Below are 57,671 nucleotides of genomic sequence, written 5' to 3'. Positions count from 1 at the left end.
TTCGACACCTGATTTTAAAACCACTAAACCAATTGGTAATTGGCCTTTTAATTTGTCTGCAATTCCAAGAACAGCACATTCAGCAACTGATTGATGTTCAGATAAAACTTCTTCAATTGCTCCAGTTGATAATCTGTGACCAGCAACATTAATAATGTCATCTGTCCTAGACATGATCCAAATGTAACCATCATCATCAATGTGACCTGCATCATAGGTTTGATAATAGCCTTCATAATTAGTCATATAGTTTTCTTTGTATCTTTGATCTGCATTCCAAAGAGTTGGGAATGTACCAGGAGGCAAAGGTAGTTTTACAACAATGTCTCCCATTTCATTAGGATTAGCTAAAGATTGGTCTGGTTTAATGATTTTCACATTATATCCAGGAACTGCTTTACAAGCTGAGCCATATTTGGTCTCCATCATTTCAATTCCAGTACAATTTGAGCTGATTGCCCAGCTAGTCTCGGTTTGCCACCAGTGATCAATCACAGGAACCTTTAATAAATTTTCAGCCCACTTGATAGTGTCTGGATCTGCTCTTTCCCCAGCAAGAAACAAGCTTTCAAAACTAGATAAATCATATTTTGAGAAAAATTTACCTTCAGGATCCTCCTTCTTTATAGCTCTAAATGCAGTTGGTGCAGTGAATAATGATTTTACTTTATAATCTGAAATAATTTTCCAGAAAGCACCAGCATCAGGAGTTCCAACTGGTTTTCCTTCAAATAAAACTGTAGTACATCCTTTGAACAAAGGAGCATAAACTATGTATGAGTGCCCAACAATCCAACCAATATCACTTGCGGACCACCATATATCGTCAGTATCAATATTGTAGATATTCTTCATAGTCCATTTAAGAGCAACGATATGGCCACCAGTATCTCTTACAATTCCTTTTGGTGTTCCAGTTGTTCCAGATGTATAGAGGATGTAAGCAAACTCATTTGAATTCATTTCAACACAATCAGCATCTTTTGCATTAGAGATTGCTTCTTCCCAACTTATCTCTGTTGGAGCATTTAATTTGACCTCGTTACCTGGTCTTTGAAACAAAATCATCTTTTCAATTTTATGATTTGCAATTTTTAAGGCTTCATCTACTAAAGGTTTGTACTCAACTGTCCTTCCTGGCTCAAAACCACATGAAGCAGTGACCAATAGTTTTGCTTTACTGTCATCTATTCTGCTTGCAAGTTCATTCGATGCAAATCCTCCAAAGACAACTGAGTGTATAGCTCCAATTCTTGCGCACGCAAGCATAGCAATTACCGCCTCAGGGATCATAGGCATGTAAATGATTACTCTGTCTCCTTTATTTACATCTTGTTGTTTTAAAGCACCTGCAAATTTTGATACTTTTGCTCTTAGTTCCTCATAAGTGAACTTAGCTTTATTACCTGTAATAGGACTGTCATAGATTAAAGCAGTTTTTTGCCCTCTTCTTTGATCGATATGAATGTCTAGAGCGTTATAACAAGTGTTAGTAACACCATCCTCGAACCATTTATAGAAAGGAGGATTAGATTTATTTAAAATTTTTGTTGGTTTTTTAAACCAAAAGATATTTTCACTTGCTTCTTGCCAAAATTTTTCAGGATTATTTATAGAATTTTCATAAATACTTTGAAATTTTTCTGACATTCTAATTTGATTCGATTTTTGTAATTTTTTTGGTTTTTAACTTATAAATTGTATTTAATTTTAAAAATTAAGTAAAATCAATGCAAATTAATAACAATTAAGTCTTCATAAAACTAATTTTATTTGCTATTTAACCCCAACTTTGGCTTAGGGTTACTTAAGTCTAGTTTATATAAACTAATAAATAAAAACTAACGAAGAGGGAGTTTTTTATGAAAAAACTTAAATTGTTTGCTCTTACAGTTGTTGCTCTTATGGGTGTGACTGGTGTTGCAAACGCTGAAACAGCTATGCTGGCTCAAGACGATTTCGTAGGTATTTCGTTTTGGTTAGTATCTATGGCTTGTTTAGCTGCTACTGTATTCTTTTTCTTAGAAAGAAGTTCAGTTCCAGCTGGATGGAGAGTTTCAATGACAGTTGCTGGTCTAGTAACTGGTATTGCATTCGTACACTACATGTACATGAGAGATGTATGGATCGCTACTGGTGACTCACCAACTGTATACAGATACATTGACTGGTTAATTACAGTGCCATTATTGATGTTAGAATTCTATTTTGTTCTATCAGCAGTAAACAAATCAGACTCTGGAATTTTCTGGAGACTAATGATTGGTACATTAGTAATGCTAGTAGGTGGATACTTAGGAGAAGCTGGATACATCAACGCTACACTTGGTTTCATAATCGGTATGGCTGGTTGGGTATACATCTTATATGAAGTATTCTCTGGTGAAGCAGGTAAGAGAGCAGCGAAAAGTGGTAACAAATCACTTGTAACTGCTTTTGGTGCAATGAGAATGATCGTTACTGTAGGTTGGGCGATCTACCCATTAGGTTACATTTTCGGTTACCTAACAGGTGGTGTAGATGCTAACTCACTTAACGTGATTTACAACGCAGCTGACTTCTTGAACAAGATCGCTTTCGGTCTGATCATTTGGGCAGCAGCTATGCAACAACCTGGTAGAGCTAAGTAGTAGTTTTACTTAAAATTTAAAAAAGGGCAGGTACAATTTTGTACTTGCCCTTTTTTTTTCGCTTATGTAAAATTATGTATAGTTATTATACATATTTTTAATTATGGATGTAAAATTAGAAAAATGGCACCGATGCCACGTTGATATAGAGGTTCTTAAAGAACTTTCAAAAAAATCTGATATTAAAGGACTTCATCATGTTTCAGTTTTTTTTGGATTGTTATTAATAACAGGAACCTTGGCATATATAACTTGGGGCACATGGTGGTCTGCCTTTTGGTTTTTGGTTTATGGAAACATTTATGGCTTTTCAAATCCATTGTGGCATGAGACAGGTCACAAAACTGCGTTTAAAACAAAATCTTTAAATGAATTTTTTTACTATATCTCTTCATATCTTTCTAATTTTGAACCACTAAGATGGAGATACACACACTTTGTTCATCATGGAAATACATATTCAACAGAAAATCCGTTTGATCATGAAATTGAATATGGAAATAATTTAAAAGATACTCCAAAAAATTTATTAATGAATTTAATTCCTTTTATGGAACTTATATATTTTAAAAAAAGTATAGCTTATGAGATTATTCAACATGCATTTGGTGTAAAAACAAAAGTAATGCAAGACTGCATTCCTGAAAACGCTCAATCAAAAGTTATTTTTAATTCTAGAGTTTTTGTTGGAATTTGGATTGCAATTATATTGTGGTCTTTAATTGTATCATCTTGGTTACCAGTATTGTTTTTTTTATTACCAAAATTTTATGGAAGAACTTTACACAAACTAGTTTCTTTTACTCAACACGCAGGTTTAGCAAGAAATATTAAAGATCATAGATACACAACAAGAGAAATGTATTTAAATCCTATTTTAAGCTTTTTATATTGGAAAATGGAATATCATGTAACTCATCACATGTTTCCAACAGTTCCATCTTATAACTTAGATAAACTTCATCATCACATTAAAGATCAATTACCAAGAACAAATGATGGTTTAATTGATGCCTACAAAGAAATTTTACCAGCTATAATGAAACAAACAGAAGACACTAGCTACTTTTTTAAAAAGGAAGTACCAGAACCTCAGAACGCATAAATATTGCCAAGTATGTTTTTACTTACTTGCTCATTTTAGATAAAAACATATATATAACGCATGGCAAAAATTACTTACCACACACACGATAGTAAAACTCACACCATTGATGTTCAAAATGGATTAACAGTGATGGAAGGTGCGGTTCAAAATGATATTCCAGGAATTGATGCAGATTGTGGAGGTGGAATGGCGTGTGCAACTTGCCATGTTTATGTTAAAGAAGACTGGTTAGATAAACTTCCAACTAAAGAAGACGGTGAGGAAGATATGTTGGATATGGCATATGAACCAAAACAAAATAGTAGATTAAGTTGCCAATTAATAGTTTCAGATGAATTAGATGGATTAGAAGTTACTATTCCAGAAAAGCAAGCTTAGATGAATAAAACAGATGTGTTAATTATTGGAGCAGGACCAACAGGCTTGTTCTGTGCTCATCAACTTGGAATTATAGGACTTCAATGTGAAATCGTAGATAATTTAGATAAGGCAGGTGGGCAGTGTATCGAACTTTATCCTGATAAACCTATTTATGATATTCCGGCTGTCCCAGAATGTACGGGAGAAGAGTTAACAAATAATCTTTTACAACAGATAAAACCCTTTAACATTAAATTTCATTTAAACGAAAGAGTTGAAGAACTAAAAAAAGTTGAAAATCGTTGGCATGTTAAAACAAGTGGAAACCAAGAATTTGATGTAGCTGCAATAATTATTGCTGGAGGAGTTGGGTCTTTTGAGCCTAGAAAATTTCCAGTTAAAGAATGTGAAAAATTTGAAGGATCCTCTTTATTTTATTCAATTAAAGATAAAACAATTTTTAAAGACAAAACCATCTCAATTTTTGGTGGGGGAGACTCAGCTCTAGATTGGGCAATTGAATTATCGAATACATCTAAAGTAAATTTAATTCATAGACGTGATGGATTTAGTGGAGCTGAATCTAGTGTTCAAAAAGTAAAAGAATTAAATGATCAGGGAAAATTAAATTTGTACACTAAATATCAAATGGACTCTGTTAGTGGAGATAATCAAATTAGTACTGTGAAAATAAAACATGATGAAGGAGAAATTATAGAATTACAATCTGATTATGTTCTTGGTTTTTTTGGATTAATTATGCAACTTGGTCCTATTTTAAATTGGGGATTAAACATTAATAAAAAAACAGTTGAAGTAAATACAGAAAACTTTGAAACAAATGTTGATGGTATATTTGCAATCGGTGATATTTGTTCTTATCCAGGTAAATTAAAATTAATACTTTCAGGTTTTCACGAGGGAGCTCTTGCTGCAAGAGGTTGTTTTAAATACGCAAGACCAGATGAAAAATTAAGATTTGAATTCACTACTACATCAAAAGCTGCTCAAGAGAGGCTTGGTGTAAAAAAATGATAGAATTATTTTCTGCTAATACTCCAAATGGCTGGAAGATAGGTATTATACTGGAAGAAATTGGCTATGAATACAAAGTAACTAAGATTGATATAGGAAACGACGAACAATTTAATCCAGATTTTTTAAAGATTAGTCCATTTGGTAAAATTCCTGTAATTACTGATCATGAAAATAATAAAAGTATTTTCGAGTCTGGTGCAATATTGATGTACTTAGGTGAAAAAAGTGGAAAGTTTTATAACGAAAAAGATCGATTAGTGATTAATCAATGGTTGATGGCTCAAATGGGAACCATTGGACCTATGATTGGTCAGCATCACCAGTTTCATCATTATAATCCTGGAAAAAGTGAATTTGGTGAACAAAGGTATTTTAAAATTGCCAAAAGAATTTATGGGGAATTAGATGCTAGATTAAAAGTTTCTAAATTTTTAGCTGGAGATAATTACACTATAGCTGATATTGCAACTTGGCCCTGGTTGGCAAGGCACGAGTGGCATGATATTGGATTAAAAAATTATCAAAACTTATCCAGATGGTACCAAGAAATTTCTGAACGTGAGGCTGTTGTAAAAGGATATGCTTTTATGGATAAAGAGGCAAAAATACCAAGACCTTAATTAATCATCCACATGGACTTTTTCTTCTTTTTCATGCTTTTCTTGTGCAGCAATTGTGTATTTAGCAACAGGTCTTGCCATTAATCTTTTTAAACCAATTGGTTCAGCTGTATCTAAACAATACCCATAAGTATCATCCATAATTCTTCTTAAAGCTTTGTCGATTTCAGAAATTAATTTTATTTGTCTGTTAATTGCTTTCATCTCTACATTTTTATCAATATATGAACTTGCCTGATCTACTAGATCTGCTGAAATATTATTGTCATCCATACTTCCATTGTATAGGGCTTCATTGTTTGATTTGATTAATTCTTTCTTCCATTCATTTAATCTCATTCTAAAAAATACTTTATGTTTTTCGCACATATATTTTTCAGTTTCTTTTGGAACGTAAGTTTTTGAAATTTTTATAGGAACTTTTTTAGCTGAAGAAGCCGTAGTTTTCTTTGGCTTACTTGCAACTTTAGTTTTAGGTTTAGAAACTTTTTTCTTTACTTTAGTAGTTTTAGGCATCGATTAATTTTGAATGGCCGGAGTATATTCAGCAAAATAGGGGTGTCAAGCAAGCTGAATTGTTATAAATATTTAAATAATGACCATTAATAACAAAAATATAGATAATCTTTTTTATATTTTTGTTACATCACATCTAATTTTCTGGACTTTGATTCCAACTCTTACAAATCACAATTTACCCTTAGATACAATTGAGGCTTTAGCCTGGGGAAGCAATTTAGAATGGGGTTTTAATAAGCATCCTCCCATGAGTGCTTTTTTTACAGAAGTTTTTTTTCAAATTTTTGGTTCACAGGACTGGGCTTATTATTTATTAAGCCAAATTTTTGTAATTATTTCTTTTTATTATGTTTTCAAACTTTCGAACGAAATACTTAAAAACAAATTTCTTGGTTTAATTTCAGTTTTATTAATTGAGACAATTTATTTTTATAATTTTACTACACCTGAATTTAACGTAAATGTATGCCAGTTACCTTTTTGGTCTTTAACTGCATATTATTCTTGGAAAATTTATAGTGGTAAAAATATTAAGTTTTGGGATTGTTTTTTAATAGGTTTGTTTGGTGCACTTGGATTTTTATCAAAATATTTGTTCATTTACTTATTAGTATCTATCGCACTTTTATTCATTTATTTAATTTTTAAGAAAGAAAGAAAGTTTGATTTTAAATACTTAATTACAATAGAAGTCTTTATAGTTGCTTTAGTTCCCCACTTAATTTGGTTAAATAATAATGAATTCATCACAGTTACTTATGGACTTGCAAGAACAGGTTTAGAGCAATCAAGTTTCATTAATCACATTAAATTTCCATTAATATTTTTAGGAAAACAAATTGGTATATTAATTCCATTTATAATTTTAACGTTGTTATTGGTTAAAAAAATTAAATTTAAAATAAATTTCAAAGATAAAAATTTATTATTTTTGTTAGCAATAAATATCTTGCCAATTGCTCTGATGTTTTTAACTTCATTGATAACAGGTTCAAAAATTCGAACAATGTGGATGACACCATTTTATTTGTTCTTTGGAACATTAATTGTTTATTTATTTCAGTCTCAAATAAATTTAAAAAAATTAAAACCCTTTATGATTGGATTTTTATTCTTTTTCTTTTTATCACCTGTTCTTTATGCTTATGTTTCTGTTTCAAAAGACGATAAGAGAACAGATTATCTAGGTAAAGAAATTGCCATGAAAACTCAATATGCCTGGGATCAACAATTCAACTCTAAGATCAATGTTGTTCTTGGAGATGAGTGGAATGCAGGCAATTTATCTTATCATTTAAAATCTAGACCAGTTTGGGAAGGTATAGTTGAAAGAGAGAAACTTGATCAATTGAAAGATTATATGTGTCTTGATAGTATCTGCGTTGGATCAAGATAATCTATGAAATATTTCATTTTAGTACCTGTTTACAATGACCGCGAGTCTTTGAAGCTATTAATTGAAAATATTAATCATGAGACAAAAGATTTAAATTCTGAAATATCATTAGTGGTAATTAATGATGCTTCTTCACAGCAAATCATCGATGATTATCCAAATATTGAAAACTTTCACTCAATTGAAATTATCAATATGAAAGAAAACAGAGGTCATGCAAGATGTATTGCTTCTGGTTTGAAATATATCTATGAAAAAAAGGAATTTGATTATGTAATTCCAATGGACGGCGATGGTGAAGATAGACCTGAAGAAATTAAAAACTTTATTGAATTATCAAAGGAAGCTGGAGATAGATCTATAGTTGGTGAAAGAGTTAAAAGATCAGAAAATATGATCTTTAAAATTTGCTATCAATTTCACAAATTTTTAACTTTAGCATTTACTGGGCAATCAATTAAATTTGGAAATTTCACATGTCTTTCAAAAGCAACTGTTAAAAAAATGTTAGATGAAAAATCTACTTGGAATAGTTTTTCAGGATCATTAAAAAAAATTGAAAAAGATTTAATTTCCTCTCCATCAATTAGAGGGAAAAGATATTTTGGTCCTTCTCAAATGAGTTTTTTTAATTTATTGAAGCATTCTCTTTCAATAATAAGTGTATTTAGAAAAACGGTTTTAATTCGTTCAGCTTTATTTATTGTTTTTTATATTTTGTTAATCAAAAGTAATGCGTCAATTGTTACCTCATTGCCTTTAGTTTTGTTATTAATAATGATTTATTCAATTTCTAGTTTAGCTTTAAGAGAAAATATTGAAGAATTTAATAATTCCTTAACAAACATCCACGATATTGATAAAATAAAGTAACTTATTAATAATAATACTAATGAAAAACTTTTTTAGAAAAGTTGCATTTGGTTTGAAACCTGATGAAAAAGAGCCATCGGATCCACTAGTTTGGGCTCAAAAACAAGTTGAAACAATCCCAGAATTTAATTGGAAGGGTAAACATATTTACTCTGAAAAAGAAATGCGAAAGTATTGGATCACTCAAAGAGTGGAAGAAGAAACAACATTAAGAAAAAAATTTAAAAATAATCCAGAGGGGTTAAGAAGAGCTCAGCGTCAATTAGAACATGATACAGGTAAAAAATTTTGGCCAGCCAATGAAATTTGCATAAGACACTCTGAAGGAATAAGAAGCGATCATCCAGTTCTAGCTAAGCTTTGGTATTTTTGGGGAAACCATTTTACAATAAGTGACACACAAACATTAGGTTCGTATTCTACTGGAGCATATCAGAGAGATTTTATTAGAGCTAACATGGATAAAAATTTTGAGACCTTGGTAACAGAAGCAACTTTAGCTTGGCCAATGATAATGCATCTTGATAATAAAGAAAATGTTGGCCCTAAGTCAGAAAGTGCAAGGAAAGAATGGAGAAGAAGAGAAAAGAGACCAGCAACATTAAATGAAAATCATGCAAGAGAATTAATGGAGCTTCATACGATTTCACCAAAGGCAGGTTATTCACAAGAAGATGTTATAGAATTAGCAAAAATTATGACAGGTTGGCGACCTAAGTGGAGCAAAACTAAAAATAACGGAGGTGACGTCAGGTTCGATCGTGAAAGACATGAGCCAGGAAGAAAATTAGTTTTAGGAAAAGAATATAAATCAGGAAGAAAAGCCTTGAAACTTGCTATAAAGGATTTGGTTAATCATCCATCCTGCAGAGAATTTATAGCAACAAAACTTTGTAGATATTTAATTACTGATAACCCAACAACAGAAATGATTGCACCAGTTGTTAAAGCTTGGGAACAGTCAGATGGATTTCTTCCAGAGGTTCATAAAGCAGCTATAAAAGTTGCATTTGAATATAATGATAAATATAGAAAATTTCAAAATCCTGAAAATTGGTGGCTCACTACTATTAATATGTCAGGATCAACTTATTCATATCCAACTAAAGAAAAAATAATTGATGGTCATCCATTAGGTATGAAACCATTTGGGTTAATTAACTGGCAGCGTTGGTTTTTAGAAGATTTAGGATGTCATCCTTATAAGCAAAAACAACCTAATGGATATTCAGATTTAGAAAAAGACTGGATGTCTACTGAAATGATCATAAGAAGGATAATGTATGCCAAAACTGCATTTCATAAATATAATGTTGATGATCAAATAAGTGACAATATTCATGAAAAAATAATTACTAATAATTTTGATAATTCAGACGAAATATTAAATATTGTTTCGAGAGCAAAGACAAACGAGGAAAAGCATATTATATTATTTAATTTACCAGAGGTATTAAAAGCATGAAAATATCAAGAAGAGATTTTTTAAAAGGAACTGCAACTTCTTTATTTTTAGCTGGATTTAATTTTCCAGTTTTAGCCTCTACTTCTAGAAAGAAAAATTTAGTTGTTATAATGTTAAGAGGTGGAATGGATGGCCTAACAGCTGTCCCAGTTATCGGAGATAAAAATTTTGAAAAAAGAAGAAAAAAAATTTTAATAGAAAACCCAATAAAACTTGATTCTGATTTTGCATTGCATCCACGATTGGATGGTTTTCATGAGTGCTGGAAAGCAAATTCAGGATCAATTATTCACGCCACAAGCATACCTTATACAGCGCGGTCACATTTTGAAGGTCAAAACTTAATGGAGTCAGGTGGAAGAGTTCCATATCAAGAAAAAACAGGATGGCTTGGAAGAGGAATGAAGCTAGCTAATTTGAAAGGAGATGGCTTGGCATTGTCTTTACCTATGCCACTTTTATTAAGAGGTGTTCCTAAAAATGACAACTTTTATCCAGCCGATGGAAGATTACCTAGAGAGGAAACTCTCGAACTTTTAAGATCAATTTATGCTGATAGATCTGAAGAAGAATTATTAGATATGATGAATTTTATAAAAGTTCGTAAAAATGAACAAAAGATGGGTGTAGGTGGTAGTTTTGGTTCTGATGCTAGAAATAATAGAAATCTTGCAGTGGAGGCAGGAAAATATTTATCCAAACCCAATGGTCCAAGAGTTGCAGTATTTGAAGTAAATGGTTTTGACACTCATGCTGCCCAAGGTGGAGTCAATGGAACTCACACAAAATGTCTTGAAGAAATGGACTCAATTATTCGATATTTGAAGGCCTATCTTGAGGATTCTTACAAAGATACAGTAATTTTAACAGTCACGGAATTTGGAAGAACTATAGCTCAAAATGGAGGGAACGGTACAGAACATGGATATGGCACAGCTTTATTTATGGCTGGTGGATTGTTAAAGAAAAGCCAAGTTTATTCTGATTGGCCAGGATTAAAAAGAAAAGAACTTTATCAAGGTAGAGATTTAAATGCCACTATTGATGCAAGGTCAGTTTATGCATCTGCTATGTCTAAGGTATTTGATCTCGATTTTAATCGAATTGAAAAAGAAGTTTTCTTCGGAGATAAATTGCAAAACATGTCTGATAAGCTTTTTAAAGCTTAATTAAAAACTTATCCACAGCCTGTAATTTGAATTGAAATACAATTTTAGAAATTATAGCATTTTAAATTATGAGAATAGAAGAAGAGCTTAAGTTAGATTACTCTGATGTCTTATTCAGACCTAAGAGAAGTACATTAAAAAGTCGTAAAGATGTTAATCTTCTTAGAACTTATAGATTTAAATACAGTAAAAATGAATGGTCAGGTATTCCTATAATGGCAGCCAATATGGATGGTGTTGGCGAACTAAGTATTGCCGAAAAATTAAATGATCATCAAATGATCACATGTTTAACAAAGCAACATGATGTAAAAAAAATAAAACAAAACAAAAATATTAAAAAAATCTATCCTAATATTGCACTTAGCGTTGGTATTAAAAAAGAAGACTTTCAAAACTTAGATAATGTTTTAAAGGAATTTAGTTTTTTCAAATTTATTTGTATTGATGTTGCAAATGGCTATTCAGAACATTTCACAAATTTTATTAAATCAGTAAGAGAAAAATACCCAACAAAAACTATTATTGCAGGAAATGTTGTTACTGCAGATATGACACAAGAATTAGTTTTAAGTGGTGCAGATATTGTAAAAGTTGGAATAGGACCAGGAAGTGTTTGTACAACAAGAATTCAAACAGGAGTAGGTTATCCACAATTAAGTGCTGTGATTGAATGTGCAGATGCAGCTCATGGTCTTGGTGCACATGTCATCGCTGATGGAGGATGCACATGTCCTGGTGATGTAGCAAAAGGTTTTGGTGGAGGTGCAGATTTTGTGATGTTAGGTGGAATGTTGGCAGGTCATGATGAAGGAAAAGGAAAAATAGTAAAAGTGAATGGATCTAAATATATTGAATTTTATGGATCAAGCTCAGAAGTTGCTAACAAAAAACACTATGGCGGATTAGCAGATTATAGAAGTAGTGAAGGAAGAAAAGTAAGAGTAAAATACAGAGGGAAAATAAACGATACTGTTCTAAATATTCTTGGTGGTGTTAGAAGTAGTTGTACTTATGTAGGAGCACCATCACTTAAACAATTGAGTAAATGTACTACTTTTGTAAGAGTATCTAGTCAATTCAATGATACGTTTGTGAAATAAATTAATACTTTCTTTTAGGCTCTAATCGTTGGTAAACAATAAAAATCAGCAGTATCTATTTTAGAAGAATACTGCCTTCGCATATTCCACTTTTTATGAACCCCAGCACTTGCAATGCTCAAAGTAGATCTTCCGTATCGATGATTAGTATTATCAATTGATCTCATTAAACTATTTATTTTTTCATCTTTTTCAGATGTAAATAAATTTGTTTTGTCACTTGCATTAGATAAACCCGTTAGCATTACACCTGCTTTTTGATAACGATAACCATTTTTAAATATGCTCTCAAGAATCGAAACTGCAGTTTTAACTGTTTCAATACTATTGTTTGTTGCGATAGGAAAATCAACTGTCTTTGCATTTGAATAATAACCAAAGTTTCTGTGAAAAGGGCTCGTTCTTACAAATACAGTAATTGCTTTTGCAACTAAAGATTCTGATCTAATTTTTTCAGATGCATTTAAACAATAGTTTGCAACTGCTTCTTTTAATTCTTGAAACGTTTCAATTCTTTTTCCAAATGATCTTGAAACCACACAACTCTTTCTTTTGGTAGTGGTTGTTTCTAAATCAATACAAGGAATTCCTCTAAGCTCCATTGCAGTTCTTGAACTTAAAACGTTAGAACTTTTCTTGATCCATGTATTAGATTTATTCTTAAGTTGCTTCGCATTATAAATTCCATGCTTTTGATAAAATTTAGTAAGCTGTCTACCAACACCCCAGACATCATTAATTTCAACTTTTTCTAAAATAGGATCTAAATTATCTATTCCAATTAAACTTGTCACTCCTGATTGTTTTTTCTTTGCAATATGATTTGCAACTTTACTTAATGTTTTTGTTTTTGCGATCCCAATACTTGTTGGAATACCAGTCCATTGCAAAACTGTTTCTCTTATTTCTTTTCCAACTTTTTCTACATCCTGATCTTTAAAGTTTGATAAATCTAAAAATGCTTCATCAATTGAATAAACTTCTATTTCAGAATTAAATCTTTTAAGAGTTCGCATCACTCTTCTAGATAAATCTCCATATAAAGAATAGTTTGATGAAAAAACATTTACATTATTTTTAACAATAATATCTTTTGCTTTAAAATAAGGTTCTCCCATTTTAATTCCTAAAGCTTTTGCTTCATTCGATCTTGAAATGATACAGCCATCATTATTAGATAAAACGACAACAGGTTTTTTTCTTATTTTAGGATTGAATAATCTTTCACAAGAAACATAAAAAGAATTACAATCAACTAGTGCTATTTTTTTAGTATACTGAGTGGATGACATAAGTAACTACTCCCCAAATAAAAACATCTTGTTCTTCATTAATTAAAATTCTGTCAGAAAATTCTTTAGAGCCAGAGGTTAAAAATTTTTTATCTCTTTCTTGAACTAAAGTTTTAACTACAAGTTCATCATGAACATTTGCAATCACAGTTGAAAAATTTTTCGGTTTTAAACTTTTATCAACGACCAATAAATCTCCATCATTAATGCCAACATCAACCATAGATTTACCTTGAACTCTGATGATGAAAGTAGCTGGAACATTTCTTATTAAATGCATGTTTAGATCGATATCTTCTTCGATATAATCTGTTGCAGGGGAAGGAAAACCAGCACCTGCTTTATGTAGATAATATGGGATTGTTAGTTTCATGTTCTTGTTTTGTTCTATTTTATAGACTATTTATGGAATACACTCAATAGGTTGTATTTTGAGTCTGTAACTGAATCAAAAGTGAATCAAAACGTGAACATCCAATCCACATATTGTGGACTTGTGGATAACTTCAACCATAGATAGTTTAAGTTGGTTATTTAAATATATAAATTCTGAGTTTGATTATGAACATTTTAGATTTTGTCATGGTTGGTTCTAATGATCATCAAAAATCGGGTGACTTTTATGATGCTGTTTTTGAACCTTTGAAATTAAAAAGAATTTTAAAAACAGAAAAATATTTGGGTTACGCTCATTCAAGTGATCCAGATAAAGTTCAATTTTATGTAACACATCCTGTAAATGGGGAGCCTGCAACTTTTGGAAATGGTTCACAAACTACTTTATTAGCTGATACTAAAGAAGCAGTGGATAAATTTTATGAAGTTGCAATTTCAAAAGGAGCAACAGATGAGGGTGGACCAGGTGTTAGAAAAGATGGAAATTATTATGCATACGTTCGTGATTTAGATGGAAATAAGATTGCAGCAAAAAGTATTTTAACTTAAATTAAGGAGATATATGAAACTAAGTTGTCATTGTGGATCTGTAGAAGCTGAGATAAATTCTACGGTTAATGAATTAGCAAAAATAGTCAGATGCAATTGTTCAATTTGCAAAAGAAAAAATGCAACAATGGGTATGGTTAAAAATGAAGATTTTAAACTTACCAAAGGTGAGGATAAAATAAAACTTTATCAATACCATACAAAAGTTGCCAAGCATTATTTCTGTACTGAGTGTGGAATTTACACCCATCACAATCCAAGAAGTAATCCTGCAATGACAGGATTTAATTTAGGTTGTGTTGATGAAGTTAAAGTTGAGGATATAAAAGAGATAGCTCAATTTGATGGTCTCAACCATCCAATGGATCAAGAAAAATAAAAGTTTAATGCAATCTACTGCTGAGTGTTTTAAAAAAGTTAAAAGTGATTGTTTAAAATTTATTAAGTCACAAGAAACTTCAAAAGAAAAGTTTAGTAACAAAGATAAGATGCTAAAGTCTTTTCTAATACCAGTGTGTTTTTGGATTGCAAAAAAAACTAATAATAAAAAACCTTACTTGGTTGGTTTAGCAGGAGGACAAGGAACTGGTAAGACGACAATAAGTTCAATTATAAAAATAATATTAGAAAAATATTTTAAATTAAAAGTATTTAAAATTTCTATTGATGATTTTTATAAAACTAGAAAAGAAAGATCTATTTTATCCAATAAAGTACATCCTATGTTGATGACAAGAGGAGTACCAGGAACACATGATGTAAAAATTATGTTGGATTTCTTTAAAAAATCAAAAAGTAAAAACTTTAAATCAATAAAGTTACCAAGTTTTAATAAGGCAGTAGATGACCGATCACCTAAAAAAAATTGGTATAATATTAAAGAGCAGCCAGATGTAATTATATTCGAGGGCTGGTGTGTTGGTGCAAGAGCAGAGGTTAACAAATCGCTTAAAAAGTCAATTAATTCTCTTGAAAGAACTAAAGACCAAAAACTTATTTGGAGAAAATATGTTAATGAGCAATTAAAGACAAAATACAAAAAACTATATTCTCAATTAAATTGCCTGATTTATCTAAAAGCTAAAAATTTCAGTTTGCTTCAGAAATGGAGACTAAAACAAGAGCACAAGTTGTGGTTAAATACTAAAAATAAATCTAGTCATAAAATAATGAGTAAAGGAGATGTAATTAATTTTATGCAAACTTACCAAAGAATTACACAGAACATGTTTAAATTTGCTCCTAAATATTCTACAATAATTTTAAATTTAAATAGTAACCATCAAATTAAGACAATAAAATATAATAAATGAAAAAGTTTTTAATAATTATCTTTTGTGCAATTATTTTTCCATTAAGTGCATATTCAGCAACTTTAAAAGAAGCACTAAAACAAACATTTGATAATAATCTTGAGCTTCAAGCGGAGAGAAAAAATTTAGAAATTCAACAAGAAGTAATCAATATGTCTAGAAGCGATTTATTGCCCACTTTAACTCTTACAGGTAAAAAAAATTTTGAGGAAACAAATGAAATTACTACACAGGCTGGTGCAGATGCATCAGTTACAGATGTAAATACAGGATCAGCTTCAATTAAACTTGAACAAACATTACTTGATGGAAGCGGACGAAAAACAGAATATGAAAAAAATAAGTTAGGGTTAAATTTAACAGAAGCAAAATTAATACAAAAAGAACAAGAAATTTTCTTAAGAGCTATTGAAGCATATACAGGTTTAATATTAGCTTATGAAAAATTAAATATTAATGAAGAAAATGTAAACTTACTTCAAAGACAATTTGAGTTAGATAATGCAAGATTGAGCAGGGGACAAATCACAGCATCTGATTTAGCACAATCACAATCTTCTCTTGCAGGCGCTCAAGCAAGATATATCGAGGCTCAAAATAATATAGTAACTAGCAAATTAAATTATGAAAATGTAATTGGAACTATTGCTGAAGAGGCAAAATTAAAAAAAATATATAATGCGCAAGTAACAATCCCTAAAAATTTAAGTGAAGCTAAAAAAATATCTTTAGAGAAAAGTCCAGAATTAATTATTGCTGAAATAGAATATGGACAATCAGAACTAGATGTAAAAATAGCAAGATCTGATCTTTCACCAACAGCAAAAATTTCATTAGAGAGAACTTATACTGATGATTTAAGCTCAACGTACGATGAGAGAGAAAAAGATGTTTTGCAAGCAACTGTTTCATGGCCTTTCCAATTTGGTGGCAAAAATAAATCTAATGTAAGCAAAAATCTTCAAGCAAAAGGTATGAAGAGATTATTATTAGAGAATGCTCAAAAAAATAATACGCAGTCAGTGACATCTTCTTGGTCAACTTTACAGTCATCAAGAAGTTTTTTACAAGCTGTACAATCTCAAGTTAAAGCTTCAGAAGTTGCAACTGAAGGAATTAGCTTTGAATATGAAAGCGGATCTGGAAGATCTACTTTTGATGTTCTTCAATCTAGATCAAACTTAATAAATGCAAAAATTAATCTTGCTGAAGCTGAAAGAAGCTACTTGTTAGCTCAATACAGAGTTTTAAAATCAGTAGGCCTACTGAATAGTGATTACTTAAATCTTAAGTAACCTCTTTTCTAAAATAAAGCTTAACTTTTACTTTAGGATACTCATGCATAGGTTCATTATTAATTAAAAATAAATCCCAGCCAGCATGTGCCATTTCATTAAGAAATAAATCCTCAGCTTTATTAATTTTATCTAAGTCAAAAATTAAATATGTATATTTTTGCATTTTTTTTGGAGGGGTTTTTCCCCTCCACCTCTTAGTTTAGTTATTATTTTTTCCAAATTGATAGTTGTAAGGAGGTAAAGCACCAACTTCTCTTGCATACTTATTGAGATGGTAGCTTTCCCAAGATTTCCTTTCCTCATCAGTAAGATTATTCATGTTAGAAAATCTAACTTCATCATAAGGAATATTTTCTCTTGAATACTCTTTACACCTTCGATTTAGATTAGTTGTTTCACCTATCCTTTGGATGTTGTCTCTAAACACCAACTGATAGATACATTTTACCTCTGGTATCAAATCAAGATCCTTCAATTTGGTTTCAAATTGGGGAGCTAAAGGAAAGAACCAAGTATTTATGGATAAGTCTTTCTCTAAAAATATCCTTCTCTCACCTCTCTTTTTTGATATTAGAGCTCTTGCTCTTGGAATTTGATTAAAAATAGTTCCAACACAAGATACATAACAACCATTAGCCGTGTGAGTTTTTACAGGGCAATTTTCTTCACTTGTAGGATCATTGTTGAATTCTACAAATATTTTGATTGCTTCATCAGGTTCAGTGCCATCTTCAATTGAAATATAGCAGTTTTCAAACTTCTCTATATTCAATGCATCAACAGCACTTTTGCTGAAGAAAAGTCCACTTCTTCTAATGGTTACTGATGGTTTATCCAAAAAAAAGTGAGACATACGTCTCAATCTTCTGAGTTTAGTTACGCTATTCATTATTGTAACTCCTTAATTGCTAAATTTGTTGGTATCGTCGCTATAAAATTAACAATAACTTTAGCATCAAGATCCAAATCACCTTCATCATTCAATACATCGATTACAATAGGTGGTTCAATATTAATTAAATTTTCATCGACACCACCAGTATAGTCTTGAGCAACTAAATGCACTCTTTTTTCAAATGATTCGTAGGTTGTTTGTCTCCATTTTCTATTATTAGCAATTACATTTGCATCAACACAAACTGAGTGTTGAACTAAAACGTCTTTACCAATCATTTTAACAGTACTGACTTCTTCAAAAATTGTACTGTCTTTTGCTTCGCTTTTTTTAGGCACAGCGAGTCCTTTCGTAGGATTGTTCATCCTATCCTCCATTGGCCTACACACTTGATTTATTTTTTGTAAGATATATATTGATCTTACACACAATGTTTCTGGGTAGGTAGTGTAGGCACTAGGCTATCACCTATCCAGGAATTCTTAAATTCTAAAACGGTATTTCATCATCAAAATCATAGGTGCTATCAAATTTTACCCATGAAGGATTAATACCTTTAAAATAATCTATTGTAGTCTCAAAAGCAGAACATTCTTGCTGTGTACTATATTTAACATCATCTTCTTCAAAATCATCAATCGTTATATTTGTCATTTTATTTTTTTCTAAAAGATAATTTAATTTTTCTTTAAAGAAAAAATTATCATAAATAAATTGCATATCTGCATTTGTATCTCTAGCAAAACAAAGAATACATATTGGAGTATTTTGAATTCCATATTTATAAGTTGTATTAGATGGATGATTATCTATAGGTACAAAAGATAATTCTGGAGCATTAAAAACTCCGACATAAAGATTAATATCATAGTGATTTAAAAAATTAAGTTTTTTACCAAATTCTGCTATACTTTCAATTTGATCTAATTCATTTGTATTTTCATCAAATCTTTCAGTAAACTCTAATTGGCTTAAATTAGTTCTATTTTTTAAATACTCATTTATTAAATTTACCATATCTTTAATAGAGTCTTTTTCGTTCATAGAGTCATCATATCCATATCCAGGTTTTGAATCGGGAGTTAATTGATAAAAAAATTTTCTTCTACTAGATCTACCTAAAGTTTTAGTTACCTCTTCAAAGTTTTTAACTGAGTACAGGTAGGTTTTCTCAGTTTTAAAAGTGGGCAAAATTTTATTTAAATTTTCTTTATCTTCATTTTGTGAAGCTTTATTTTTTTTGATAGAATTGTTTGAAATAATTAAATTTTCAATGTTATAGTTTTCTTGATTAGCTACAAATTTTTTTTTGCTATCTAATTTAGAATTTGAGCTGAAATATTTACTGTAAAATTTTGAAAGTTTTTCAATATATAAAGGTTGAATTTCTTCTCCTCTTTCTATTCTTTGGTATGTAGCTCGTGACATACCGTATCCAAGTTCATCTAATAATTTTAATAGACTTTTTTGAGTGTGATTTAGACTTTCTCTTAGTCTTACTATTTTAACTGCATCAGGTTTTACTTTTTTAATAACTTTAATCATATGCTTTTATATGGCATCTGAAAGGCTTTTTGTCAACCTCTTATATGATTATTTTTACAAATTATTTAATAAATATTTAAAATCACTTATTTTTTTAATTATTTATTATTCTTGCAAATGAGAACAAAAGTAGTACATAATAATATTATGATTCGAGTGTTAATAATTAATAAAAAAGAGGCAAGTAATGACAAAAAGTAATTTAAAGGTAGTGAAATCTGCCAAAGATCAAGAAATGGATATTAAAGAAAAGAACAAAGCATTAGATGCTGCAATAGCTCAAATTACAGACAATTTTGGAAAAGGCTCTGTAATGAAGCTTGGCCAAAAGAGAGCTATGGATATTGAGTCTGTTTCAACAGGTTCTTTAAGTCTTGATTTAGCTTTAGGTATAGGCGGATTACCAAAAGGAAGAATTATAGAAGTTTATGGACCAGAATCATCTGGAAAAACAACATTAGCATTACAAGTTGTTGCTGAAGCTCAAAAAGCAGGTGGAATTTGTGCATTCGTTGATGCAGAGCATGCTTTAGATCCAGTTTATGCAAAAAAATTAGGTGTAAATACTGAAGAACTTTTAATCTCACAACCAGATGCTGGTGAACAAGCATTAGAAATTGCTGATACGCTAGTAAAATCAGGCTCTATTTCAGTTATTGTAATCGACTCTGTTGCAGCTTTAACACCAAAAGCTGAGATCGAAGGTGAGATGGGAGATCATCATGTAGGTCTTCAATCAAGATTAATGAGTCAGGCTTTAAGAAAATTAACAAGCTCAATTTCAAATACAAACACAATGATGATTTTCATTAACCAAATCAGAATGAAAATTGGAGTTATGTTTGGAAGTCCTGAAACTACATCAGGTGGAAATGCGCTTAAGTTTTATTCATCAGTTAGAATGGATATTAGAAGAATTGGTGCCATCAAAGATAAAGATGAAATTATTGGTAACTCTACAAGAGTGAAGGTAGTAAAAAATAAAGTAGCTCCGCCATTTAAAGTAGTTGAATTTGATTTGATGTATGGAAGAGGAATTAGCAAGATGGGTGAATTAGTAGATCTTGGTTCCAAAGCAGATATTATTGAAAAATCAGGAGCATGGTATGCTTATAAAGGAGAGAAGATTGGTCAAGGTAGAGAGAACGCTAAGACTTATCTAGCTCAAAATCCTAAAGTTGCTGCAGAAATAGAAATGGCAATTAGGGAAAAAGCTGGTGTTATTTCTAAAAAAATAGAAGGAAACCCGATAGATCCTGAAAAATTGGAAAAAGAAAAGAAAGTAGCTGAAAAAGAAGAAGAAGCAAAAGCTGAAGCTACTCCTCCATCTAAAAAGAATTAATAGGTCATCTTTATTAATAAAAGGCGCTTAATTTAAGCGCCTTTTTTCCCGTACTGCATCTAGACATAAAATAAAAAAGCTGTATTTTAAAAATATGGCAGACAAAACTCTCAATGAAATTAGGAATACTTTCTTAAAGTATTTTGAAAAGAACGATCATCAGATTGTTGAGTCCAGTAATTTGGTTCCAAATAATGATCCAACGTTGATGTTTGCTAATTCTGGAATGGTTCAATTTAAGAACGTGTTCACAGGTTTGGAAAAAAGAGATTATGTAAGAGCTACTACTTCACAAAAATGTGTAAGAGCTGGTGGTAAGCATAATGATTTAGAAAATGTTGGTTATACACCTCGACACCACACTTTCTTTGAGATGTTAGGAAACTTTTCATTTGGAGATTATTTTAAAGAACAAGCAATTGATTATGCCTGGAATTTAATTACCAAAGATTTTGGAATAGATAAAAATAGACTTTATGTAACCGTGTTTCATGAAGATGATGAGGCCTTCAATTTTTGGAAGAAAATAGCAGGTTTTAGCGATGATAGAATAATTAGAATAGCAACTTCAGATAATTTTTGGTCAATGGGCGAAACAGGACCATGTGGACCTTGTTCAGAAATCTTTTATGATCATGGTGATCATTTACATGGAGGATTACCTGGAACTAAAGATGAAGATGGAGATAGATTTATTGAAATATGGAACTTAGTCTTCATGCAATTTGAACAAGTTACAAAAGATAAAAGAATAAATCTTCCAAAACCATCTGTTGATACTGGAATGGGTTTAGAAAGAATTGCTGCTTTACTTCAAGGTACTCATGATAATTATGAAACAGATCACTTTAAAAAAATAATCAATTCTGCTTCAGATATAATTAAAATTAAATCAGATAAATCTAATCTATCTAGCTTTAGAGTTATTGCTGATCACTTAAGAGCAAGTTCATTTTTAATTGCTGAAGGAGTGTTACCATCTAATGAAGGAAGAGGGTATGTGCTTCGAAGAATTATGAGAAGAGGGATGAGGCACTCTCATTTATTAGGAGCTAAGGATCCAGTATTTTCAAAATTGTTTGATACCCTATTAAATGAAATGTCAGGAAATTATCCTGAATTAAAAAGAGCAGAGTCTTTAATTAAAGAAACTTTAAAGACGGAAGAAGAAAAATTTTTAGTTCTTTTAGATAGAGGAATTAAAATTTTAAATGATGAAATTTCTAAAATAGACAAAGTTCTACCAGGTGACATTGCATTTAAACTTTATGAAACTTATGGATTTCCAATTGATCTTACAGAGGATATTTTAAAATCAAAATCTTTAGAATTTGATAAAGAAAGATTTGGTGAGTTGATGAGAGAAAGTATTGAGCTTGCAAGAAAAAATTGGAAAGGATCTGGAGATAGTGCAGTTGAGCAAGTTTGGTATGGTGTAAAAGAAAAACATGGAGCTACAGAATTTTTAGGGTATGAAAATGATCAAGCACAAGGAGTGATAAAATCTCTTCTTAAAAACCATAAAGAGGTTGATACTTTAAATGCTGGAGATGAGGGTATCATTGTTGTTAATCAAACCCCATTTTATGCTGAATCTGGAGGTCAAGTTGGGGACACAGGAATGATTATTAAGGATGAATTTGAATTTGAAGTAACAGATGTTCAAAAGAAATTGGGAGATCTATTTGTTCATTACGGAAAAGTCAAAAAAGGTTCAATAAAATTAGAGCAAGATGTTGAAATGAAAATTAATATTGAGAAAAGAAATGATACAAGAGCTTATCATTCAGCAACTCATTTATTACACGAGTCTTTGAGAAGAGTTTTAGGTCCGCACGTTACTCAAAAGGGATCTCTTGTTGAGCCAGAAAGGTTAAGATTTGATTTTAGTCATATGAAGCCAATTTCAGATGATGAGATGTTAAAAATAGAAAGTCATGTAAATGATATGATTTCCAAACAATCAGATGTAACCACAAGAATTATGACACCGAAAGAGGCAGTTGATAATGGAGCTTTAGCATTATTTGGAGAAAAATATGGAGATGAAGTAAGAGTGTTATCAATGGGAGATGAGGGAGAAAAATACTTTTCAACTGAGCTATGTGGTGGAACTCATGTAAAAAACACCGGTGATATTGGTAAATTTAAAATTATTAGCCAATCTTCAATTGCTGCAGGAGTTAGAAGAGTAGAGGCTTTAAGGGATAAGCAGCTAGAGGACTATCTAAAAAACAAAGAGAAAATGTTAAACTTATCATCTGAAAAAGATGATGAACAAATCAATGAATTAAGTAAGCAAATCTCAGATCTTGGTGGAAAACCTAATTTAGATGAAAGTGATAAAAAAGTTTTAATCAAAAATTTAAATAAACAGTTAGAAACATTATCAGTTAATTCAATATTACAAGATCAATCCAAAAATAAAGTTAATGATCAAGATGTTAACGGGGTCAAAGTAAGGTTTCAAAACGTTGAAGATCTTCCACCTAAAGAATTAAGAAAACTTGTAGACAAAGGTAAAAAAGAATTGGGTGAAGGTATTGTAATAGTTTTTGCAAGCAAAGACGGCAAAGTTGGCATTGCTGTAGGTGTAACTGAAAAATTAACTGACAAATTTGATGCAGTAAAATTTGTAAAAGCAGGTTCAGAAATAATCGGAGGTAAAGGAGGTGGTGGAAGAAAAGACTTTGCTCAAGCAGGCGGTCAAAACCAATCAAAAATCAATGATGCTTTTGAAAAAATAAAATCTTTAATTTAATTTCTTTTTAAGATTACCATCAATTATTTCTAAAAACTGATTTGTAGTAAGATATTTACTTCCAGGACCAACTAGAATTGCTAAATCTTTAGTCATAAATCCATTCTCCACACTTTCAATGCAAACTTTTTCAAGTGTCTGTGAAAAATTAATCAATTCTTGATTTCCATCTAATTTGCCACGATGAGCTAAGCCTCTTGTCCATGCAAATATAGATGCTATTGGATTAGTAGATGTTTCTTTTCCTTGTTGATGCATTCTGTAATGTCTCGTTACTGTACCATGGGCAGCTTCAGCTTCCATTACCTTACCATCTGGAGTTAATAATGTACTTGTCATCAAACCTAATGAACCATAACCTTGAGCCATAGTATCAGATTGAACATCACCATCATAATTTTTACAAGCCCAAATATATTTTCCACTCCATTTTAAAGCACATGCAACCATATCATCAATTAACCTATGTTCATAAGTTAAATTATGTTTTTTAAATTCACTTTTATACTCTTCATCAAAAACTTTCTGAAAAATATCTTTAAATCTTCCATCATATTTTTTTAGAATTGTATTCTTTGTGGACATATATACTGGCCATTTTTTGATCAGCCCATAGCTAAAGCAAGATCTTGCAAAATCTTCTATAGATTTATCTAAATTATACATTGATAGCGCAATCCCAGGACCAGTAAAATTAAATACTTCATGTTTAATTTCTTCTTTACCATCTTCAGACGTCCATTTGATTTCCATTTTTCCTTTTCCAGGAACTCTAAAGTCTGTTGCTCTATACTGATCACCAAAAGCATGTCTTCCAATTATCACAGGATCCGTCCAAGATGGCACAAGTTTTGGAATATTTTTACATATAATTGGTTCTCTAAATATTGTCCCTCCAATAATATTTCTGATTGTTCCATTTGGAGATCTCCACATTTTCTTTAAATCAAATTCTTTAACTCTAGCTTCGTCTGCAGTTATGGTTGCACATTTAATTCCAACACCAATTTTTTTGATAGCATTTGCTGAATCTATTGTGATCTGGTCATCAGTATTATCTCTGCTTTTCATTCCTAAATCATAATATTCAATACCAAGATCAATATAAGGAAGGATTAATTTATTTTTAATAAACTCCCAAATAATTCGAGTCATTTCATCACCATCTAACTCAACAACTGGGTTATTTACCTTGATTTTGCTCATTAAATTAAATTTATCTTATTAATTGAATTTGAATGGTTTATATACATATTAATCGAAAATTAGCAAATAGAAGAATATGTTTACGAAGATTTTTCCAAAGATACACACAGAGGGTTACAAGTTCATTGTAATTGCAAGTTTTATTACACTCATCTTTTTATTGGTGAATGGATTTTTAGGGTTAATTGGATTATTACTAACTATTTGGGTTTATTATTTTTTTAGAGATCCAGAAAGAGCAATCATAGGAGATGATAATTATCTGGTAAGTCCAGCGGATGGTGAGGTGATTAAAGTTGAAGAGGTAGATGGACCAAAAGAATTAAATTTAGATAATAAGAAATTTAAAAAGATTAGTATCTTCATGAACGTGTTTGATTGTCATGTAAATAGAACTCCTTGTTCAGGAAAAGTTGAGGATATTTTATATAAGCCAGGAAAATTTTTAAACGCTTCATTGGATAAAGCAAGTGAAGATAATGAGAGGAACTATTACAAACTAAAAGATAATCATGGAAATGATATTGTTATAGTTCAAATAGCAGGTTTAGTTGCAAGAAGGATTGTTTGTGAAACTAATAAAGATCAAACCCTTAACCAAGGGGATCGAATTGGAATGATAAGATTTGGAAGTAGAGCTGATGTTTATTATGAAAATTATGAACCACTAGTTAAAATTGGGCAAACAGCAATTTCTGGAGAAACTCTCTTAGCTAAAAGATAAGTATGCAACAACCAAAAAACCATTTTAAAATTGTTCCCGAAAAAAGTAATGCGAGAGTTATATTGCCAAACATGCTTACACTTATTGGTGTTTGCATAGGACTTACGTCAATAAGATTCGCATTAGATGGAAGATTTGAATTAGCTATTGTTGCAATCATAATTGCTGCAATAATTGATGGCTTAGATGGTAGAATTGCAAGATTAATAAAAGGAACATCAAAAGTAGGTAAAGAATTAGACTCTTTAACTGACATGATTAGCTTTGGTGTTGCGCCAGCTTTTATAATGTATTTTTGGAATTTAAATTCTTTAGGAAAATTTGGATGGTTGTTGTGTTTAGTTTATGTAATTTGTGTAGCTTTAAGATTAGCAAGATTTAATGTTAATTCGTCTCAAGAACCATCTTGGAAAGATAATTTTTTTCAGGGAGTGCCATCTCCAGCAGGGGGAATATTAGTATTATCTCCTTTAATATTCAGCATGAGTGAGATTAATATAATTCCTATAAATTATACTATATTAGTTCCGTGTATTTTTATTTTAACATCATTGCTTTTAATTAGTAAAATTCCAACATACTCATTTAAAAAAATTGTTATAAAAAGAAGCACCACTATATTTTTATTATTTGGTATAGTTTTATTTTTTGGATTACTATTAATTTACACTTTTGAAATATTAGCAGTTAGTAGTATAATTTATCTTTTGTTGATCCCAATAAGTTTTTTTAATTATCAAAAAATTAAAAAAGATAAAAATGACACTATTGAAAACGAAGATGAAAACGAAAATTTAGAAGATATACTTTAATATTTTCTTAATCTTTTTTTTCTAAATTAATAAATGAAAATTTTAGTTTATAATTCAGGCGGCGGTTTGGGTGATAGCATCCAAATATTTGATTTAATCAACAGTTTAATTACAAAATTTGGATCAGATAATATTTACTACTTATCAGCACATAAAAATCACTTTAATCATGCTTTATTAGACTACAATTTAAGACCAAAGGAATTGAAAACTAATATAATTTATTTTGGTTTTAGATGGTGGCATCTATTAGTATCAAAGAAAAAAATCTTAAAGGAAAACTCTCTTCAAAAATTTGATATAATTATTGATATACAGTCAAAACTTCGAAACACTGTAATTCTAAAACAATTCCCATCTAATAAATTTTATTCTTCAACATTTAATTTTAAATTTTGTTCAGAAAAAAAAGATTATAAATCTACAAAATTTGAAAACATTAATATTTTAAGAAATATTGAATTATTAATAAGTGATGAAATTCCACAAACCAAATTTAAATTAAATTCAATTGATCTAAAGTATTTTCAAGAAGCCAAAAGATTATTACCTGATAATAATTATATTGGGTTTTCAATGACACAAGGAAACGTTTATAGAAAAAAAAGTTGGCCCATAGATAAATTCTTAAACATTGCAGAACAAGTTTCTAAAAAAAATAAAAAGCCAGTTTTTTTCGTTGAAAAAAGTAATAAAGAATTAATTCATAAAATTAAAAGCAATATTAATAATGCATTGTTTCCTGAAATTGAAAGCACATTTTCAGGACCACCATTGGTTTCAGCTCTTTCATCAAGGTTAGAGAAAGCAATTTCAATAGATAATGGTGTAATGCACATGATGTCTTTGGCTGAAATTCCAATGATTGTTTTATTTGGACCAACAAATTCAAAAAAATTTTCTCCCAAATTAAAAAATATTGAAATTTTAGATAGTAAAAATCTTTATCAATCAGACGATATAACTAAAATTACTGAAGATGATGTAATGCGTGTGTTAAATATTTAAATATAATTTAAAGAAAACAAACTAATAAATTGAAAAAAAATAAAATTTCCAAGAACTGGGTAAATAAGCAACGAAGAGATATTTACGTAAGACAATCAAAAGTAGACGGGTTTAGAGCCAGATCTGCATATAAACTTATTGAAATAAATGAAAAATTTAAAATATTTAAGGGTGGATTAACGGTTATTGATATTGGTGCGGCTCCTGGAAGTTGGTCACAATATGCTGAAAAGATATCTAAAAATGGAAAATTAATTTCAATTGATTTAAAAAAAATGGAACCAATTGGAAATAGTCTTCAAATTCAAGGAGACTTTACCGAAGAAAGTGTTCAACAAGAAATTAAAAAGAATACCGCCTCTAAAGTTGATGTTGTGATGTCAGACATGGCAGTAAACACAACTGGGATTAAGAATATTGACTCTATTCAAACAGGCGAACTTTGCAAAGAGGCGATGATTTTTGCAAAAGATTTGTTAAGTGAAAATGGTTATTTTATATCAAAAATTTTTATGGGGGGAACTTTTAACGAAATAGTCGCAGAGGGTAAAAAATATTTTAAAGAGGTGAAAGTTTTTAAACCAAAATCTAGTAGAAAAGATTCAAAGGAAAGTTTTATAATTTGTAGAAAACTTAGATAGGGACTTTAAATTTAAAAGGAATCGTATATAAAAGATTATGGTTCCTATAAAAGAAGCACTTACCTTTGATGATGTTACATTAGCTCCGAAGTATTCGGAAATATTACCATCAGAAGTAAATACTTCAGTAAATCTAACAAATAACTTAAAGCTTAAAATTCCGCTTTTATCTTCTGCTATGGATACCGTTACTGAAAGCAATATGGCTATTGCTATTGCTAAAGCTGGAGGAATAGGGGTTATTCACAGAAATTTAGATGTCCATAAACAAATCTTAGAAATTAAAAAAGTTAAAAAACAAAAATTATTAGTTGGTGCAGCTGTTGGAGCATCAATTACTGAATTCGATAGAGCAAAAGCTATTATTAAAGAGGGTGTTGATTTAATCGTAGTAGATACTGCTCATGGTCATACTAAAAAGGTAGGAGAAATAGTTAAATATATAAAAAAAATTAAAGGTAAGAAAATCGCTTTATGTGCTGGAAATATTGCAACACCGGAAGCCGCAAAATTTTTAATTAAATTAGGAGTAGATATTATTAAAGTTGGGATAGGACCAGGATCAATTTGTACAACAAGGTTAGTAGCAGGAATAGGTGTTCCTCAACTAAGTGCAATTTTATCAGTAAGAAATGGGCTTAAAAACAAAAATGTAAAAATAATTTCTGATGGTGGAATAAAATATTCTGGTGATTTGGCGAAAGCTTTTTCAGCAGGTGCGGATGCAGTTATGATAGGTTCTTTATTTGCGGGAACAGATGAAACACCTGGTAAATTAATTAAGAAAAATGGAAAATTATTTAAAAGTTTTAGAGGGATGGGATCAGTAGGTGCAATGAACAAAGGTTCAGCAGATAGGTATTTTCAAACTAAGCAAAAAGATACATCCAAGTATGTTCCAGAGGGAGTAGAAGGTTTTGTAAAATACAAAGGTGATGTTGGCAGTATTATATTTAAATTAATTGGTGGCCTTAAATCATCTATGGGTTATCTTGGTTCAAAAGAAATTGTGAAATTGAGAAATAAACCACAATTTGTTAAAATTACTAAAGCTGGATTTTATGAAAGTATGGTTCATAATGTAGATGTAATTAAAAATGATAGTAAATACTAATGAATAGAATTTTTAAATTAATTTCATTTATATTTTTAATTGTTTCACTTCAATCAAATTCATTTTCGAAAGAAAATTTTTTTAATGAAGCAATTAAATTGTATGAAAAAGAAAAATATGAAGATGCAAGATTTTTATTTGAGAGAAATATTGTATTTAATCCAAAGGATGCAAATTCATATTTGTACTTAGCAAAAATTTATAATCACGAAGAAGATCAAAGAAAAGAGGAATATAACTTAGAAACCACTCTATTAATTAATCCTCAAAATGAAGAAGCTATTTTAATGCTAATGAAAATAGCACTAGAAAAATCTAACTACGATAAAGTTAAAGAATTATCAGAGACTTTTGTTCAGGTATGTAAGTCATTATGTAATGAAAATAATGCAATTTTAGAGTCCTTGAAAAATCTAGAACCAAGCAATGAGTCTTGATAATAGCCTTAACAAAATCTTAATAGTAGATTTTGGCTCACAATTTACTCAATTAATAGCAAGGAGAATTAGAGAGCTTGGAGTTTTCTCTGATATTGTAAGTCATAAAAAAATTAAACTTAATCAAATTAATCAAAGTGTAAAAGGTATAATTTTATCAGGAGGTCCTTTGAATGTTTATCAAATTAATAAATATTCATTTGATAAAAAAATTTTGGAATTAAATATTCCTGTTCTTGGTATTTGTTTTGGTCATCAAATATTGTCTAAACTTAATGGTGGAAAAGTTAAGCAATCAAAGCATCGTGAATTTGGTCTGGCAAATGTAATTAAAAAAAATAATAGTCTCTTAACAAATAATTTTTTTGGTACAAAAAAATCTAAAGTTGTCTGGATGAGCCATGCTGATCAAGTATCAAAACTTCCAAAAAATTTTAAAGTAATTGCTTCAAGCTCAAATTCAAAATTTGCAATTGTAGAAAATAAAGTCAAAAATTATTATGGTGTCCAGTTTCATCCAGAAGTAACCCATACAGAAAACGGAAAAAAGCTGATTAGTAATTTTATTTTTCTTATTTGTAAAATTAAGAAAAATTGGTCTTCAAAAGATCAAAAGGTACAATTAATTAAAGATGTCAGAGCTCAAGTTGGAGATAATAAAGTAATTTGTGCATTATCAGGTGGTGTAGATAGTAGCGTGGTTGCTCAATTATTGAATAAAGCAATAGGTAAAAAACTATATTGTATTTTTGTAAACACTGGATTGCTTAGAAAAAATGAAGAAGTTCAGGTTGTTCAAACTTTTAAAAAAAGATTAAAAATGAATTTAATCTACGTGAATGCTGAAAAGGAATTTTTAAGTAAATTAAAAAATGTATCTGACCCAGAGAGAAAAAGAAAAATTATAGGAAATCTATTCATTAAAATTTTTGAAAGGTATGCAAAGAAAATAAAAAATGTAAAATTTTTAGCACAAGGAACTTTATATCCAGATTTAATTGAAAGTAAGTCTGTTACTGGAAGTCAAACTTCTAAAATAAAATCACATCACAATGTGGGTGGTTTACCTAAAAAAATGAATTTAAAGTTAGTAGAGCCATTAAAATTTCTATTTAAAGATGAGGTTAGAAAATTAGGTTTAGAGTTAAATTTAAGTCATGAAATAATTTCAAGACATCCATTTCCTGGTCCTGGTTTAGCAATCAGAATGCCAGGTGTTATTACTAATAAAAAAATCAAAATTTTAAAAGAAGCTGATCATTATTTTATTCAAGCATTAAGAGATCATGGTCTTTATCATAAGATTTGGCAAGCTTATGCAGCATTACTTCCAGTAAAAACAGTGGGTGTTATGGGTGATAATAGAACATATGAATATCTATGCTTATTAAGAGCGATCACTTCTGAAGATGGAATGACTGCTGATTTTTATGAATTCAAAAAATCATTTATGCAAACTATCTCTAACAAAATTGTTAATAGCATAAGAGGCATTAACAGAGTGGTTTATGATGTTACCTCTAAACCACCTAGTACTATTGAATTAGAGTAAATGTTTAAAAAAACTTTCCTTTTTTTTTATGAAAATTGGAAAATTTACACATTTTTAATTTTAATAATAATCACATTTCTCTCTTTGTATCCTTTAAAAGAAAAACCTAGTATTCCTGGAAGTGATAAAATTCATCATTTGATTGCATATTCAGCACTTGCAATTGGTGTTGGATTAAGAAGACCTTCGAATTATGTTTTAATAATAATTTTGTTTTCTTTTTATAGTGGTTTGATTGAAATAATTCAGCCTTATCTAAATAGATTTGGAGAAGTGGAGGATTTTCTATTTAACAATTTAGGTATTCTTATAGGTTTAACTTTGGGAATAGTTATCAACAAAATATATATTAAAAATAAACTTTTGAATTAAAGTATTTTTCATCTATAAACTTAATTAATGAAATATTTACACACAATGATCCGAATTAAAAATGTGGATGAGTCTTTAAGATTTTTCTGTGAAGGTCTTGGTTTAAAAGAGACAAGAAGAATGGAAAATGAAAAAGGTAGATTCACTTTGATTTTTCTTGCTGCTCCTAATGATGAAAAAGCAGAAATTGAGTTAACTTATAATTGGGATGGAGATGATCTAGGTGAAGGCTCAAGAAACTTTGGTCATCTTGCTTACAGAGTGGATAATATTTATGAAACATGCCAAAGGCTGATGGATATGGGTTATACTATAAATAGACCACCCCGAGATGGTCATATGGCATTTGTGAGATCACCTGATAAAATTTCAATAGAAATACTACAAGAAGGAAACTTAGAGCCTAAAGAGCCTTGGGCTTCAATGGAAAATACCGGCTCTTGGTAAGTCGATGAATAAAAAGATTTCAGATTTTATTAAGAAAAAAAATAAAACTAAATTAGTAACTTTAACTGCTTATTCTAAAAATATTGCTTCTGTTTTAGATAATTATTGTGATCTAATTCTAGTAGGGGATTCACTTGGGTCAGTTTTATATAATTATAAATCTACTAGAGAAGTAACTTTAAATACTATGATTGAACACTCCAAGAGTGTGCGTATGGGTATTAAAAAAAGTTTAATGATTGTTGATATGCCTCATAATACTTATCGTAATCCTAAAGAAGCATTAAAAAATGCAAAATTAATTATGAAAAAAACTAAATGTGATGGTGTCAAATTAGAGGGAGGAAAGAAAATTATAAATACTATTAAAACATTAGTTAAAAATAATATACCTGTAATGGGCCACATAGGGGTTTTACCTCAATCAGATAAAACATTTAAATTTAAAGGTAAGAAACAAAGTGAAAAAGAAAATATTATGAAAGACGCAAAGTTACTTGAAGAAGCTGGTTCATTTTGTATGGTTTTAGAGTGTGTTCAAACAGCATTGGCAAAACAAGTAACTAAAAGTGTTAGTATTCCAACAATTGGGATAGGTGCATCTAATAATTGTGATGGTCAAATTTTAGTTTTTGATGATTTGATAGGTTTAAATCCAATTAAATTTAGATTTGTTAAGAAATATACAAATATAAAAACAGAAATATCAAAAGCAGTTTCTAAATATGCAAGTGAAGTTAAAACAAGAAAATTTCCTTCAAAAAAATACTCTTTTAATTAAAAGTATTTTTTAAATTCTTCGTTAATATTGAGTATCTCAAGATCTACCAAGCCACCTATAATTAATTGTAGACCAACAACTAAAATAAATATCAAACCAATGTATGCTATCCAAATATGTTTTTGAATATAATTAGCCATATAAGTGGCTAATGCACCTGTAAGAACGACCGATAGGAGAAGACCAAAAATCATATAGCCAAAATATCCTTGAGCTGCTGCAACAACACCTATTACATTGTCAAAACTAATCATCAGATCAGCAAATAGCACTTTGCTTATACTATTTATGTACGAAGGTTGTTTTGTTTTTTTAACTGAAGGTTTTATATTCTTAATATCAACCAGATCTTTTCTTAAATCATTAACTATCCATACCAGCAATAACCCACCTAAAATTTTTATAAAATAAAATTCAAATAAAAAAGTAGCAAAGATTGCAAAAAAGATTTTAAAAACAAATGCTCCAATTACACCCCATAAGATAATTTGTTTTCTATTTTTAGGTACAAAATTTGAAGCAATAGAACCAACTATCACAGCATTATCTGCTGTTAAGATAATTGTGATAAAAATAATTTGGGTTAGAATTATGAGCTCTTCAATCAAGATGTCTAATTATTATTTCAATTTAAGAAGATTGCAATCAAAAGAATAAAAAAAAGGCGGTCAAAAAATTTGACCGCCTCATTAATTGTGTTTTTTATAAATTATCTTTCAGACCAAGTAGGCATTGGATATTTTAACTCACAAGCTGCTAATTCAAATGGATATACTGTGCAGTATTTTCCATTTTGAACTTGCATTAAAATACCTCTAGTCTTTTCGTTTTGACCATCTGCACCAAATTTAATTCCTCTGTAAGGAACAATTAAAGACTCAGATGACATATCTAGATTAACTAGAGCTTGTCTGATTTTCTCAGGATCTGTTGATCCAGCATTATTAATTGCATTAGCTAAAGCCATAAACCCTGTAAATGCTCTTGCAGGTACATCTGATAAATCTCTTCCACCAGAGTGTGTTTTAAACAAGTCGTTTACAGTTCCAATCATAGGAATAGTTTTTGCTAAGTCAGTGTTAAAAGGTGATCTTGTGATCACACCTTCTGCTTTGCTTCCCATTGTGTCTATGAATTTAGGATCTGTATAACCAGCGTTTTGAGCAACTAAAAGTTTAGGATTGTAATCAAGTTCTTTTGCAGTATTTAAAAATAAATATGCATCAGCTGTATAAGATGAAGGCAATAAAACATCTGGGTTTTTTGCTTTCAATCTTTGTACTTCAGAACTTAAAGTTGTTGTTTTAGCTTTGTAGCTAATTTTCTCTATAACATCATAACCTTGTTCTTTAGCCATTTTGTCTTGAGTTCCACCACTGTCAGCACCCCACAATGTATCTTCATGAATAATACCTAGTGTCTTTAACTTATTGCTATTATTTTTGTTAAAGTCATTCATGAACTCAAACATAAGCTGAGTGAACTCACCATCGTGTGGAGTAACTCTGAAGAAGTATTTAAATCCTCTTGTTGTTAATTTTGGAGAAGTCGACTCACCGTTTACCCAAGGTATTCCTGCTCTCTCAGATACTTGACTAGCAGCACCAGTTACTGATGAGTAGTAAGCACCAAACATTGCGTGAACTTTATCTGAATTTAACATTTTTTCAGTTTCACCAACACCGATATCTGGTTTTCCACCATGGTCTCCAACAACGATAGATATTTTACCGCCGCCTAATCCTTTTAATCCTGCATCTTTTGCAAGTGGCATGCCAGGAATGTTATGACTGTTATTGATGATATCTAAAGCTGTCTTAACTGCTGCAACAGCATCTTTACCAACCTGGGCAACAGGTCCTGTAAGTGGATAAAGTACTCCAATTTTTACATCTTCTGCGTAACTAATCGCTGGCGCAGATACTAATGAAAAAAAAGTAAATACTGTAAGAATTAATTTTCTCATTTTTTTCCCTCTTGTTTAATTTTTAAATGTCTAACTTAATACTATTCAATTGATCAATTCAATGGTTTAGTTTTTTTATTTTATCAATGCTAAAGAAGTATTTGTTTAATATATACAATCTTTATATATACTTTAATAATAAACCAAATGACTTCTGAAATTATAATTCAAGCTATAGTCACAGGATTAATGATGGGATTAATCTATGCATTAATCGCAGCAGGCTTAAGTTTAATTTTTGGATTAATGGAAATTGTAAATTTTGCTCATGGAGAGCATTTGATGTTATCTATGTTTTCATCATTTTGGCTTTGGTCTTTATTTGGTTTAGATCCACTGTTTTCAATTCCAATTACTATACTTTTGTTGGCATTTTGTGGAATTGTTACTCATTATTTTTTAATTCGATACATCTTAAAAGCAAAGATGCTTATCCAAATTTGTGCAACATTTGGATTATCTATTTTTATTAGATCAATTGCACAATTATTATGGACTCCAGACTTTAGAAACGTTGATAAGCCTTTATTGGAAGGACGTATTGAAATTGGATCTGTGTTTATTGGTCAACCCCAATTATATGCAAGTCTTGTTTGTCTAGTTGCATTTTTTGGTTTGTATTGGTTTGTAACAAAAACAGAAACTGGACTAGCTCTTCAAGCAACAGCACAAGATAGACACGCTGCAGAAATTTTAGGAATTCCATCAAATAAAATGTTTGCAATTGGTTGGGCGATTGGACTTGGTTGTGTAGGAGTGGCAGGTGGAATGATGGCAAATTATTTTTTTATTTTTACTGATGTTGGTATTAATTTTGCATTATTTGCTTTCGTTGCAGTAGCTCTAGGAGGTTTTGGAAGTATTATTGGGTGTTTATATGCCGGTATAATTATAGGTTTAGTAGAATCTCTTGGTGGATTATTGATCGATCCATCATTTAAACTTTTATATGTATTTGCAATTTACCTTTTAGTTGTGATTTACAAACCTCAAGGTCTGTTTGGTAGGTATTAATGGATAGTAAGTTAGAAATTGCAAAATCAGAACCGATTTGGAATACGAATAATAGAGTAATATCAATTATTACTGGCCTAATTATACTTTTGTTTGCTCTTCCACTTTTTGGGATGAATTCATTTTATCTCCATTTATTTATTATGATTTTTATGCATGCAGTTATGGCTCAGTCTTGGAATGTAATTGCAGGTTTTTCTGGTCAAATTAGTTTAGGTCATGGAGCGTTTTTTGGAATAGGTGCATATGCAACTTCATTTTTTTATATGGAGTACGGAATAACACCTTGGATCAGTATATTTTTTGGGATGTTCGTTTCAGCAATTTTTGCTGTCTTAATTGGCATACCAATGCTGAGATTAAGTGGTCACTACTTTGCAATTGCCACTTTATTAATTGGTATAAGTTTCCAAGTAGTTTTTCAAAGATGGGATTTAGTAGGAGCTGCATCAGGACTGTGGGTGACAATGACACCAGAAGACTCATGGTCTGCATTGCAATTTCATAGCAGTAAAGCTCCCTATTATTATGTTTTTTTAATATTTTTTTTAATCACATTCTTTTTAGTCTGGTTATTGAGTAGGTCTAAATTGGGTTACAGATTGAGAGCGGTTAGAGACGACCCACAAGCAGCCTTAAGTTTATGTATAAACGTTTCGAATTATAAAATTATAGCTTATGTGATTTCAGCAATGATCATGGCTCCAATGGGTAGCTTGTTTGCACAATATATTTTAATTATTGATCCAGACAGAGTTTTTAATATTGAGATATCGATTATAGTTTTATTAATCACAGTACTAGGTGGAATTGGAAATGTTTGGGGTCCAATTATAGGTGCTGCAATACTTGTACCAATTTCAGAATATTCAAGAATTTATTTAGGAGGTACCGGTGGTGCTGTTGATTTAATTTTTTATGGTTTGATTTTAATGATTATTTGCATTTTTAGACCAAATGGTCTGATCTCATTTATTCCTAAAGATATTTTAGAAAGAAAAAAACAACGATGAAAATTTTAACAGTTGAAAATCTGAGTAAATCTTTTGGTGGAATCCATGCAAATAGAGATATTTCTTTTGATGTCGAAGAAGGATCTATTTTAGGAGTGATAGGACCTAATGGTGCTGGTAAATCTACTTTATTTGATTTGATTACTGGCTTTACAAAACCAGATACTGGAAAAGTAAAATTTTTTGATAAAAATATTTTTGGAATTAGCCCTGATAAAATAAGTAACCTTGGAGTAGGTAGAACTTTTCAAAAACTAAAACCATTTGCAGATCAAACATTACTTGAAAATGTTATGATAGGAGCGTTTGTTAAAGAGAAAGATATTAAAAGAGCAAGAGATAGAGCTTTAGAAATTATTGACTTTGTAGATCTGATTGAAAAAAGACATCACTTTGCAAAAGAGTTATCAACCGGACAGAGAAAAAGATTAGAAATGGCTAGAGCTATGGCTATTGATCCCAAATTACTTTTGATGGATGAAGTAACAGGGGGTGTAGATCAAAAAACTATTCCTGGACTTGTTGAACTTGTTAAAAAATTAAAAAAAACTGGTGTAACGATTATTACAATTGAACATAATATTAATATTATTATGGAAATTTCGGATAATGTTCTTGCGTTAGATCAAGGAAAACGAATTGCATTTGGTGAACCAAAAGAAATTCAAAATAATAAACAGGTAATAGATGCTTATCTAGGAACATTTGATGCTGCTTGATGTAAAAAATATTGATGTTTTGTATGATGATTTTCAGGTTATCTGGGATGTTTCTATTAATGTAAATAAAGCTGAAATGGTTGCACTTTTAGGACCAAATGGGTCTGGTAAAAGTACTGTTTTAAATACTATTAGTAATCTTGTTGAACATAAAAAAGGTTCTATTACTTTTGATAATACTTTAATTTCAAATATTCCAACTTATAAAAGAACTGAGTTAGGAATTTCACATGTACTTGAAAGAAGAAGGGTTTTTCCACATCTTACTGTTAAACAAAATCTTTTATTGGGTGCTTGGCATCCAAAAGCAAAAGAAGAGTTAACAAATTCATTAAACAAAGTTTACAAGATATTTCCAAAGCTAGAAACTAGATCTGATCAGTTAGCAAAAACAATGTCTGGAGGTGAGCAACAAATGCTAGCTATAGCAAGAGGAATGATGGGTTTACCTAAACTTTTAATGGTTGATGAACCTTTTTTAGGTCTATCACCAATGGTTATGAAAGACTTAATTAAGATATTTAAAAATATTGTTGCAGAAGGTATTTCAATTTTATTTGTAGAGCAAAATGTAAGATTAGCTCTAAGTATGGCGGACAGAGGCTATGTTTTAGAAAGTGGTAGATTAGTCATCGATGGTAAATCAGAAGATCTAATTGATAATGAGAAAGTGACTAAAGTTTTTTTAGGAAATTAATTAAAAAGCAGCAAGATCGTTATTTAGTTTATCAGTAATAAGCATTTTACCTGGACTATGAGTTATACAAAAATCAGGTTTTGAATTTTCTAAAACAGATTGAGGAGTAACACCACATGCCCAAAATACAGGAATTTCATTGTTCTTTATTGTTCTAGGTGGATCACCATATTCAGGTTTCATTATATCTTTAATTCCAATTTCATCAGGATTACCAACATGCACAGGTGCACCATGTACGGCAGGAAATCTGGAACTAATTTGAATTGATCTAATTGTATCTTTTGAATTTAAGGGTCTCATAGACACAACTAATTTTCCTGAAAATTGTCCAGCAGGTTCACATTCTATTGAAGTTTTATACATAGGAACAATAGTATTGTTTTCTATATGTTGAATTGGAATACCAGCCTCAATTAAAGGCAGTTCAAAAGACATTGAACATCCTAGAACAAAAGTTGTTAGATCTTCATTCCAATATTTTTTAATATCATATGGCTCATCAATTAATTTTCCTTTTTCCCATACTCTATATTGGGGAACGTCAGTTCTAATATCAATGTCACCAAGATCTTTTAATGAAGGATCTCCTTTTGTACCAAATCCAATTAATGGACAAGGTTTAGGATTTTTTTGACAGAAAGAAGCAAAGTCCATTGCATATTTGCTTGGTAAGATACAAAGATTTCCTTGAACATACTTGTTAGCAGCACCAGCAGTTTGTTCTTTGTAATTATTTTCTCTTATAACTTTTCTTGCTTTTAATGGATCTTGAATATCTAGCATTAAATTAGTATTTAGATTTCTTAGTTCCTTCGATTATTTCTTTTAACTCGTTATATTCTTCACAGTTGCAAGTTTCTAATACTTTAAGTCTTTCTTTAGCTAAATCCATTCTATTTGTAGCAACATAAAGTTCTCCAAGATATTCATTGATACCTTTATGATTTGGATCAATTTCTAGACCTAAAAGGTAATATTTTTCTCCATTTTCATAATCACCTAGTTTTCTAGTTGTAAATCCTAAATAGTTTAACGTATCTGCTTGAAGTGGTTTCTTCTTATTTGATTTAATAAGCAAAGGTAAAGCCTTTTCATATCTCTTTTTGGCTTTTTCTAGTTTACCTTTTTTTTCATATTTTTTTGCAACTTTGATATGTGTTACAGCCTTATCATAATCAGTTTTCACTTTGCTTGTACTGTCTGTACCTGCAGCTATTAGGTTTGTTGAGAATAATGTTAATACAATTATTAAGAATATTTTTTTTATCATTATAAAAATTTCTCCATTTTGCTTAAAGGTTTTAAATTAAGTCCATTTTCAATTAAATTTTCTCTAATTGATCTTGCTGTAGCAAGTGAACTTTCATTATCACCATGTATGCAGACAGAGTCGATTTCACAAGGTATTTGCTTTCCACTGTGACAATTCAGTGCCTGATTTTTTACCATGCTTAATACATGTTTTTTAGCTTCTTCAGGATCAGTGATTAATGCATGTGGTTTTTTTCTAGAAACTAAATTTCCATCATCTTCATAGGTTCTATCTGCAAAAATTTCACAAGCAATTTTCATATCTAATTTTTTGGCTGCTTGTTCCATTTTAGAGCCAGTAGGTACTAAATAGATCAAATCTTTACTTATTTCATTGATTGCTTTCGCTAAAGTAGTTGCCAGATCAATATCCTCACACGCCATATTATTTAACGCTCCATGTGGTTTTATATGAGTAACATTTTCTCCATAATCTTGAGCAATTTTTTGTAAAATTTCATATTGGTCAATAATTAATTTTCTAACTTCTTCAGGTGCTAGGTTCATTCTTTGTCTTCCAAAATTTTCTGGGTCGTTAAATGATGGATGAGCACCAATGCTTACACCGTTTTTTTTCGATATTTGAACTACTTGGTTCATAGATTCTTCATCACCGGCGTGAAATCCACATGCAACGTTAGCAGAATTTACTATATCGAGTAAATCTGGATCATATTTATTTGAATGGTGTTTTGATTTTTCACCTAAATCACAATTTATATTAATTTCCATAGTTCTAATTGTTGAAGTATAACATGCCATGATAAAAAATATATCAAATCTTGGTGACGCAGCTGTTTATTGCGATTTTGGTATAGAGGTAAATAAATCAGTTAACTCTGAAGTAATAAAATATTTTAAAGCTTTAAAAAAGGAGAATGTTGAAAGTATAAATAATCTTACTCCTTCTTATAATAAGTTAATAGTTTCTTATGACCTTAGAAAAACAAACTTTAAAGAAGTTAAAAAATTAATTGAAAATTTAAATGTTAATGAAACTCAAGATAACAATAGCACTAAAATAGAAATTCCAGTTTGTTGTGATGATCAATTTTCTCTTGATATAAAAAGATTAGAAGAAAAATTAAATATTAGTCGAGATAAAATTTTAGAAAATTTTTTTAGTAAGGAATATTTTTGTTATATGACTGGATTTATTGCTGGTATGCCTTTTTTAGGTGATTTAGATGAAAATATGAGAGTACCAAGATTAGAAACACCAAGAGTAAAGGTACCAAAAGGATCAGTTGCTTTAACCGAACAATTTGCAAATATTTATACATTTGAAAGTCCTGGAGGATGGAACATAATTGGTAATACACCTGTAGATGTTTTTGATAATTCAAAAGAATTAGAGCCAAATTTAATAAATCCTGGCGACATAGTAGTTTTTAAACAAATAAATCTTGAAAAATATAATAGCTACAATGACAAATAATTTCGAAATTATAAGAGCTGGAGTAAACACAACCTTTCAAGACCAAGGAAGAAATAATTTATATCATATAGGAATTCCATTTAGTGGAGTAATGGATAATAGAAATTATAGTTTAGCTAACAAGCTGGTAGGTAATAAGTTAAATTCACCAGTGATAGAATTTGCATACCAAGGACCACATTTAAAATATTCTGGAGATAAAATTAATATAGTAGTCACTGGCGATATTGTTTTTAAAATTATTAAAAAAGGCACAGAAATTGATGGTAATTGTTATGAGAGTTATCAAATCGAAAGTGGAGATGAAATCAATCTTATCTCAACAAATAAATCAGTTTATGGCTATTTAGCAGTTGGTGGAGAATTAGATTTAAAATTTCAATGGAATAGTTGTTCGATAAATACCAAGGCAAATATTGGATCAAATAATGGAAAAAAATTAGAGAACGGTCAAAAAATAAATATCCTAAATATTAATTCAGACCAAAGTAAAAAAAAGACTAACTATATAAATTCTAAAGTTGAAAATATTAGAGTAATAAAAGGACCAAACTTTGATTATTTTTCAGAGGAAGGAAAAAAGATATTTTTTGAAAAAGAATTTTCTGTATCAAAACTTTCAGATAGAATGGGAATGAGATTAGAAGGTCCAAAAATCGAAAACATTGTAAATACCAATATTAAATCAGAAGGTTTGTTGAAAGGAGTCATCCAAGTACCAGCAGATGGAAACCCAATTATTATGCTGTCAGACCATGGTACCATTGGAGGGTATCCAAAAATCGGTGTAGTAGCTAGCGTTGATTATGATCGATTAGTACAAATATCACCTGGCTCAAAGATCAAATTTAAAGAGATAAATTTATCTGATGCAGAAACTTTATTTAAATTGTATGAGATGGATACTCAGAATTTACTCAATCAAATATAATGAATATTATTAGAAAACTTCCAGGACCTTTTTTAATTTTCTTAGGTGCGTGTAGTCTCAGTTTTGGAGGTTTGATTGTTAAGTCATTTGAAGGAGCAACTCTTTGGCAAATATTATTTTGGAGAACAGTATTTTTCTTAATTGTTATTAGCTTGTACTTAGCTTTAACTTATAAAAAACAAGTATTTAGATCCTTTTATAATTTAGGATTTCCTGGTTTCTTTGGTGGATTTATTTTATCACTTGGTTTTAGCGGTTATGTATTTGCGATGTATAACACAACAGTTGCTAATGCTAATTTTATTATTCAAACACAAACAATCTTCTTAGCAATATTCGGTTACTTTTTTTTAAAAGAAAAAATTTCAGCAATCACTCTGACTTCAATAATTCTTGCAATCTCAGGAATACTTCTAATGGTTGGAAGCTCTTTATCTCCAGGTCAAATGTCTGGGAATATTGCAGCTTTCATAATGCCAATATCATTTGCTACTTTAATTTTAGTTGTAAGAAAATATCCAACTGTTGATATGGTTCCTGCTCAATTTGTTGCAGGAGTTTTTGCTTTGTTAATTGGTTATCTAATGTCAGAAAAAATAATGATATCTCCAAACGATATCTTTTTAGGATTTTTAGCTGGTTTTTTACAATTAGGATTAGGTTTTATATTTATTACTATTGGAGCTCAACGAACACCATCTGCAATGGTTGGAATCATAATGTTAACAGAAGCAGTACTTGGTCCTTTATGGGCATGGATGTTTATAAATGAACAACCACCGTTCATAGTAATTATTGGAGGATCAATAGTTATTTTTGCAGTTTTACTTCAATTTTACAATTTATATACCTCAGAAAAAAAAGCGATCTAATAACATTTGACATTAAACAGTATTTATTAGAATATTTGTTAACGGGAGAGATCACAAACTTTGTGACACCGAAGGAGCAACCGCCCAGGAAACTCTCAGGTAAAAGGACCGTATTATATTAACTCTGGAAAGAGATTGAGTTCTCGCCGAAGGAGTAAAACTCTCAGGCAAAAATACAGATGGGTACGACAGAGTTAGTATGGGAAAAAAAACATCTTTAAATAAGCTTCATCAAGATAACCACGCTAAATTTGTAGAATTTGCTGGATATGAAATGCCCATACAATACAGCAAAGGAATTGTTGAAGAGCATAAATTCACAAGATCAAATGCAGGTATTTTTGATGTGTCTCATATGGGTCAATTATTTATTCATGGTGGTGAAGATTTGACTGCTGATCTTGAAAAAATTTTCCCACTTGATTTAAAAAATTTGAAACAAAACTGTTCTAAATATAGTTTTTTAATGAACGATAGTGCTGGAATTCATGATGATTTGATAATTACTAAAATTGAAAAAGGATATTTAATTATTTTAAACGCAGCATGCAAAGATAATGATTTTAAAATTTTATCAAATTTACTTAAAAATAAATATGAAATGGTTCTTGATGATCAACGATCATTAATTGCAATTCAAGGTCCAAAGTCAGTTGAGATTTTAAACAATACTATAGAGGGTGTTGAAAAACTTAATTTTATGACAGGGAACTGGTTTGATTATAAAGATCAAAAAGTATTTATAACAAGATCTGGATACACAGGAGAGGATGGTTTTGAAGTATCTATTAACAACGATTTAGCTGAAGGATTTACTCAGAATTTGATGGAAAAAGGAGCACAACTTATAGGACTTGGGGCAAGAGATACCTTGAGATTAGAGGCTGGATTGTGCTTATATGGTCATGAACTTGATACAGAAAAAACACCAATTGAAGCTAATTTAAAGTGGGCAATTTCTAAAGAGAGAATTTCAAAAGGTGGATTTATTGGTTCTAATAAAATTATGAAAGAAATACAAGAGGGTACCTCTAAAATTAGAATTGGGATTAAGCCAGAAGGAAGATTGATTGCTAGAGAAAAAACTAAAATTTTTGATGAGTCAGAAAAACTTATTGGTGAGGTTACTAGTGGAACTTTTGGTCCAAGTGTAAATGGCCCAATAGCAATGGGCTACATTGATAAAGAATTTTCTAAAGTTGAAACAAAAGTTTTACTAGAAGTAAGAGGAAAAAAACATCCTGCAAGTGTTTGTGGGCTACCATTTTATAAAAAAAGTTACGTGAAAGGAGTAAATTAATGAGTGAAGTTAAATTTTCAAAAGAGCATGAGTGGATTACAGTGGAAGGAGATGTTGCTACTATTGGAATTACAAAACATGCAACAGAAATGTTAGGAGATATTGTTTTTGCTGAGTTACCTGAAAAAGGTTCAAGCGTTGAAAAAGATGGTACAGCAGGGGTAGTTGAGTCAACTAAAGCTGCAAGTGATGTTTATACTCCAGTAAGTGGTGAAGTAGTTGATACTAACCAAGCTATAGTAGATGATCCTGCTAAAATTAATGAAGACCCTGAGGGATCAGCTTGGTTTTTCAAACTTAAATTGAAAGATAGTTCAGAAATGGACAGCTTAATGAACAAAGAAGAATATGATAAATTTGCAAAGGAGAGTGCGAGCTAATGTTACATAACTCACAAAAAGACTTTTTAAAAAGACACATTGGACCTTCAGAAGAAGACCAAAATAAAATGTTGAAGGAGCTAAATTATAATTCATTAGACGATTTAATTAAAAGTACAGTTCCAGAAAAGATACAATTGAAAGATGGATTAAATATAGGAGAGTCTAATTCTGAGTATGAAGCATTAAGAAAACTGAAGGCGATTTCAAAAAAAAATCAAATTTATTCAAATTTTATTGGTATGGGTTACTATGGAACTTACACTCCATATGTAATTTTAAGAAATATTCTAGAAAATCCAGGTTGGTACACTTCTTATACTCCTTATCAGCCTGAAGTAGCACAAGGAAGATTAGAAATGCTTCTAAACTTTCAACAAATGATTGTTGATTTTACAGGTATGGATATTGCAAATGCATCGTTGCTTGATGAAGGAACAGCAGCTGCAGAAGCTATGGGATTAAGTCACAGATTAAACAAAAAAGATAGCAATTTAGTTTTTGTTTCAGAAAATTGTCACCCACAAACAATTGATGTAATTCAAACAAGAGCAGAACCAATGGGATTAAAAGTACTTGTTGGTAATGAAGATAAAGTATTAGATCAACTTAAAGAGGATTTAGTTTGTGGAATTCTTCAATATCCTGGAACTTTAGGAGACATTAAAGATCCAAGTGAAGCGATCAGCAAAATCCATAAAAAAAATGGAAAAGCTGTATTAGTCTCTGATTTATTAGCTTTAGCACTACTTAAAACACCAAGAGAATTAGGTGCAGATATTGCAGTTGGAAGTTCTCAAAGATTTGGAATTCCAATGGGTTATGGTGGACCTCATGCAGCTTTCTTTGCAACTAAAGACGAGTTTAAAAGGTCTATGCCAGGAAGAATTATTGGAGTGTCAGTAGATAGACATGGAAATAAAGCTTACAGATTATCACTTCAAACAAGAGAACAACATATTAGAAGAGATAAAGCGACAAGTAACATTTGTACTGCTCAAGCATTGTTAGCAATTGTTTCAGCTGCATATGCTATTTACCACGGTCCAGATGGAATAAAAACTATTGCAGAAAGAGTTTCTCAATTAGCTAAAAATTTTGCAGATAAATTAAAACAATCTGGATATGAAATTTATTCAGATCATTTCTTTGATACAGTTACAATTGTAACAAAAGATAAAACTGATCAAATCTATAAAAATGCTTTAGATCAAAAAGTAAACATTAGAAGAGTAAATTCTGAAATGTTGGCTGTTTCTTTTGATGAAAAGAAAAATGTTTATAGAGTAAATCAATTGTTGAAAATTTTTAATGCAGCTGAGTCGATTAAAAAAGAAGATCCAACAGTAAGTTTACCAAATTTACCAAAAAATTTATTAAGAACTTCAAAATATTTAGAACATCCTGTTTTTAATTCATATCATTCAGAAACCGAGATGCTTAGATATTTAAAAAAACTAGAAGATAAAGATATAGCTCTTAATAGAACTATGATTGCACTTGGATCATGTACTATGAAATTAAATGCTACTGCAGAAATGATTCCCATTTCATGGAGGGAGTTAGCAGAACCTCATCCGTTTGTACCTGTAGAGCAGATGGAAGGGTATAGAGCTTTATTCACTGATCTTAAAAATTGGTTAAGATCAATTACAGGTTTTTCTGGAGTTTCACTTCAACCAAATGCAGGTGCTCAAGGAGAATATGCAGGCTTAATGGTAATTAGAAAATATCATTTAGATAGAGGTGAAGAAAATAGAAATATATGTTTAATTCCAAGCTCAGCACATGGAACAAACCCTGCTAGTGCACAAATGGTTGGAATGAAAGTTGTAGTTGTTGATTGTGACAAAGAAGGAAATGTTGATTTTGAAGATTTGAAGAAAAAAGCAGAAGCACATTCTGAAAATCTTGGAGCATTAATGGTTACATATCCTTCTACTCACGGTGTATTTGAAGAAAAAATTACAGATATATGTGAACTTATACATAAACACGGTGGTCAAGTTTACATGGATGGTGCAAACCTAAATGCACTTGTTGGAATAGCAAGACCTGGAAATTTTGGTCCAGATGTTTGTCATATCAACTTACACAAAACATTTTGTATTCCACATGGTGGTGGAGGACCAGGAATGGGACCAATTGCATGTAAAAGACATTTGCAAGTTTACCTCCCTAATCATCCAGTTGTTAAAGATTGTGGACCTGCTACAGGAATAGGAGCAGTTTCAGCAGCTCCTTGGGGAAGCTCAAGTATTTTATCAATTTCTTGGATGTATATTAAAATGATGGGTTCTGAAGGTTTAAAATTAGCTACCCAAGTCGCTATATTAAACGCAAACTATATAGCTAACAGACTTAAAGATCATTTTCCAATTTTGTACAAAGGCTCAAATGGAAACGTTGCTCATGAATGTATTATAGATATTCGATCAATTAAGAGTGAGACAGGTATTACTGAGGAAGATATCGCTAAAAGGTTGATCGATTATGGTTTCCATGCACCTACAATGTCTTGGCCAGTTGCAGGAACTATGATGATAGAGCCAACAGAGAGTGAAAGTTTATCTGAGCTTGATAGATTTTGTGATACTTTAATAAATATCAAATCTGAAATAGATAAGATTAATTCTGGTGAGTTCGATAAAGTAGATAATCCTATTAAGAACGCTCCTCATACAGATATAGAACTTGCATCAGATGAATGGGATCATAAATATTCAAGAGAGCAAGCTGCTTATCCTGCTAAGTTCTTAAAAACAAATAAATTTTGGCCACCAGTTGCAAGAGTGGACAATGTTTATGGAGATAAGAATATCTTTTGTACTTGTCCAAGTATGGATGAGTTTAAAGAAGACGCGGCATAATCATTAATGAAAATTGCTGTAGTTGGTTCTGGGATATCAGGCTTAAGTGCTGCATATTATTTATCAAAAAAACATCACGTAGATCTTTTTGAGAAAGAAGATCATTTTGGCGGTCATTCTCATACAATAGATTTAATTTTTGATGAAAAGAAAGTATCTGTGGATATTGGTTTTATTGTATTTAATTTTCAAACCTATCCAAATTTAATTAATTTCTTTAAAGAAAATGATGTTCAGATTGAAAAAAGTGACATGTCATTTTCTGTATCAGTAGAAAATACAAACTTTGAATATTGCGGAAAAGGTTTAAATGGAATTTTTTCCAATAGATCTAATTTGTTTAATCCTAATTTTTTAAAAATGTTTTTTGATATCATTAAATTTTATAAAAATAGTGATCAAATAAATGTTACAGATCAAAAATTAACTTTAGGTGAATATTTAGAAAATAATAAACTATCAAAAACATTTATTGATTACCACATTATCCCAATGGTATCTGCAATCTGGTCTATGCCACCTTATGAAGCAAGTAAGATGCCAATAACATTCTTTTTAAAATTTTTTCAAAATCATGGGCTCTTTAAACTAAAAAATAGACCTCAGTGGTATACTGTAACCAATAGAAGTAGAACTTATGTGAATAAAGTAATTTCAAAAATAAGTGGTGAATATTTTAAAAATTATAAAATTAAAAAAATTATAAGAAAGTCAAAAGGTTTAGATTTATATTATGGTGGTGAAAGTGAATTTTTTGATTACGATAAAGTTGTAATAGCAGCTCACGCTGATGAAGCTTTGAAGTTAATTGATAATCCTACTGAAGAAGAGACAAAAATTTTATCCAATTTCAGTTATAAAGAAAATATTGCATATATTCATACAGACAAAAGAGCGATGCCAAAAAATAAAAAGGCATGGTCCTCATGGAATTCATCAATCAATGACAAGGATTTAGAAAAAAATTCTATTACTTATTGGTTAAACCTTTTACAAAACCTTAAATGTGATCAGGAAATTTTTTTAACTCTTAATCCATATTTTGAAATTGATGAGAGTAAAATACTTAAAATAGTTAAATTTACTCATCCTTATTATGATCAACAAGCATTAGATGCTCAATCTAAACTATCTAGTTTGCAAAATAAAAAAGATTTATTTTTTTGTGGGAGTTATTTTGGTTACGGTTTTCATGAAGATGGAATAAAATCATCGATTGAAATGCTAAAATACCTAAATGACTAATTCATGCATATATAATGGGAAAGTAATCCATAAACGTTTCAAACCTAAAGAGCACTATTTTAAGTATAGCGTTTTTTCGCTTTTAATTGATTTATCTGAGTTAAGAAAAATAGATCAGGAGATAAGCTTCTTCTCGTTGAATAAGTTCAATTTAATTAGTTTTCATGAAAAGGATCATGGTGAACGTGACGGATCTTCACTTGAAGAATGGGTAAAGAAAAATTTAGAACAAAATAAAATAGATACTGCAGATATTAAAATTAAGCTTCTCTGTTATCCAAGGATTTTTGGTTATGTATTTAATCCTTTAAGTATCTTTTTCGTTTATAACCAAAATGATAAATTAATATCTATATTATATGAGGTGAAAAATACATTTGGTGAGCAACATACTTATGTTTTTAGAGTAGATAGTGAAAATAAACTAATTCAGAATAATTGTTCTAAAAAATTTCATGTTTCACCTTTTATAGAAATGAATTGTAAGTATTTCTTTAGAATTCTTAATCCTGATGAAAAACTTTCTGTAATCATTGATCAATATGATCAAGAAGGAAAAATTTTATTTGCATCTCAGGATGGTAAAAAAACTGATTTAAATAGCAGCCAATTATTAAAGTCTTATTTAAAACATCCTCTAATGACCATTAAAATAATATCAGCAATCCATTTTGAAGCATTTAAATTATGGATGAAAGGAATTAAAATTATTAAAAGAAAAATAAAAATAAGAAACAATATAACGGTAGAGAATTAATGTTATTAAATAAAACTGCAGATAAATTAGTTTTTAAATTTTTAAGTAAAATTAAAAATGGATACCTTGAGATTACTACCCATGAAGGTGAGATATTAAAATTTGGTAACCCTGATCAATCTTTAAAGGCAAATATTAAGATAAAAAATTCAAATTTTAATTATAATTTAATTAGAGGTGGAAGCATTGGTTTTGCTGAAAGTTATATGAGAGGTGAATTTGAAACTGATAATCTTTCAGATCTAATTGAGTTAACAGCTAGAAATATTCAAGTGATATATAAATTCTCTGGTTTGCTTGATCTACCTATAATTAATTTTGTAAAAAATAAAATAATTAAAAATACAAAAAGTCGAAGTAAGGAAAATATTGCAAAACATTATGATCTTGGAAATGATTTCTTTTCATTATGGTTAGATGATACTTTAACTTACTCAAGCGCAATCTTTGATGATGGCTCAAAAAATTTAAGCATTGCGCAAAATAATAAATACCAAAAATTAATTGATCTAATCAAACCTAGTAGTGGAGATAAAGTTTTAGAAATTGGTTGTGGGTGGGGTGGCTTTGCAGAATATTTAGGAAAGAAATACGATGTGAAACTAGACTGTATTACCATTTCTAAAAAACAATTCGAATACGCAAAAGAGAGAATTTATAAATGTGGTCTAAATGAAAAAGTAAATATTGAAATTAAAGATTACCGAGATCTTCAAGGAAAATATAATTCGATCGCTTCAATTGAAATGATTGAGGCAGTTGGTCAAAATTATTTAGAGAGTTATTTTAAAACAATAAAAGATAATTTATCGAATGGAGGAAAGGCTGCAATTCAAGCAATAACCATTGATGATAGTTTGTTTGATAGATACAAAAATAAACAGGATTTTATTCAAAAATACATTTTCCCAGGAGGATTTCTTCCTAATAAAAATAGCATTGATAGATACGTTTCAGATAACGGCTTAACAATTAATTCTTACATTTCATATGCAGATCATTATGCAGATACGTTAGCTATCTGGAGAGAAGAGTTTTTGAGAAAATGGGATCAAATTAAAAATCAAGGATTTGATCTGACTTTTAAAAGAATGTGGGAATTTTACCTATCTTATTGTGAAGCTGGATTTAAATCTAAAAATATTGATTTGATTCAATTTTCAATGCAGAATAAATAACACCAATAATATGAAAATAATTAAATCAATTTCGTTGATAATTCTGGCTTTCTTAATTACAAGTTGCTCAAATAATAGTGCCATGAAACCAGAAGATTTTAAAAATAAAGAACCTAGGTTAATTATTGAAGAATACCTTACAGGAAACGTAAAAGCTTGGGGTGTTTTGCAAAATCGATCAGGAAAAGTTACAAGACAATTCTCAGCCGATTTAGATGGAACATGGGATGGCAAACAACTAATTTTAAAAGAAAAATTTAATTGGGACGATGGTGAAGTTCAAGACCGAGAGTGGACAATTACTAAAATAGATGAACATAATTATGAAGGTACAGCAGGGGACGTTGTTGGAAAAGCAATAGGATATTCTTACGGGCCTGCATTTAAATTTGAGTATGTTTTATTAGTTCCAGTTAAAGGAAAAGAATTAAAAATTACTTTTGATGATTGGATCTTTAAGCAAGATGAAAGGGTTGCAATCAACAGAGCTACAATGACTAAGTTTGGATTTAAAGTAGCAGAGCTAACTGTTGTATTCGTTAAAGATTAATTACTTCTTTTGATGCTTAGTCATCTTCCCCACTAATTTAAAATAAATTTTACTTGGAAGAAAACTAAAGAACTTTAAAGTTAAAGTAAGCGCTTTTGGAAAATGTATCTCAAAAACATTTTTATTAATTAAGCCATCATAAATTTGATCCGCAGCAAATTCAGGTGTTTTCAAAAATGGCATTTTAAAATCATTCTTATCAGTCATTGGCGTTTTAATAAAACCAGGAGAAACCAAACAAACTCGAACATTGTACCTTTTAAAATCAAAATATAAACTTTCTGCTAAATTATTTAGTGCAGATTTTGATGGTCCATAACCAGTTGAATTAGGCAATCCTCTATAACCAGCAATAGATGAAACTATAGTGATTATACCACTTTTTCTTTCTCTATAATATTGTTCCACTGCTTTAATGGAGTTTACTGTCCCAAAAAAATTTACTTTGAAAACATCTTCCATTTGTTCAACATCAATTTCTTTTTCTTTTTTTGGATTCCATGTACCAGTTGAAAAAAAACATATATCAATATTTTCAAACTTAGTTTTAATCTGGTTGAAAACTTCTATACATTTTGTTTTATCGGTAACATCCAAAGGAAATGATGAAATATTTTCATAATTTTTTGAAAGTTCATCTAAAAGTTCAACTCTTCTTGCGGATACAGCAACATTCCAACCTTTGTTTGCAAATTTAATTGCTAAGGCTTTACCAATTCCTGTGCTACCACCAGTTATCCAAATAGTTTTTTTGCTCATTTTTTGTTATGTATAAACATTATGTTAAAAAATAAAATTGTAACATTTATATTATTTCTTATCATTACATTTTCAGCCTCATTAATCGGAGGATTAGCTACAGTTACTTTCAAGGAGCCTTGGTATTCTTTGTTAAATAAACCTGTTTTTAATCCACCAGACTGGGTGTTTGGTCCGGTATGGACAATTTTATATTTATTGATGACAATTTCTATTTGGATGTATTGGCATTCCAAAAATAAAGAGATGAATACAGTTTATATTTATTTTATTCATTTAGTTTTTAATGCAACTTGGAGTATAGTTTTCTTTGTAATTCACAACATGGTTTTAGCTTTGTTAGTATTAGTTGTGTTAATTGCATTCATTATCAATCTAATCATAAGATATAGACGCGTCACAATGATAAGTTCGTATTTAATGATTCCATATTTACTTTGGTGTTGCTTTGCTCTAGTTTTAAATACAAGCTTAATAATATTAAATTAATTATGGATGATGTTGTTGTAGTTGGTGGTGGAATAATTGGAGCAGCAACTGCTTATTTTCTTTCAAAAGAAGGAAGAAAAGTAAAAGTCATAGAAAGAGATCCAACTTACAAAACTGCTTCATTTCCCTTGTCTTTAGGAGGATTTAGACGACAGTTTTTTCAAAAAGAAAACATTTTATTAGGTAAATTTGCTAGAGAGTTTATTTTTCAAATACCAGAATTATTAAAAACAGAAAAAAATCCTAATCCAACTGCAAGCATGGTCACAAATGGTTATCTTTTGATGTTTGGTCCAGAACATGCAGAAGAACAATACAGAGCTTTAGAAAACCACAAAGAATGTGATGCAGGTACAAAAAATATTAAAGGCTCTGAGTTATCAAAAGTATTTCCATATATAAATGATGAAGGTGTTGAGACTGCAACTTACACAGATAATCAAAGTGAAGGTTGGATTGATCCTTTCATGTTTCATAGTGCACTTAAAAGCAAAGCAATAGAACTTGGGGCTGAATTTATAAAAGGAGAGGTCAAAAGTCTTTCAGAGATAAATGCTAAAACAATTGTTTCAGCAGCTGGATGTTGGACTAAAGAATTACTAGAAGACATTCCTGTTGAGCCTCAAAAACACACTGTATTTAGAGTAAAATGTCCAACATATATAAAAGAAATGCCTCTAACTGGTGATTTAACTACTGGTGTTTATTGGAGACCTGAGGGCGGGGAGTATTTAGCAGGGTCGCCATTATCAGTATTTGGTGCAGATGATTTAGAACCAGCGTGGAATGATTTTGAAGAATTAGTATGGCCAGCTCTTGCAAAAAGGATACCAGCTTTTGAAGAATTAAAGTTAACTGGTGGATGGGCAGGTTATTACGACTGCAACAGATTAGATAATAATGCTGTTGTTGGAAAACATCCAAAGTACGATAATGTTTATATGGCTACCGGTTTTACAGGAAGAGGATTAATGCAAGCCCCAGGTATTGGTCGAGCATTAACTGAATTGATTACAACTGGTTCATACCAAACAATTGATATAAGTGATTTTGCAGTTGAAAGAGTATTAGGCAAAACTGCAAGAAGAGAACCTTACGTTTTATAATTAAGTTCCACAAAAAGTTTGATATTTCTCATTACCTATTGGTTCAGGTTTTTGAAATTCAATAATATTTTCTTGATCAGAATAAGGATTACTTAAAACTTTTAAAAGTTTATTCATCGTTTCTAGATTACCTTTATCTGCATCAGCTAGTGCATCCTCTACTTTTTGATTTCTTGGTATAACTATAGGATTAGTTTTTTTCATCAGTTCTAAATGTTTGTCAGATGAATTATTTAGTTTTAATCTTTTTTCCCATTCATTAGTCCAACTTTTAAAATCATCATTTTTGTAAACTTCATCATCAATCTCAACACCCATTAAATGACAGAAAGTATTTGTGTAATCTGAATTATTATTTTTCATCCAGTCTAAAAGTTTATTAATTAATGTTAGATCATTTTTATCTTCGCCAAATAAACCAAGTTTATCCCTCATCATATTTAACCATTTTTCTTCATAAATATTTTGAAAGTTATCAATTAACTCTGTTGCAATTTTAATCGCTACATCCTCATCTTTATCAATAAGTGGAATAAGACATTCTGCAAATCTTGCTAAATTCCATTTTGTAATTGGTGGTTGATTTGAAAAAGCATATCTTCCAAATTTATCTATAGAGCTAAATACAGTTTTTGGATCATATTGATCCATGAAAGCACATGGACCATAATCAATTGTTTCACCAGAAATTGCCATGTTATCAGTATTCATCACACCATGAATAAATCCAACCCTCATCCAATTGATCACTAACTGACATTGTTTTTCCATTACAAGACTTAATAAATCTAAAGCTTTATTTTTAGAGGACTTAATTTCTGGATAGTGTCTATCAATTGTGTAATCAACCAATGTATTAAGATCTTCTAGATTTTGAGTGGCTGCAATATATTGAAAAGTGCCAACTCTAATATGGCTGGATGCAACTCTTGTTAAAATTGCTCCATTTAATAAATTTTCTCTAACAACTTTTTCTCCAGTTTTAACAACTGCAAGACTTCTAGTTGTTGGAATTTTTAAAGCGTTAATTGCTTCACTAATTATGTATTCTCTCAGCATCGGACCTAAGGCAGCTCTTCCATCACCACCTCTAGAAAAAGAAGTTCTCCCTGAACCTTTAAATTGTATATCAAAACGTTGATTTTTATTATCTATATGCTCTCCTAATAGAACTGCTCTTCCATCTCCAAGCATAGTGAAATGACCAAATTGATGACCAGCATATGCTTGCGCAATTGAATTAGTTCCATCAGGCAAACTATTTCCAGAGAATATTTCAGCTAATTTTTTTTTATCTATACCTGAAAAATTTAAATTTAAATTTTTAGCAAGTTCTTCATTTAAAATAACAAGCTCAGGTTCATGAACTGGAGTAGGCTTGATGTCTTCTTTAAATGTTTTTGATAGTTTTGAATATGAATTATCAAAATGCCAACCGATGGTCATTTTAATTAACTAACTTCAGCTTGATGTTCTTTTGGCTTAACTTCTGTTTTAAATTGATTAGAAATTTTTTGAACTTCAACTGATGAAACTTTGTATTCAGCACACATTGTTTCTTCATCTTTTCCATGACCAGTTACCATATTAACCATGTGTTCTGGAAAGTGGAATGTTGTAAATACAATTCCTTCTTTAACTTTATCAGTTACTTCTACTTTTAAAGCAACTTCTCCTCTTCCAGAATATAATCTTCCAATGTCACCAGTATTCAGATCTCTATGAGCTGCATCTTTTGGATGAATTAGTAAAACATCCTCATCAACAATGTTTATATTTTTTGTTCTTCTTGTCATTGTTGCTGCATTATAGTGTTGTAAAACTCTACTAGTAGTTAAAATTAATGGATAATCTTTTTGATTAGCTTCTATCTCACTAGACTCTTTCCAATCAAAGTTTTTTAATCTTCCTTTTCCAAGTTTAAATGTTTCTGTGTGTAGAATTTGTGTATCTGTACCATCTTCTTTTACAGGCCATTGTAAACCAAATTTTCCAAGTCTCTCTCTAGTAACACCTTTAAAGAACGGTACCACATCAGCAATCTCAGCTAATACTTGATCTGCATCATAAGATGGTTGATCAAAACCTAATTTTTGCATCATCTCAGTTACAATTAGTCCATCTGGTTTTGTACCTGGTAATGGAGGAACTGCTCTATTAACTCTTTGAATTCTTCTTTCAGTATTTGTAAACGTTCCATCTTTTTCTAGGAAGGTAGTTCCCGGTAAAACGACAGTTGCAAGTTTTGCAGTTTCACTCATAAATATTTCTTGAACCACTAATAGCTCTAATGAGTTCATTGCTTCAATAACATGTGCACTATTTGGATCTGTTTGAACTATATCTTCACCAATAATCCATAAACCTTTTAGTTCTTTACTGATTGCAGCCTCAAACATTTGAGGGATTTTTAAACCTGGTTTAGTAGGGTGAGTTACACCATATTTTTCAGTATAAAATTTTTGATTGTTTTCATCTGCTACTTCAAAATAACCTGCACCTTGGTGAGGCTGACATCCCATATCTGCAGCACCTTGTACATTATTTTGACCTCTAAGCGGATTTACACCAACTCCTTTTCTTCCAATGTTTCCTGTAATCATTGCTAAATCAGCAATTAACATTACTGTTTTAGAACCTTGTTCGTGTTCAGTAACTCCTAATCCGTGGAACTCCATTGAATTTCTTGCTGTAGCATAAGCAATTGCAGCTTCTTTAACTAACTGTTTATCAACACCAGCAACTTTTGCTAATTGATCAACATCCTGTCTTTCAATTTCTTTTAAGAAATTATCAAAACCTTCTGTTCGATCTCTTACAAAGTCAGCATTATAAAGTTTAGATTTAATAATAAAGTGCAACATCATATTTAGAACCGCAACGTTAGTTCCCGGTCTAAGTTTGATATGATAATCTGCAAGTTTAGCTAATTCAGTTGTTACTGGATCAAGGACAATTAATTTTTTACCTTTCATCACTTGCTGTTTAATTTTTGCACCTGTTACTGGATGAGCATTAGTTGGGTTTGCACCAATAACTAAAAATAAATCTGCATGATAAATATCTTCTGTTGAGTTAGTTGCAGCACCTGTTCCAAATGTTTGCTGCATACCCCAAGCTGTAGGTGAATGACAAATTCTTGCACAACAATCTACACTGTTGGTTCCAACAGCAGCTCTAATCATTTTTTGGAAAACATAGTTTTCTTCATTTGTACATCTTGCAGAAGAAATTCCAGCAAAAGCATCTGGGCCGTTTTCTTTTGTGATTCTATTCATTTCTTTTTTGATAAAGTCATATGCTTCATCCCAGGTAGCTTCTTCAAACTTTCCATTTCTTTTAATCAATGGAGTTTTTAATCTGTCAGGGTGATCATAAAAACTAAATGCGTATCTTCCTTTAATACAAGTATGACCAGCGTTTACTTCTGTTTGTTTAGGAGTGTCTATTGCAACCACCTTGTCATCTTTAATAGATGCTTCTAAGTTACAACCAACTCCACAGTACGAACAAGTAGTTCTAACTTTTTTATCTACAGCTGCAGATTTAGATTGGAATACATCTGAAATTGCATCCGTTGGACATGTATGAGCACAAGCTCCACATGAAACACAAGAACTATCACCAAACATCATATCGTTGTCTGTTGTAATTCTAGATTCAAATCCTCTACCACTCATTGTTAAAACAAATGATCCTTGAATTTCATCACATGCTCTTACACATCTTCCACAGTTAATACAGTTATCCAAATTCATTCTCATATAATCATGAGAAGTATCTCTTGGAATTCCTTTATGTTGCTTAGGACTATTGTATCTGTGATCAGCAACACCTAAATCATTTGCAACTGTTTGAAGTTCACAGTTATTGTTTACTTCACAAGTATCACATTCCATTGGGTGATCAGTTAAAACTAACTCAACAATATTTTTTCTAAGGCTTGTTAATGCTTCGTTTGAAGTAAATATGTGCTGGTTTTCTACAACTGGTGTATGACAAGATGCAACTACTCTAGTTGGTCCGTCTTTTTCTAAAGCAACTTCAACTGAACAGACTCTACAAGCTCCATATGGTGCTAAGTTAGGGTCATCACATAAAGTTGGTACCTTTTTTTCGCCAACATAGCTTTTAACGAATTTTAAAATAGATGTATGATTAGGACCTATTTCGTAAGGTTTTCCATCAATATAAGCAATTTTTCTTTTCTCTGAGCTCATTAATTATCTTTTACCATATCATTTTTCATTTCATCGCCAAAGTATTTTAGGATGTTTTGAATAGGAGTTGGGATCGCTCCACATAGA

General features: G+C 30.4%; 59 protein-coding genes, 1 pseudogene and 1 riboswitch (2 of these 61 running past the window's edge). Of the genes and pseudogenes, 42 read left to right on the top strand and 18 right to left on the bottom strand.

Going from position 1 to position 57,671, the window contains the following annotated elements:
- A pseudogene (locus tag ACTTAX_RS03800) lies at positions 1-1,668 on the bottom strand (propionyl-CoA synthetase); its annotated part reaches 252 nt to the left of the window's first position; the annotation flags it as partial.
- A 194-nt stretch (positions 1,669-1,862) separates the two neighbouring features.
- Here ACTTAX_RS03800 and ACTTAX_RS03795 point away from each other — a divergent pair.
- The 5 genes from ACTTAX_RS03795 (at position 1,863) to ACTTAX_RS03775 (ending at position 5,756) form a co-directional block, all read left to right on the top strand.
- On the top strand, positions 1,863-2,630 hold the full coding sequence (locus ACTTAX_RS03795) for a bacteriorhodopsin-like (RefSeq protein WP_440651056.1): 768 nt from the start codon (positions 1,863-1,865) through the stop codon (positions 2,628-2,630).
- 103 nt (positions 2,631-2,733) lie between these two features.
- Positions 2,734-3,735, top strand: a complete 1,002-nt coding sequence (locus tag ACTTAX_RS03790) for a fatty acid desaturase (protein ID WP_440692978.1) — start codon at positions 2,734-2,736, stop codon at positions 3,733-3,735.
- Positions 3,736-3,795: 60 nt separating this feature from the next.
- Positions 3,796-4,116 (top strand): 2Fe-2S iron-sulfur cluster-binding protein, encoded by a 321-nt coding sequence (locus ACTTAX_RS03785; protein WP_440652868.1) that lies wholly within the window; start codon positions 3,796-3,798, stop codon positions 4,114-4,116.
- Entirely contained in the window at positions 4,117-5,133 is a 1,017-nt protein-coding gene (locus ACTTAX_RS03780) for an NAD(P)/FAD-dependent oxidoreductase (protein WP_440692976.1), read from the top strand.
- Positions 5,130-5,756, top strand: a complete 627-nt coding sequence (locus ACTTAX_RS03775; protein WP_440692974.1) for a glutathione S-transferase family protein — start codon at positions 5,130-5,132, stop codon at positions 5,754-5,756. The genes ACTTAX_RS03780 and ACTTAX_RS03775 overlap by 4 nt, the downstream gene beginning before the upstream one ends.
- On the opposite strand, the gene ACTTAX_RS03770 is transcribed toward ACTTAX_RS03775, so the two are convergent.
- A complete protein-coding gene (locus ACTTAX_RS03770; RefSeq protein ID WP_440692972.1) occupies positions 5,757-6,272 on the bottom strand; it encodes a TraR/DksA family transcriptional regulator in 516 nt (171 codons plus the stop codon). It abuts the gene before it with no gap.
- A gap of 79 nt (positions 6,273-6,351) precedes the next feature.
- On the opposite strand from ACTTAX_RS03770, the gene ACTTAX_RS03765 reads away from it, so the two are divergent.
- The 5 genes from ACTTAX_RS03765 to ACTTAX_RS03745 all read left to right on the top strand — a co-directional run bounded on the left by ACTTAX_RS03765 (position 6,352) and on the right by ACTTAX_RS03745 (position 12,281).
- Entirely contained in the window at positions 6,352-7,671 is a 1,320-nt protein-coding gene (locus tag ACTTAX_RS03765; RefSeq protein WP_440692970.1) for a glycosyltransferase family 39 protein, read from the top strand.
- A 3-nt stretch (positions 7,672-7,674) separates the two neighbouring features.
- On the top strand, positions 7,675-8,544 hold the full coding sequence (locus ACTTAX_RS03760; protein WP_440692968.1) for a glycosyltransferase: 870 nt from the start codon (positions 7,675-7,677) through the stop codon (positions 8,542-8,544).
- A gap of 19 nt (positions 8,545-8,563) precedes the next feature.
- Positions 8,564-10,009 (top strand): DUF1800 family protein, encoded by a 1,446-nt coding sequence (locus ACTTAX_RS03755; protein WP_440692966.1) that lies wholly within the window; start codon positions 8,564-8,566, stop codon positions 10,007-10,009.
- Positions 10,006-11,178, top strand: coding sequence for a DUF1501 domain-containing protein (locus ACTTAX_RS03750; protein WP_440692964.1), 1,173 nt, complete (start codon positions 10,006-10,008; stop codon positions 11,176-11,178). Before ACTTAX_RS03755 ends, ACTTAX_RS03750 begins: the two co-directional genes overlap by 4 nt.
- A 68-nt stretch (positions 11,179-11,246) precedes the next feature.
- The gene (locus tag ACTTAX_RS03745; RefSeq protein ID WP_440692962.1) at positions 11,247-12,281 is read left to right on the top strand and encodes a GMP reductase; all 1,035 of its coding nucleotides are present in this window, start codon (positions 11,247-11,249) and stop codon (positions 12,279-12,281) included.
- Positions 12,282-12,295: 14 nt separating this feature from the next.
- Here the strand turns inward: ACTTAX_RS03745 and ACTTAX_RS03740 are convergent, their stop codons facing one another.
- Positions 12,296-13,573, bottom strand: a complete 1,278-nt coding sequence (locus tag ACTTAX_RS03740; protein WP_440692960.1) for a Y-family DNA polymerase — start codon at positions 13,571-13,573, stop codon at positions 12,296-12,298.
- On the bottom strand, positions 13,551-13,946 hold the full coding sequence (locus ACTTAX_RS03735) for a LexA family protein (protein ID WP_075506508.1): 396 nt from the start codon (positions 13,944-13,946) through the stop codon (positions 13,551-13,553). Before ACTTAX_RS03735 ends, ACTTAX_RS03740 begins: the two co-directional genes overlap by 23 nt.
- Before the next feature lie 188 nt (positions 13,947-14,134).
- On the opposite strand from ACTTAX_RS03735, the gene ACTTAX_RS03730 reads away from it, so the two are divergent.
- Genes ACTTAX_RS03730 through ACTTAX_RS03715 form a run of 4 tightly spaced genes read left to right on the top strand, consistent with a single transcriptional unit; the run spans position 14,135 to position 17,126 of the window.
- Positions 14,135-14,518, top strand: coding sequence for a VOC family protein (locus tag ACTTAX_RS03730; protein ID WP_440651068.1), 384 nt, complete (start codon positions 14,135-14,137; stop codon positions 14,516-14,518).
- A 13-nt stretch (positions 14,519-14,531) separates the two neighbouring features.
- Positions 14,532-14,897 carry a GFA family protein gene (locus tag ACTTAX_RS03725; protein WP_440692959.1) on the top strand — a complete coding sequence of 122 codons (366 nt, stop codon included), beginning with the start codon at positions 14,532-14,534 and terminating at the stop codon, positions 14,895-14,897.
- Complete coding sequence (locus ACTTAX_RS03720) at positions 14,863-15,831, top strand: uridine kinase (protein ID WP_440692957.1); 969 nt, start codon at positions 14,863-14,865, stop codon at positions 15,829-15,831. The genes ACTTAX_RS03725 and ACTTAX_RS03720 overlap by 35 nt, the downstream gene beginning before the upstream one ends.
- A complete protein-coding gene (locus tag ACTTAX_RS03715; RefSeq protein ID WP_440692955.1) occupies positions 15,828-17,126 on the top strand; it encodes a TolC family protein in 1,299 nt (432 codons plus the stop codon). Before ACTTAX_RS03720 ends, ACTTAX_RS03715 begins: the two co-directional genes overlap by 4 nt.
- On the opposite strand, the gene ACTTAX_RS03710 is transcribed toward ACTTAX_RS03715, so the two are convergent.
- The 4 genes from ACTTAX_RS03710 to ACTTAX_RS03695 all read right to left on the bottom strand — a co-directional run bounded on the left by ACTTAX_RS03710 (position 17,119) and on the right by ACTTAX_RS03695 (position 19,569).
- Positions 17,119-17,292, bottom strand: a complete 174-nt coding sequence (locus ACTTAX_RS03710) for a hypothetical protein (RefSeq protein ID WP_440692953.1) — start codon at positions 17,290-17,292, stop codon at positions 17,119-17,121. The two genes, ACTTAX_RS03715 and ACTTAX_RS03710, sit on opposite strands and share 8 nt — an antisense overlap.
- Positions 17,293-17,328: 36 nt before the next feature.
- Complete coding sequence (locus ACTTAX_RS03705) at positions 17,329-18,018, bottom strand: hypothetical protein (protein ID WP_440692951.1); 690 nt, start codon at positions 18,016-18,018, stop codon at positions 17,329-17,331.
- The gene (locus tag ACTTAX_RS03700) at positions 18,018-18,401 is read right to left on the bottom strand and encodes a hypothetical protein (RefSeq protein WP_440692949.1); all 384 of its coding nucleotides are present in this window, start codon (positions 18,399-18,401) and stop codon (positions 18,018-18,020) included. The genes ACTTAX_RS03705 and ACTTAX_RS03700 overlap by 1 nt, the downstream gene beginning before the upstream one ends.
- Positions 18,402-18,513: 112 nt before the next feature.
- A complete protein-coding gene (locus tag ACTTAX_RS03695) occupies positions 18,514-19,569 on the bottom strand; it encodes a helix-turn-helix domain-containing protein (protein ID WP_440692948.1) in 1,056 nt (351 codons plus the stop codon).
- 187 nt (positions 19,570-19,756) lie between these two features.
- Here ACTTAX_RS03695 and recA point away from each other — a divergent pair, with 187 nt between their 5' ends.
- Positions 19,757-20,911, top strand: a complete 1,155-nt coding sequence (gene recA / locus ACTTAX_RS03690) for a recombinase RecA (protein WP_440692946.1) — start codon at positions 19,757-19,759, stop codon at positions 20,909-20,911.
- Positions 20,912-21,005: 94 nt separating this feature from the next.
- Positions 21,006-23,672, top strand: coding sequence for an alanine--tRNA ligase (gene alaS / locus ACTTAX_RS03685; RefSeq protein WP_440692944.1), 2,667 nt, complete (start codon positions 21,006-21,008; stop codon positions 23,670-23,672).
- On the opposite strand, the gene ACTTAX_RS03680 is transcribed toward alaS, so the two are convergent.
- Positions 23,664-24,878 carry an NADP-dependent isocitrate dehydrogenase gene (locus ACTTAX_RS03680; RefSeq protein ID WP_440692942.1) on the bottom strand — a complete coding sequence of 405 codons (1,215 nt, stop codon included), beginning with the start codon at positions 24,876-24,878 and terminating at the stop codon, positions 23,664-23,666. The two genes, alaS and ACTTAX_RS03680, sit on opposite strands and share 9 nt — an antisense overlap.
- A 76-nt stretch (positions 24,879-24,954) precedes the next feature.
- Between ACTTAX_RS03680 and ACTTAX_RS03675 the strand changes: the two genes are divergently transcribed.
- From ACTTAX_RS03675 to panB, 10 genes are read left to right on the top strand one after another with little or no spacing between them, the layout of a single operon-like run.
- A complete protein-coding gene (locus ACTTAX_RS03675) occupies positions 24,955-25,602 on the top strand; it encodes a phosphatidylserine decarboxylase (RefSeq protein ID WP_440692940.1) in 648 nt (215 codons plus the stop codon).
- Between the two features lie 2 nt (positions 25,603-25,604).
- Entirely contained in the window at positions 25,605-26,414 is an 810-nt protein-coding gene (gene pssA / locus ACTTAX_RS03670; protein WP_440692939.1) for a CDP-diacylglycerol--serine O-phosphatidyltransferase, read from the top strand.
- 33 nt (positions 26,415-26,447) lie between these two features.
- On the top strand, positions 26,448-27,422 hold the full coding sequence (locus ACTTAX_RS03665; protein WP_440692937.1) for a glycosyltransferase family 9 protein: 975 nt from the start codon (positions 26,448-26,450) through the stop codon (positions 27,420-27,422).
- 29 nt (positions 27,423-27,451) lie between these two features.
- On the top strand, positions 27,452-28,063 hold the full coding sequence (locus tag ACTTAX_RS03660; RefSeq protein ID WP_440692935.1) for an RlmE family RNA methyltransferase: 612 nt from the start codon (positions 27,452-27,454) through the stop codon (positions 28,061-28,063).
- Positions 28,064-28,100: 37 nt separating this feature from the next.
- Entirely contained in the window at positions 28,101-29,177 is a 1,077-nt protein-coding gene (gene guaB / locus ACTTAX_RS03655; protein ID WP_440692933.1) for an IMP dehydrogenase, read from the top strand.
- Positions 29,177-29,614 carry a tetratricopeptide repeat protein gene (locus ACTTAX_RS03650; RefSeq protein ID WP_440692931.1) on the top strand — a complete coding sequence of 146 codons (438 nt, stop codon included), beginning with the start codon at positions 29,177-29,179 and terminating at the stop codon, positions 29,612-29,614. The genes guaB and ACTTAX_RS03650 overlap by 1 nt, the downstream gene beginning before the upstream one ends.
- On the top strand, positions 29,604-31,166 hold the full coding sequence (guaA, locus tag ACTTAX_RS03645; protein ID WP_440692929.1) for a glutamine-hydrolyzing GMP synthase: 1,563 nt from the start codon (positions 29,604-29,606) through the stop codon (positions 31,164-31,166). The genes ACTTAX_RS03650 and guaA overlap by 11 nt, the downstream gene beginning before the upstream one ends.
- Positions 31,167-31,538: a VanZ family protein gene (locus ACTTAX_RS03640; protein ID WP_440692927.1), complete on the top strand. Its 372-nt coding sequence runs from the start codon at positions 31,167-31,169 to the stop codon at positions 31,536-31,538.
- A 27-nt stretch (positions 31,539-31,565) separates the two neighbouring features.
- On the top strand, positions 31,566-31,985 hold the full coding sequence (locus tag ACTTAX_RS03635) for a VOC family protein (protein ID WP_440692926.1): 420 nt from the start codon (positions 31,566-31,568) through the stop codon (positions 31,983-31,985).
- A gap of 4 nt (positions 31,986-31,989) precedes the next feature.
- Positions 31,990-32,766 (top strand): 3-methyl-2-oxobutanoate hydroxymethyltransferase, encoded by a 777-nt coding sequence (gene panB / locus ACTTAX_RS03630; protein WP_440692924.1) that lies wholly within the window; start codon positions 31,990-31,992, stop codon positions 32,764-32,766.
- Here panB and ACTTAX_RS03625 read toward each other — a convergent pair.
- Positions 32,763-33,374, bottom strand: a complete 612-nt coding sequence (locus ACTTAX_RS03625; RefSeq protein WP_440692922.1) for a YjbE family putative metal transport protein — start codon at positions 33,372-33,374, stop codon at positions 32,763-32,765. The two genes, panB and ACTTAX_RS03625, sit on opposite strands and share 4 nt — an antisense overlap.
- A 101-nt stretch (positions 33,375-33,475) precedes the next feature.
- A complete protein-coding gene (locus tag ACTTAX_RS03620) occupies positions 33,476-34,732 on the bottom strand; it encodes an ABC transporter substrate-binding protein (protein ID WP_440692920.1) in 1,257 nt (418 codons plus the stop codon).
- A 147-nt stretch (positions 34,733-34,879) separates the two neighbouring features.
- Here ACTTAX_RS03620 and ACTTAX_RS03615 point away from each other — a divergent pair, with 147 nt between their 5' ends.
- The 4 genes from ACTTAX_RS03615 to ACTTAX_RS03600 are packed head-to-tail and all read left to right on the top strand — an operon-like array spanning position 34,880 to position 38,175.
- Positions 34,880-35,746, top strand: coding sequence for a branched-chain amino acid ABC transporter permease (locus tag ACTTAX_RS03615; protein WP_440635302.1), 867 nt, complete (start codon positions 34,880-34,882; stop codon positions 35,744-35,746).
- The gene (locus tag ACTTAX_RS03610; protein ID WP_440692918.1) at positions 35,746-36,759 is read left to right on the top strand and encodes a branched-chain amino acid ABC transporter permease; all 1,014 of its coding nucleotides are present in this window, start codon (positions 35,746-35,748) and stop codon (positions 36,757-36,759) included. The genes ACTTAX_RS03615 and ACTTAX_RS03610 overlap by 1 nt, the downstream gene beginning before the upstream one ends.
- On the top strand, positions 36,756-37,478 hold the full coding sequence (locus ACTTAX_RS03605) for an ABC transporter ATP-binding protein (RefSeq protein ID WP_440672476.1): 723 nt from the start codon (positions 36,756-36,758) through the stop codon (positions 37,476-37,478). The genes ACTTAX_RS03610 and ACTTAX_RS03605 overlap by 4 nt, the downstream gene beginning before the upstream one ends.
- On the top strand, positions 37,468-38,175 hold the full coding sequence (locus tag ACTTAX_RS03600; RefSeq protein WP_440618726.1) for an ABC transporter ATP-binding protein: 708 nt from the start codon (positions 37,468-37,470) through the stop codon (positions 38,173-38,175). The genes ACTTAX_RS03605 and ACTTAX_RS03600 overlap by 11 nt, the downstream gene beginning before the upstream one ends.
- Here ACTTAX_RS03600 and ACTTAX_RS03595 read toward each other — a convergent pair whose 3' ends face one another.
- The 3 genes from ACTTAX_RS03595 to ACTTAX_RS03585 are packed head-to-tail and all read right to left on the bottom strand — an operon-like array spanning position 38,176 to position 40,221.
- Positions 38,176-38,961, bottom strand: coding sequence for a putative hydro-lyase (locus ACTTAX_RS03595; RefSeq protein WP_440692916.1), 786 nt, complete (start codon positions 38,959-38,961; stop codon positions 38,176-38,178).
- Between the two features lie 4 nt (positions 38,962-38,965).
- Positions 38,966-39,448: a tetratricopeptide repeat protein gene (locus ACTTAX_RS03590; protein WP_440692914.1), complete on the bottom strand. Its 483-nt coding sequence runs from the start codon at positions 39,446-39,448 to the stop codon at positions 38,966-38,968.
- A complete protein-coding gene (locus tag ACTTAX_RS03585) occupies positions 39,448-40,221 on the bottom strand; it encodes a 5-oxoprolinase subunit PxpA (protein WP_440692913.1) in 774 nt (257 codons plus the stop codon). The genes ACTTAX_RS03590 and ACTTAX_RS03585 overlap by 1 nt, the downstream gene beginning before the upstream one ends.
- Before the next feature lie 28 nt (positions 40,222-40,249).
- Between ACTTAX_RS03585 and ACTTAX_RS03580 the strand changes: the two genes are divergently transcribed.
- From ACTTAX_RS03580 to ACTTAX_RS03535, 10 genes are all read left to right on the top strand, one after another.
- Positions 40,250-40,927, top strand: a complete 678-nt coding sequence (locus ACTTAX_RS03580; protein ID WP_440692911.1) for an allophanate hydrolase subunit 1 — start codon at positions 40,250-40,252, stop codon at positions 40,925-40,927.
- Positions 40,917-41,858: a biotin-dependent carboxyltransferase family protein gene (locus ACTTAX_RS03575; protein ID WP_440692909.1), complete on the top strand. Its 942-nt coding sequence runs from the start codon at positions 40,917-40,919 to the stop codon at positions 41,856-41,858. The genes ACTTAX_RS03580 and ACTTAX_RS03575 overlap by 11 nt, the downstream gene beginning before the upstream one ends.
- Positions 41,858-42,730, top strand: a complete 873-nt coding sequence (locus ACTTAX_RS03570) for a DMT family transporter (protein ID WP_440692907.1) — start codon at positions 41,858-41,860, stop codon at positions 42,728-42,730. The genes ACTTAX_RS03575 and ACTTAX_RS03570 overlap by 1 nt, the downstream gene beginning before the upstream one ends.
- A gap of 31 nt (positions 42,731-42,761) precedes the next feature.
- A riboswitch (glycine riboswitch) is annotated at positions 42,762-42,851 on the top strand.
- A 78-nt stretch (positions 42,852-42,929) separates the two neighbouring features.
- Positions 42,930-44,030, top strand: coding sequence for a glycine cleavage system aminomethyltransferase GcvT (gene gcvT, locus ACTTAX_RS03565; protein ID WP_440692905.1), 1,101 nt, complete (start codon positions 42,930-42,932; stop codon positions 44,028-44,030).
- Positions 44,030-44,410 (top strand): glycine cleavage system protein GcvH, encoded by a 381-nt coding sequence (gene gcvH, locus ACTTAX_RS03560; RefSeq protein ID WP_262589607.1) that lies wholly within the window; start codon positions 44,030-44,032, stop codon positions 44,408-44,410. Before gcvT ends, gcvH begins: the two co-directional genes overlap by 1 nt.
- A complete protein-coding gene (gene gcvP, locus ACTTAX_RS03555) occupies positions 44,410-47,280 on the top strand; it encodes an aminomethyl-transferring glycine dehydrogenase (RefSeq protein WP_440692903.1) in 2,871 nt (956 codons plus the stop codon). The genes gcvH and gcvP overlap by 1 nt, the downstream gene beginning before the upstream one ends.
- A 6-nt stretch (positions 47,281-47,286) precedes the next feature.
- Positions 47,287-48,525 carry an NAD(P)/FAD-dependent oxidoreductase gene (locus tag ACTTAX_RS03550; protein WP_440692902.1) on the top strand — a complete coding sequence of 413 codons (1,239 nt, stop codon included), beginning with the start codon at positions 47,287-47,289 and terminating at the stop codon, positions 48,523-48,525.
- Positions 48,518-49,282, top strand: coding sequence for a DUF1365 domain-containing protein (locus tag ACTTAX_RS03545; RefSeq protein WP_440692900.1), 765 nt, complete (start codon positions 48,518-48,520; stop codon positions 49,280-49,282). Before ACTTAX_RS03550 ends, ACTTAX_RS03545 begins: the two co-directional genes overlap by 8 nt.
- Complete coding sequence (locus ACTTAX_RS03540; protein WP_440692898.1) at positions 49,282-50,460, top strand: class I SAM-dependent methyltransferase; 1,179 nt, start codon at positions 49,282-49,284, stop codon at positions 50,458-50,460. Before ACTTAX_RS03545 ends, ACTTAX_RS03540 begins: the two co-directional genes overlap by 1 nt.
- A 10-nt stretch (positions 50,461-50,470) precedes the next feature.
- Complete coding sequence (locus ACTTAX_RS03535; protein WP_440613940.1) at positions 50,471-51,010, top strand: DUF3833 domain-containing protein; 540 nt, start codon at positions 50,471-50,473, stop codon at positions 51,008-51,010.
- On the opposite strand, the gene ACTTAX_RS03530 is transcribed toward ACTTAX_RS03535, so the two are convergent.
- Entirely contained in the window at positions 51,011-51,769 is a 759-nt protein-coding gene (locus ACTTAX_RS03530) for an SDR family NAD(P)-dependent oxidoreductase (RefSeq protein ID WP_440692897.1), read from the bottom strand.
- A gap of 21 nt (positions 51,770-51,790) precedes the next feature.
- Between ACTTAX_RS03530 and ACTTAX_RS03525 the strand changes: the two genes are divergently transcribed.
- Both ACTTAX_RS03525 and ACTTAX_RS03520 read left to right on the top strand, forming a co-directional pair.
- A complete protein-coding gene (locus ACTTAX_RS03525) occupies positions 51,791-52,258 on the top strand; it encodes a TspO/MBR family protein (RefSeq protein ID WP_440692895.1) in 468 nt (155 codons plus the stop codon).
- 2 nt (positions 52,259-52,260) lie between these two features.
- Positions 52,261-53,364, top strand: coding sequence for an NAD(P)/FAD-dependent oxidoreductase (locus tag ACTTAX_RS03520; RefSeq protein ID WP_440692893.1), 1,104 nt, complete (start codon positions 52,261-52,263; stop codon positions 53,362-53,364).
- Here ACTTAX_RS03520 and ACTTAX_RS03515 read toward each other — a convergent pair whose 3' ends face one another.
- The 3 genes in view from ACTTAX_RS03515 to ACTTAX_RS03505 are tightly spaced (at most 5 nt apart) and all read right to left on the bottom strand, a layout consistent with a single transcriptional unit that may run on beyond the window.
- Positions 53,365-54,810: a protein adenylyltransferase SelO gene (locus ACTTAX_RS03515; protein ID WP_440692892.1), complete on the bottom strand. Its 1,446-nt coding sequence runs from the start codon at positions 54,808-54,810 to the stop codon at positions 53,365-53,367.
- Between the two features lie 5 nt (positions 54,811-54,815).
- Positions 54,816-57,584 (bottom strand): formate dehydrogenase subunit alpha, encoded by a 2,769-nt coding sequence (fdhF, locus tag ACTTAX_RS03510; protein WP_440692891.1) that lies wholly within the window; start codon positions 57,582-57,584, stop codon positions 54,816-54,818.
- Positions 57,584-57,671, bottom strand: partial view of an NADH-ubiquinone oxidoreductase-F iron-sulfur binding region domain-containing protein gene (locus ACTTAX_RS03505; protein ID WP_440692889.1) — the 3' end only. It continues 1,568 nt past the right edge of the window; only the last 88 of its 1,656 coding nucleotides appear in the window; its start codon lies off the right edge, out of view; its stop codon occupies positions 57,584-57,586. Before ACTTAX_RS03505 ends, fdhF begins: the two co-directional genes overlap by 1 nt.

It is taken from the genome of Candidatus Pelagibacter sp. HIMB1695 (assembly GCF_052047655.1).
GTDB lineage: Bacteria > Pseudomonadota > Alphaproteobacteria > Pelagibacterales > Pelagibacteraceae > Pelagibacter.
Note: the sequence above shows the minus strand (reverse complement) of the source record. Positions and strands in the feature narration are given on the sequence as shown.

Coding starts and splice junctions, on each gene's coding strand:
- ACTTAX_RS03795 (WP_440651056.1), top strand. CDS start 1,863: ATGAAAAAACTTAAATTGTTTGCTCTTACAGTTGTTGCTCTTATGGGT.
- ACTTAX_RS03790 (WP_440692978.1), top strand. CDS start 2,734: ATGGATGTAAAATTAGAAAAATGGCACCGATGCCACGTTGATATAGAG.
- ACTTAX_RS03785 (WP_440652868.1), top strand. CDS start 3,796: ATGGCAAAAATTACTTACCACACACACGATAGTAAAACTCACACCATT.
- ACTTAX_RS03780 (WP_440692976.1), top strand. CDS start 4,117: ATGAATAAAACAGATGTGTTAATTATTGGAGCAGGACCAACAGGCTTG.
- ACTTAX_RS03775 (WP_440692974.1), top strand. CDS start 5,130: ATGATAGAATTATTTTCTGCTAATACTCCAAATGGCTGGAAGATAGGT.
- ACTTAX_RS03770 (WP_440692972.1), bottom strand. CDS start 6,272: ATGCCTAAAACTACTAAAGTAAAGAAAAAAGTTTCTAAACCTAAAACT.
- ACTTAX_RS03765 (WP_440692970.1), top strand. CDS start 6,352: ATGACCATTAATAACAAAAATATAGATAATCTTTTTTATATTTTTGTT.
- ACTTAX_RS03760 (WP_440692968.1), top strand. CDS start 7,675: ATGAAATATTTCATTTTAGTACCTGTTTACAATGACCGCGAGTCTTTG.
- ACTTAX_RS03755 (WP_440692966.1), top strand. CDS start 8,564: ATGAAAAACTTTTTTAGAAAAGTTGCATTTGGTTTGAAACCTGATGAA.
- ACTTAX_RS03750 (WP_440692964.1), top strand. CDS start 10,006: ATGAAAATATCAAGAAGAGATTTTTTAAAAGGAACTGCAACTTCTTTA.
- ACTTAX_RS03745 (WP_440692962.1), top strand. CDS start 11,247: ATGAGAATAGAAGAAGAGCTTAAGTTAGATTACTCTGATGTCTTATTC.
- ACTTAX_RS03740 (WP_440692960.1), bottom strand. CDS start 13,573: ATGTCATCCACTCAGTATACTAAAAAAATAGCACTAGTTGATTGTAAT.
- ACTTAX_RS03735 (WP_075506508.1), bottom strand. CDS start 13,946: ATGAAACTAACAATCCCATATTATCTACATAAAGCAGGTGCTGGTTTT.
- ACTTAX_RS03730 (WP_440651068.1), top strand. CDS start 14,135: ATGAACATTTTAGATTTTGTCATGGTTGGTTCTAATGATCATCAAAAA.
- ACTTAX_RS03725 (WP_440692959.1), top strand. CDS start 14,532: ATGAAACTAAGTTGTCATTGTGGATCTGTAGAAGCTGAGATAAATTCT.
- ACTTAX_RS03720 (WP_440692957.1), top strand. CDS start 14,863: ATGGTCTCAACCATCCAATGGATCAAGAAAAATAAAAGTTTAATGCAA.
- ACTTAX_RS03715 (WP_440692955.1), top strand. CDS start 15,828: ATGAAAAAGTTTTTAATAATTATCTTTTGTGCAATTATTTTTCCATTA.
- ACTTAX_RS03710 (WP_440692953.1), bottom strand. CDS start 17,292: ATGCAAAAATATACATATTTAATTTTTGACTTAGATAAAATTAATAAA.
- ACTTAX_RS03705 (WP_440692951.1), bottom strand. CDS start 18,018: ATGAATAGCGTAACTAAACTCAGAAGATTGAGACGTATGTCTCACTTT.
- ACTTAX_RS03700 (WP_440692949.1), bottom strand. CDS start 18,401: ATGGAGGATAGGATGAACAATCCTACGAAAGGACTCGCTGTGCCTAAA.
- ACTTAX_RS03695 (WP_440692948.1), bottom strand. CDS start 19,569: ATGATTAAAGTTATTAAAAAAGTAAAACCTGATGCAGTTAAAATAGTA.
- recA (WP_440692946.1), top strand. CDS start 19,757: ATGACAAAAAGTAATTTAAAGGTAGTGAAATCTGCCAAAGATCAAGAA.
- alaS (WP_440692944.1), top strand. CDS start 21,006: ATGGCAGACAAAACTCTCAATGAAATTAGGAATACTTTCTTAAAGTAT.
- ACTTAX_RS03680 (WP_440692942.1), bottom strand. CDS start 24,878: ATGAGCAAAATCAAGGTAAATAACCCAGTTGTTGAGTTAGATGGTGAT.
- ACTTAX_RS03675 (WP_440692940.1), top strand. CDS start 24,955: ATGTTTACGAAGATTTTTCCAAAGATACACACAGAGGGTTACAAGTTC.
- pssA (WP_440692939.1), top strand. CDS start 25,605: ATGCAACAACCAAAAAACCATTTTAAAATTGTTCCCGAAAAAAGTAAT.
- ACTTAX_RS03665 (WP_440692937.1), top strand. CDS start 26,448: ATGAAAATTTTAGTTTATAATTCAGGCGGCGGTTTGGGTGATAGCATC.
- guaB (WP_440692933.1), top strand. CDS start 28,101: ATGGTTCCTATAAAAGAAGCACTTACCTTTGATGATGTTACATTAGCT.
- ACTTAX_RS03650 (WP_440692931.1), top strand. CDS start 29,177: ATGAATAGAATTTTTAAATTAATTTCATTTATATTTTTAATTGTTTCA.
- guaA (WP_440692929.1), top strand. CDS start 29,604: ATGAGTCTTGATAATAGCCTTAACAAAATCTTAATAGTAGATTTTGGC.
- ACTTAX_RS03640 (WP_440692927.1), top strand. CDS start 31,167: ATGTTTAAAAAAACTTTCCTTTTTTTTTATGAAAATTGGAAAATTTAC.
- ACTTAX_RS03635 (WP_440692926.1), top strand. CDS start 31,566: ATGAAATATTTACACACAATGATCCGAATTAAAAATGTGGATGAGTCT.
- panB (WP_440692924.1), top strand. CDS start 31,990: ATGAATAAAAAGATTTCAGATTTTATTAAGAAAAAAAATAAAACTAAA.
- ACTTAX_RS03620 (WP_440692920.1), bottom strand. CDS start 34,732: ATGAGAAAATTAATTCTTACAGTATTTACTTTTTTTTCATTAGTATCT.
- ACTTAX_RS03615 (WP_440635302.1), top strand. CDS start 34,880: ATGACTTCTGAAATTATAATTCAAGCTATAGTCACAGGATTAATGATG.
- ACTTAX_RS03610 (WP_440692918.1), top strand. CDS start 35,746: ATGGATAGTAAGTTAGAAATTGCAAAATCAGAACCGATTTGGAATACG.
- ACTTAX_RS03605 (WP_440672476.1), top strand. CDS start 36,756: ATGAAAATTTTAACAGTTGAAAATCTGAGTAAATCTTTTGGTGGAATC.
- ACTTAX_RS03600 (WP_440618726.1), top strand. CDS start 37,468: ATGCTGCTTGATGTAAAAAATATTGATGTTTTGTATGATGATTTTCAG.
- ACTTAX_RS03595 (WP_440692916.1), bottom strand. CDS start 38,961: ATGCTAGATATTCAAGATCCATTAAAAGCAAGAAAAGTTATAAGAGAA.
- ACTTAX_RS03590 (WP_440692914.1), bottom strand. CDS start 39,448: ATGATAAAAAAAATATTCTTAATAATTGTATTAACATTATTCTCAACA.
- ACTTAX_RS03585 (WP_440692913.1), bottom strand. CDS start 40,221: ATGGAAATTAATATAAATTGTGATTTAGGTGAAAAATCAAAACACCAT.
- ACTTAX_RS03580 (WP_440692911.1), top strand. CDS start 40,250: ATGATAAAAAATATATCAAATCTTGGTGACGCAGCTGTTTATTGCGAT.
- ACTTAX_RS03575 (WP_440692909.1), top strand. CDS start 40,917: ATGACAAATAATTTCGAAATTATAAGAGCTGGAGTAAACACAACCTTT.
- ACTTAX_RS03570 (WP_440692907.1), top strand. CDS start 41,858: ATGAATATTATTAGAAAACTTCCAGGACCTTTTTTAATTTTCTTAGGT.
- gcvT (WP_440692905.1), top strand. CDS start 42,930: ATGGGAAAAAAAACATCTTTAAATAAGCTTCATCAAGATAACCACGCT.
- gcvH (WP_262589607.1), top strand. CDS start 44,030: ATGAGTGAAGTTAAATTTTCAAAAGAGCATGAGTGGATTACAGTGGAA.
- gcvP (WP_440692903.1), top strand. CDS start 44,410: ATGTTACATAACTCACAAAAAGACTTTTTAAAAAGACACATTGGACCT.
- ACTTAX_RS03550 (WP_440692902.1), top strand. CDS start 47,287: ATGAAAATTGCTGTAGTTGGTTCTGGGATATCAGGCTTAAGTGCTGCA.
- ACTTAX_RS03545 (WP_440692900.1), top strand. CDS start 48,518: ATGACTAATTCATGCATATATAATGGGAAAGTAATCCATAAACGTTTC.
- ACTTAX_RS03540 (WP_440692898.1), top strand. CDS start 49,282: ATGTTATTAAATAAAACTGCAGATAAATTAGTTTTTAAATTTTTAAGT.
- ACTTAX_RS03535 (WP_440613940.1), top strand. CDS start 50,471: ATGAAAATAATTAAATCAATTTCGTTGATAATTCTGGCTTTCTTAATT.
- ACTTAX_RS03530 (WP_440692897.1), bottom strand. CDS start 51,769: ATGAGCAAAAAAACTATTTGGATAACTGGTGGTAGCACAGGAATTGGT.
- ACTTAX_RS03525 (WP_440692895.1), top strand. CDS start 51,791: ATGTTAAAAAATAAAATTGTAACATTTATATTATTTCTTATCATTACA.
- ACTTAX_RS03520 (WP_440692893.1), top strand. CDS start 52,261: ATGGATGATGTTGTTGTAGTTGGTGGTGGAATAATTGGAGCAGCAACT.
- ACTTAX_RS03515 (WP_440692892.1), bottom strand. CDS start 54,810: ATGACCATCGGTTGGCATTTTGATAATTCATATTCAAAACTATCAAAA.
- fdhF (WP_440692891.1), bottom strand. CDS start 57,584: ATGAGCTCAGAGAAAAGAAAAATTGCTTATATTGATGGAAAACCTTAC.